At 73.5% G+C, this 51375-nt stretch carries 46 protein-coding genes and 2 pseudogenes; 22 read left to right on the top strand and 26 right to left on the bottom strand.

Annotation, left to right across the window (positions count from 1 at the left end):
• A pseudogene (locus ACN6LD_RS30980) lies at positions 1-261 on the top strand (pyridine nucleotide-disulfide oxidoreductase); the annotation flags it as partial.
• Between the two features lie 113 nt (positions 262-374).
• Positions 375-1340, top strand: a complete 966-nt coding sequence (locus ACN6LD_RS30975; protein ID WP_445044924.1) for a DUF1152 domain-containing protein — start codon at positions 375-377, stop codon at positions 1338-1340.
• A gap of 23 nt (positions 1341-1363) precedes the next feature.
• On the opposite strand, the gene ACN6LD_RS30970 is transcribed toward ACN6LD_RS30975, so the two are convergent.
• The 3 genes from ACN6LD_RS30970 to ACN6LD_RS30960 form a co-directional block, all read right to left on the bottom strand.
• Positions 1364-2380 carry a hypothetical protein gene (locus tag ACN6LD_RS30970; protein ID WP_445044923.1) on the bottom strand — a complete coding sequence of 339 codons (1017 nt, stop codon included), beginning with the start codon at positions 2378-2380 and terminating at the stop codon, positions 1364-1366.
• Positions 2377-2745, bottom strand: a complete 369-nt coding sequence (locus tag ACN6LD_RS30965; protein ID WP_319196994.1) for a PadR family transcriptional regulator — start codon at positions 2743-2745, stop codon at positions 2377-2379. The genes ACN6LD_RS30970 and ACN6LD_RS30965 overlap by 4 nt, the downstream gene beginning before the upstream one ends.
• A 225-nt stretch (positions 2746-2970) precedes the next feature.
• A complete protein-coding gene (locus ACN6LD_RS30960) occupies positions 2971-4698 on the bottom strand; it encodes a protein kinase domain-containing protein (RefSeq protein ID WP_445044922.1) in 1728 nt (575 codons plus the stop codon).
• A 197-nt stretch (positions 4699-4895) separates the two neighbouring features.
• Between ACN6LD_RS30960 and ACN6LD_RS30955 the strand changes: the two genes are divergently transcribed.
• On the top strand, positions 4896-5573 hold the full coding sequence (locus ACN6LD_RS30955) for a hypothetical protein (protein WP_319196993.1): 678 nt from the start codon (positions 4896-4898) through the stop codon (positions 5571-5573).
• A gap of 267 nt (positions 5574-5840) precedes the next feature.
• Here ACN6LD_RS30955 and ACN6LD_RS30950 read toward each other — a convergent pair whose 3' ends face one another.
• Positions 5841-6329, bottom strand: coding sequence for a roadblock/LC7 domain-containing protein (locus ACN6LD_RS30950; RefSeq protein WP_445044921.1), 489 nt, complete (start codon positions 6327-6329; stop codon positions 5841-5843).
• A gap of 672 nt (positions 6330-7001) precedes the next feature.
• Between ACN6LD_RS30950 and ACN6LD_RS30945 the strand changes: the two genes are divergently transcribed.
• The 4 genes from ACN6LD_RS30945 to tgmB all read left to right on the top strand — a co-directional run bounded on the left by ACN6LD_RS30945 (position 7002) and on the right by tgmB (position 10251).
• The gene (locus ACN6LD_RS30945; protein ID WP_445044920.1) at positions 7002-8192 is read left to right on the top strand and encodes a hypothetical protein; all 1191 of its coding nucleotides are present in this window, start codon (positions 7002-7004) and stop codon (positions 8190-8192) included.
• A 340-nt stretch (positions 8193-8532) separates the two neighbouring features.
• On the top strand, positions 8533-8832 hold the full coding sequence (locus ACN6LD_RS30940; RefSeq protein ID WP_319196431.1) for a YkvA family protein: 300 nt from the start codon (positions 8533-8535) through the stop codon (positions 8830-8832).
• A gap of 223 nt (positions 8833-9055) precedes the next feature.
• Positions 9056-9247, top strand: a complete 192-nt coding sequence (gene tgmA, locus ACN6LD_RS30935; RefSeq protein ID WP_107445626.1) for a putative ATP-grasp-modified RiPP — start codon at positions 9056-9058, stop codon at positions 9245-9247.
• A gap of 17 nt (positions 9248-9264) precedes the next feature.
• A complete protein-coding gene (gene tgmB, locus ACN6LD_RS30930; protein ID WP_445044919.1) occupies positions 9265-10251 on the top strand; it encodes an ATP-grasp ribosomal peptide maturase in 987 nt (328 codons plus the stop codon).
• Between the two features lie 120 nt (positions 10252-10371).
• On the opposite strand, the gene ACN6LD_RS30925 is transcribed toward tgmB, so the two are convergent.
• The 8 genes from ACN6LD_RS30925 to ACN6LD_RS30890 form a co-directional block, all read right to left on the bottom strand.
• Positions 10372-10620: a DUF5133 domain-containing protein gene (locus ACN6LD_RS30925; RefSeq protein ID WP_445044918.1), complete on the bottom strand. Its 249-nt coding sequence runs from the start codon at positions 10618-10620 to the stop codon at positions 10372-10374.
• A gap of 335 nt (positions 10621-10955) precedes the next feature.
• The gene (locus ACN6LD_RS30920) at positions 10956-11816 is read right to left on the bottom strand and encodes an aldo/keto reductase (protein WP_319196426.1); all 861 of its coding nucleotides are present in this window, start codon (positions 11814-11816) and stop codon (positions 10956-10958) included.
• Positions 11817-11988: 172 nt separating this feature from the next.
• Positions 11989-13266 carry an ABC transporter substrate-binding protein gene (locus tag ACN6LD_RS30915; RefSeq protein WP_319196424.1) on the bottom strand — a complete coding sequence of 426 codons (1278 nt, stop codon included), beginning with the start codon at positions 13264-13266 and terminating at the stop codon, positions 11989-11991.
• Entirely contained in the window at positions 13263-14375 is a 1113-nt protein-coding gene (locus tag ACN6LD_RS30910) for a branched-chain amino acid ABC transporter permease (RefSeq protein WP_445044917.1), read from the bottom strand. The genes ACN6LD_RS30915 and ACN6LD_RS30910 overlap by 4 nt, the downstream gene beginning before the upstream one ends.
• Positions 14368-15264 carry a branched-chain amino acid ABC transporter permease gene (locus ACN6LD_RS30905; RefSeq protein WP_319196420.1) on the bottom strand — a complete coding sequence of 299 codons (897 nt, stop codon included), beginning with the start codon at positions 15262-15264 and terminating at the stop codon, positions 14368-14370. Before ACN6LD_RS30905 ends, ACN6LD_RS30910 begins: the two co-directional genes overlap by 8 nt.
• The gene (locus tag ACN6LD_RS30900; RefSeq protein ID WP_319196419.1) at positions 15261-16094 is read right to left on the bottom strand and encodes an ABC transporter ATP-binding protein; all 834 of its coding nucleotides are present in this window, start codon (positions 16092-16094) and stop codon (positions 15261-15263) included. Before ACN6LD_RS30900 ends, ACN6LD_RS30905 begins: the two co-directional genes overlap by 4 nt.
• A complete protein-coding gene (locus ACN6LD_RS30895) occupies positions 16091-16873 on the bottom strand; it encodes an ABC transporter ATP-binding protein (protein ID WP_319196417.1) in 783 nt (260 codons plus the stop codon). The genes ACN6LD_RS30900 and ACN6LD_RS30895 overlap by 4 nt, the downstream gene beginning before the upstream one ends.
• Before the next feature lie 168 nt (positions 16874-17041).
• Complete coding sequence (locus tag ACN6LD_RS30890; protein WP_445044916.1) at positions 17042-18403, bottom strand: PucR family transcriptional regulator; 1362 nt, start codon at positions 18401-18403, stop codon at positions 17042-17044.
• Between the two features lie 300 nt (positions 18404-18703).
• On the opposite strand from ACN6LD_RS30890, the gene ACN6LD_RS30885 reads away from it, so the two are divergent.
• The 3 genes from ACN6LD_RS30885 (at position 18704) to ACN6LD_RS30875 (ending at position 21370) form a co-directional block, all read left to right on the top strand.
• Positions 18704-20059 carry a diaminopimelate decarboxylase gene (locus ACN6LD_RS30885; protein ID WP_445044915.1) on the top strand — a complete coding sequence of 452 codons (1356 nt, stop codon included), beginning with the start codon at positions 18704-18706 and terminating at the stop codon, positions 20057-20059.
• A 70-nt stretch (positions 20060-20129) separates the two neighbouring features.
• Positions 20130-20360: a hypothetical protein gene (locus ACN6LD_RS30880; RefSeq protein WP_445044914.1), complete on the top strand. Its 231-nt coding sequence runs from the start codon at positions 20130-20132 to the stop codon at positions 20358-20360.
• A 119-nt stretch (positions 20361-20479) separates the two neighbouring features.
• The gene (locus tag ACN6LD_RS30875) at positions 20480-21370 is read left to right on the top strand and encodes a Gfo/Idh/MocA family protein (RefSeq protein WP_445044913.1); all 891 of its coding nucleotides are present in this window, start codon (positions 20480-20482) and stop codon (positions 21368-21370) included.
• 1 nt (position 21371) lies between these two features.
• On the opposite strand, the gene ACN6LD_RS30870 is transcribed toward ACN6LD_RS30875, so the two are convergent.
• Both ACN6LD_RS30870 and ACN6LD_RS30865 read right to left on the bottom strand, forming a co-directional pair.
• Positions 21372-21707, bottom strand: coding sequence for a hypothetical protein (locus tag ACN6LD_RS30870; protein ID WP_319192376.1), 336 nt, complete (start codon positions 21705-21707; stop codon positions 21372-21374).
• A 70-nt stretch (positions 21708-21777) separates the two neighbouring features.
• The gene (locus ACN6LD_RS30865; RefSeq protein WP_445044912.1) at positions 21778-22665 is read right to left on the bottom strand and encodes a GNAT family N-acetyltransferase; all 888 of its coding nucleotides are present in this window, start codon (positions 22663-22665) and stop codon (positions 21778-21780) included.
• Positions 22666-22898: 233 nt separating this feature from the next.
• Between ACN6LD_RS30865 and ACN6LD_RS30860 the strand changes: the two genes are divergently transcribed.
• The gene (locus ACN6LD_RS30860; protein WP_445044911.1) at positions 22899-23990 is read left to right on the top strand and encodes a PP2C family protein-serine/threonine phosphatase; all 1092 of its coding nucleotides are present in this window, start codon (positions 22899-22901) and stop codon (positions 23988-23990) included.
• Here the strand turns inward: ACN6LD_RS30860 and ACN6LD_RS30855 are convergent.
• Both ACN6LD_RS30855 and ACN6LD_RS30850 read right to left on the bottom strand, forming a co-directional pair.
• Positions 23947-24924, bottom strand: coding sequence for an MMPL family transporter (locus tag ACN6LD_RS30855; protein ID WP_445044925.1), 978 nt, complete (start codon positions 24922-24924; stop codon positions 23947-23949). The genes ACN6LD_RS30860 and ACN6LD_RS30855 overlap by 44 nt on opposite strands.
• 138 nt (positions 24925-25062) lie before the next feature.
• Positions 25063-26193: pseudogene (locus ACN6LD_RS30850) on the bottom strand (MMPL family transporter); the annotation flags it as partial.
• Between the two features lie 177 nt (positions 26194-26370).
• Here ACN6LD_RS30850 and ACN6LD_RS30845 point away from each other — a divergent pair.
• Together ACN6LD_RS30845 and sthA are read left to right on the top strand one after the other, a co-directional pair.
• Positions 26371-26577 carry a hypothetical protein gene (locus ACN6LD_RS30845; protein ID WP_057581840.1) on the top strand — a complete coding sequence of 69 codons (207 nt, stop codon included), beginning with the start codon at positions 26371-26373 and terminating at the stop codon, positions 26575-26577.
• Between the two features lie 77 nt (positions 26578-26654).
• Positions 26655-28058: a Si-specific NAD(P)(+) transhydrogenase gene (gene sthA / locus ACN6LD_RS30840; RefSeq protein WP_319192368.1), complete on the top strand. Its 1404-nt coding sequence runs from the start codon at positions 26655-26657 to the stop codon at positions 28056-28058.
• 34 nt (positions 28059-28092) lie between these two features.
• Here sthA and ACN6LD_RS30835 read toward each other — a convergent pair whose 3' ends face one another.
• Positions 28093-28554 (bottom strand): DUF5709 domain-containing protein, encoded by a 462-nt coding sequence (locus ACN6LD_RS30835; RefSeq protein WP_319192367.1) that lies wholly within the window; start codon positions 28552-28554, stop codon positions 28093-28095.
• Positions 28555-28909: 355 nt separating this feature from the next.
• On the opposite strand from ACN6LD_RS30835, the gene ACN6LD_RS30830 reads away from it, so the two are divergent.
• Both ACN6LD_RS30830 and ACN6LD_RS30825 read left to right on the top strand, forming a co-directional pair.
• The gene (locus ACN6LD_RS30830) at positions 28910-30382 is read left to right on the top strand and encodes an APC family permease (RefSeq protein WP_319192365.1); all 1473 of its coding nucleotides are present in this window, start codon (positions 28910-28912) and stop codon (positions 30380-30382) included.
• Between the two features lie 11 nt (positions 30383-30393).
• Positions 30394-31353, top strand: coding sequence for a hypothetical protein (locus ACN6LD_RS30825; RefSeq protein WP_445044910.1), 960 nt, complete (start codon positions 30394-30396; stop codon positions 31351-31353).
• Positions 31354-31366: 13 nt separating this feature from the next.
• Here ACN6LD_RS30825 and ACN6LD_RS30820 read toward each other — a convergent pair whose 3' ends face one another.
• The 3 genes from ACN6LD_RS30820 to ACN6LD_RS30810 all read right to left on the bottom strand — a co-directional run bounded on the left by ACN6LD_RS30820 (position 31367) and on the right by ACN6LD_RS30810 (position 34993).
• On the bottom strand, positions 31367-33709 hold the full coding sequence (locus tag ACN6LD_RS30820) for a glycoside hydrolase family 65 protein (protein ID WP_445044909.1): 2343 nt from the start codon (positions 33707-33709) through the stop codon (positions 31367-31369).
• Positions 33706-34458: an HAD family hydrolase gene (locus ACN6LD_RS30815; RefSeq protein WP_319192359.1), complete on the bottom strand. Its 753-nt coding sequence runs from the start codon at positions 34456-34458 to the stop codon at positions 33706-33708. Before ACN6LD_RS30815 ends, ACN6LD_RS30820 begins: the two co-directional genes overlap by 4 nt.
• A gap of 139 nt (positions 34459-34597) precedes the next feature.
• Positions 34598-34993 (bottom strand): nuclear transport factor 2 family protein, encoded by a 396-nt coding sequence (locus tag ACN6LD_RS30810; protein ID WP_319192358.1) that lies wholly within the window; start codon positions 34991-34993, stop codon positions 34598-34600.
• Positions 34994-35048: 55 nt separating this feature from the next.
• On the opposite strand from ACN6LD_RS30810, the gene ACN6LD_RS30805 reads away from it, so the two are divergent.
• Together ACN6LD_RS30805 and ACN6LD_RS30800 are read left to right on the top strand one after the other, a co-directional pair.
• Entirely contained in the window at positions 35049-35702 is a 654-nt protein-coding gene (locus ACN6LD_RS30805; protein WP_319192356.1) for a nucleoside/nucleotide kinase family protein, read from the top strand.
• Entirely contained in the window at positions 35692-36288 is a 597-nt protein-coding gene (locus tag ACN6LD_RS30800) for a hypothetical protein (RefSeq protein WP_445044908.1), read from the top strand. The genes ACN6LD_RS30805 and ACN6LD_RS30800 overlap by 11 nt, the downstream gene beginning before the upstream one ends.
• A 143-nt stretch (positions 36289-36431) precedes the next feature.
• On the opposite strand, the gene ACN6LD_RS30795 is transcribed toward ACN6LD_RS30800, so the two are convergent.
• The 5 genes from ACN6LD_RS30795 to ACN6LD_RS30775 form a co-directional block, all read right to left on the bottom strand.
• Positions 36432-38150, bottom strand: coding sequence for a hypothetical protein (locus ACN6LD_RS30795; RefSeq protein ID WP_445044907.1), 1719 nt, complete (start codon positions 38148-38150; stop codon positions 36432-36434).
• Between the two features lie 2 nt (positions 38151-38152).
• Positions 38153-39055 (bottom strand): carbohydrate ABC transporter permease, encoded by a 903-nt coding sequence (locus ACN6LD_RS30790; protein WP_319192349.1) that lies wholly within the window; start codon positions 39053-39055, stop codon positions 38153-38155.
• Complete coding sequence (locus ACN6LD_RS30785) at positions 39052-39963, bottom strand: carbohydrate ABC transporter permease (RefSeq protein ID WP_319192347.1); 912 nt, start codon at positions 39961-39963, stop codon at positions 39052-39054. The genes ACN6LD_RS30790 and ACN6LD_RS30785 overlap by 4 nt, the downstream gene beginning before the upstream one ends.
• A gap of 117 nt (positions 39964-40080) precedes the next feature.
• Positions 40081-41409 (bottom strand): extracellular solute-binding protein, encoded by a 1329-nt coding sequence (locus ACN6LD_RS30780; RefSeq protein WP_319192346.1) that lies wholly within the window; start codon positions 41407-41409, stop codon positions 40081-40083.
• A 274-nt stretch (positions 41410-41683) separates the two neighbouring features.
• Positions 41684-42817, bottom strand: coding sequence for an ROK family protein (locus ACN6LD_RS30775; RefSeq protein WP_415924908.1), 1134 nt, complete (start codon positions 42815-42817; stop codon positions 41684-41686).
• Between the two features lie 324 nt (positions 42818-43141).
• On the opposite strand from ACN6LD_RS30775, the gene ACN6LD_RS30770 reads away from it, so the two are divergent.
• From ACN6LD_RS30770 to ACN6LD_RS30750, 5 genes are all read left to right on the top strand, one after another.
• Positions 43142-44050: an N-acetylglucosamine kinase gene (locus ACN6LD_RS30770; RefSeq protein ID WP_319192344.1), complete on the top strand. Its 909-nt coding sequence runs from the start codon at positions 43142-43144 to the stop codon at positions 44048-44050.
• Between the two features lie 191 nt (positions 44051-44241).
• The gene (locus ACN6LD_RS30765; protein WP_445044906.1) at positions 44242-46161 is read left to right on the top strand and encodes a phosphatase PAP2 family protein; all 1920 of its coding nucleotides are present in this window, start codon (positions 44242-44244) and stop codon (positions 46159-46161) included.
• 638 nt (positions 46162-46799) lie between these two features.
• Positions 46800-47744, top strand: coding sequence for a MurR/RpiR family transcriptional regulator (locus tag ACN6LD_RS30760; protein WP_319197450.1), 945 nt, complete (start codon positions 46800-46802; stop codon positions 47742-47744).
• A gap of 303 nt (positions 47745-48047) precedes the next feature.
• Positions 48048-48428, top strand: a complete 381-nt coding sequence (locus tag ACN6LD_RS30755) for a hypothetical protein (RefSeq protein WP_319197448.1) — start codon at positions 48048-48050, stop codon at positions 48426-48428.
• 149 nt (positions 48429-48577) lie between these two features.
• Positions 48578-50911 (top strand): SpoIIE family protein phosphatase, encoded by a 2334-nt coding sequence (locus ACN6LD_RS30750; protein ID WP_319197451.1) that lies wholly within the window; start codon positions 48578-48580, stop codon positions 50909-50911.
• 48 nt (positions 50912-50959) lie between these two features.
• Here ACN6LD_RS30750 and ACN6LD_RS30745 read toward each other — a convergent pair.
• Positions 50960-51375, bottom strand: a 416-nt coding sequence (locus ACN6LD_RS30745) for a peptidoglycan-binding domain-containing protein (protein ID WP_445044905.1), incomplete at its 5' end; no start/stop codon positions are given.

Here is a 51375-nt window from a genome sequence, read left to right as displayed (position 1 = left end):
CTGATCGGCCACACCAAAGGCGACGCCAACGAGACCGTCTCCAACCTCCTCGACGACCACGCAGCCGGCCGACTGCACACCCCCGACGCACCCGAGCCCAAAGCCGTGGACGCCTTCCTCGCCGAACGCGAGATCCGCTACACCACCTGGCAGGGCTGGCACCGACTGGACGCCGCCGAGAAAGCCCTCGGCAAACCACAGAACCGCGAACGCGTGAAGATCGTCGAACGCGAGGACATGCTGCGGGAAAGCGGCGCCTAGGCACGGTGACAGGGCCCGGGGCGGACGTCCCGGGCCCTGTCCGGGGCGCACGCCGACGCGCGCCTTCGGCGAATCCGTTGGTCCGCAAGATCGCCGGCTGTTAGCGTCCCCGGGTGTTCTCCCTCCAGGAACCTCCTCTCTTCACCCGGCTGCGCGATGCGCGCCGGGTGCTCGTCGCCGGCGCGGGCGGCGGTTTCGACGTGTACGCGGGGCTTCCGCTGGCGTTCGCGCTGCGGGCGGCGGGCAAGGAAGTCCACCTGGCGAACCTCTCGTTCGCCGATCTGTACGGGCTGCCCACGGACGTGTGGGTGCAGCCCGACGTCGCGGCCGTCGGCCCCGACCTCGCCGTGCGCGGCGACTACTTCCCCGAGCACACCCTGGCCCGCTGGCTCGACCGACAGGGTCTGCCCGCCACCGTGTACGCCTTCCCGCGCACCGGCGTGCGGCCGCTGCGCGCCGCCTACCGGGCGCTGGTGGACCACCTGGGCGGGGTGGACGCCGTGGTCCTGGTGGACGGCGGGACCGACATCCTGATGCGCGGCGACGAGCACGGCCTGGGCACGCCCGAGGAGGACATGGCGAGCCTCGCCGCCGTGCAGGGCCTCGACGACGTCCCCCAGCGCCTGGTGGCCTGTCTGGGCTTCGGCGTGGACGCCTATCACGGGATCAGCCACTCCCTGGTGCTGGAGAACCTGGCCGACCTCGACCGGGAGGGCGCCTACCTCGGCGCGTTCTCCTTGTCGCAGCTGAGCCCCGAGGGCGCCCTCTACCTCGACGCGGTGGCGGACGCCCATGCCTGCACGCCGGGCCACCCCAGCATCGTCAACGGGTCCGTCGCCGCGGCGGTGCGCGGCGACTTCGGCGACGTCCGGTTCACCGAGCGCACGAAGGACGGCGAGCTGTTCGTCAATCCCCTCATGGCGCTGTACTTCTGCGTCGACGCGCCCGGCCTGGCCGGCCGCAACCTCTACCTGGACCGGCTGGCCGACACCGTCCTGATGCGCCAGATCAGCTCCCGCATAGAGGAGTTCCGCGACGAGCTGCCCCGGTTGCGGCAGCCGCGCGCCTTCCCGCACTGAGACAGGGCACGCCGTTCGGGCGGTCAGCGGGCCGCGACGTCACGGCCGCCGACGACGGCGAGCACGGCGGTCAGAAGCAGCAACGCGGCCGCCTGGACGGCGAATCCGGCCACCATCACCGTAGGCAGGGGCATGGACACGCCGAGCCAGGTGTACGCGGCGGCCACGCGCAGTGTGAGGACCAGCAGCCCGAGCACGGAGAGGGCGAGCGCGCCCTCTCCGCCCGCGGTGCGGCCCCGGCGGCCGCGTCGCACCAGCCAGCCGAGTGCGCCGAGGACGAAGCAGGTGGTCGGCGCCCACACGGAGTCGACCACGCCGGGAAGCACGACGACGGAGGCTCCCATGACGACACAGCAGCCGAGGTAGACCGTCCCCGGTGTGCCGACGGGCAGCACCGCCGGGGGCGCGTCGCGGTGGCAGCCGGTGCACAGCGCCAGGGCCGGCAGCCAGGCGAAGGCGGCAGCGGCAGTGGCGTAGGCAGGATCCGGCGGGGGGAAGTCGGTCGCCAACGGCGCGAGGAACGGCCAGAGGGTGGGCAGGGCGGCGAGCAGCACGCTGATCTGCGCGGTCCTGCGGCGGTCGCGCAGCAGGGCGAAGTAGCCGACCGTCCACCCCAGCGGCAGTACCCAGGCGGCGACGGCGGCCGTGGCGACGACCGGCCCCTGCCCGGAGAACCCCGACATGAACATGTCCCGGGCGAAGGGGCCGTGCGTGGACGTCCAGGTCAGTTCCAGTGCGCGGTCGGCGACCGCGGCGGCCGCCTGGAGCAGCACGGCGAAGAGCGCGAAGAGCCGGACCGCCGAGCCGAGCAGCGCGTAGCGCCGCGGCGCGGCCGCGGTGCCCAGCCGGGCGCGCAGGGCGAGGGCGGCGACGCTGGCCGCCTCGCCGAGGGTCGGCCGGCTCTGGTCCTGGAGATCGCGCTCGGTGTCGCCGAGGAAGACCTCGACCATCTCCTCCTCCCGCTCCTCGCGGTAGTACGCGGGCAGCAGCCGCAGCACGGCGCGGTAGCGCGCTTCGAGAAGGGTCGTCGTGCCGGTCATGCCAGACCTCCGGCGAGTCCGGGCCCGGGGGCCGGCGGGATGACGGTTCCGGGGGCGCGGCGGCCCTCGGCGATGCGGCGCCTGGCCGCTCCGGCGCCGGCCGCCATACGATCGGCCTCCGCCGCGAGGGCCTGGACGCCGTCGTCGGTGACGCGGTAGTAGCGCCTGAGCCTGCCCTGCTGGATCTCCTCACGGTCCAGGACGATGAGTCCGTCGGCGGTGAGCCGGTCGAGCACTCCGTAGAGCGTGCCCACCCGCAACTGCACCTCGCCCTCCGAGAGTTCCTCTATCTCCCGCAGGATGCCGTAGCCGTGCCGCGGCTGATCGGCGAGGGCCGTCAGCACGAAGAATGCGGCCTGGGTCATGCTCCTCGATGCCATGGAACTGAATATATCGGCTCCCGAGATATTCAGCGCGGCGAAACACCGCTTCGACGCGATCCGCCCGTATCCGGACGCGGGCCCGCGTCCGGATACGGGCGCGGACACGGACCCGGGCGCAGGCACGGATGCGGGCGCGCCTCGACGCAACGGGTCGGCACGGCGGTGCGGCGCACAGGGCGGCGGGCGCTGCCCGTCGGCCGTCGGCCGTCAGCCGTCGTCGCGCGGATACGTCGCGATCACCCGTCCCTTGACGTCGGCCCGGAGGTACCCGCTGCCGTAGTCGTCGGACAGGTAGACGCTCATCGACGGTTCGGTGTCGAAGACCGTGGACGCCGGATCGACCAGCAGGTAACGGCTGGTGGGATGGGGGACGCCGAGGGTCTTCGCGGCCCGGGCCAGCAGCCCGGGCACCTTGTCCCAGTCGTAGACGTCCAGGTCGACGGGGACCTCGCCGCTCATCACGGTGCCGCCCGGGCCGTCCTTCACCGCCACGTCCCCACCGCGGTACGTGTACCGGTCGTAGAGCTTCGGACGGCCCTTCACCGAGACCTCGGCGATCGCGTACTCCTCGTACACCGCGAGGCTCGTCACCTTCGCCCCGCCCGTGGCCGCCGACAGCTTCGCCACGACGTTCTTGACGCCGTCCCCGCTGAGCAGGTCGACCTTCTGCGTGTCGGACGCGTCGTCGGAAGCCGCCTCGGAGGGGTCGTCGGAAGCGGCAGCGGACGGCCCGGAGGCGGCCCGCCGGGCGCTCTGCGACGCGGACGCCCCGGGCCGGGGTGAGGCGGCGCCGCTCCCGCCGCCGTCGCCGTCGTCCTGGAGGTACGGGAGCAGCGTCCACGCCAGGACGCCGGCCAGAGCGGTGGCGAGCACGGCGACGGCGACGGCCGCGCCACGGCCGCGCCGGGCGGGGGGCCGGGCGTCGGCAGGCGGGACGATCGTGACGACGCCGGGCGGGGCCGCCGGCGGAGTGAGGGGGTACGAGGTCGTCGAAGGCTGCGGAGTCCGGACCGCCGACGGGACCGGAGCGGACGGAAGGGCCGCGCCCGGCGGCGGGACCGGAGCGGACGGGAAGACCACCCCCGGCGCCGGCGGGGCGGCCGCCACGGCCGCGAGCATCAGGTCGACCCGGGCCGCGTCGGGGCGGGCCTGCGGGTCGCGCACGAGCAGCGCTGTGAGAACGGCGGTCAGGGGTCCCGCGCTGAGCGGCGCGGGCACGTCCTCGCTCAGCACGGCGGCCAGGGTGGCGAGCGTGCTGCCCCTGCGCAGCGGATGGCGCCCTTCCACGGCGACGTACATCAGCATCGCGAGGGACCACAGGTCGGCGGCGGGGCCGCCCTCCTTACCGCTGACCCGTTCCGGCGCCATGTAGTCGGGCGAGCCGATGACCGAGCCGGTGGCGGTGAGACCGGCGGACTCCCGGACGGCGGCGATGCCGAAGTCGGTGAGCACGGGCCGGCCGTCGGGGCGCAGCAGGACGTTGGCGGGCTTCACGTCACGGTGCTCGATGCCGACGGCGTGCGCGGCGCGCAGCGCGGCCAGCACCTCGCGGCCCATCCGGGCGGCCTCGACCGGGGACATCACGCCCCGCTCCAGCCTGTCCTGCAGGGAACCGCCCTCGACGAGCTCCATCACGATCCACGGATACGTGTGCTCGCCGCCGTCGACGATGTGATGGATGGTGACGACGTTGGGATGGTGGACGCGCGCCAGCGCGCGGGCCTCCCGCAGGACGCGCTCGCGCAGCACGCCGGCGGCCGCCGGGTCGTGCTCGGCGAGGTCCGGATCCGCGTGCCGCACCTCCTTCACCGCCACCGCGCGCTGCAGGACCAGGTCGTGGGCCCGCCACACCAGGCCCATCCCTCCCCCGCCGAGTCGCTCCACCAGCTCGAAGCGTCCGTCGACGACGCGTCTGTGGGTTCCCCCTGTGCTCATGGAGGGAGCTTAGAGGCAGCGACCGACACGCGGTGTGTCGGCCAGAGGGGGCACAGCGCGAATGGTCCGGTCGCCCACGGGCATGCTGTGAACGAGGTCACTTCCGCCGGGGCCGTGCCGTAACCGCTCCCGGTCCGCTCGCTCCCTCCCTCCCGCTCCTCCCGCCCTCCCCACGAAGGACGTGTGCTTTGGCTCTCATGCACCCTGACGCCCCCTCGGCCCGCCGTCCGGGCCGCTGCTGGACGATCCGCGTGGTGGGGCACCGGGACCGCACCGCGTCGGTCACCTGCTCCTCCGCGTGCGCGATGCCGCCGCGCTCCCGGGACCTCGCGGCCCTGCGCCGTTTCGCCGAGGCCCACGCGGCCGCCCACGCGCGGGCGGCGGCGGTGCATCACGACGCCGCCTGCTGGTGCCGCCGGCAGCGGTGCGCGCCGCACGAGGACGTCCGGGTCTCCTGCGCGGGCTCGGTCGTCCTCGTCCTGCGGCACGACCCGTCGGTGGGTCAGGTGTGGACGCTCAGCGAAGTGTGCTCCGCCTGCGCCCCGTTGATGCCCCACACTCGCGTGCTGAGCCGGGCGGCTCCGCCGCGACCCCGCACGCCGGACCCGGCGGCGACTGCGGACGCGGCACCGGAGGCGAACACCCGTACGGGCGGCCACATGGGAGCTCCCGGCTCCGGTGCGGGACGGGAGGCGCACGACATGCCCGCTCCTTCGGGACCCACGATGCCCGCCGTCGGACCGGCACGGCTCGTCCCCGGCGGCTTCAGCGCGCCCTCCACGGGAGCCGGCGCCGGCCCGGAACGGGGCGGTGTGCGGCGGCGCCCCGTCGGGGGGCGGCCCGGGCGCTCGGGATCAGGCCGCGGCGCGGGCTGACCTGCGCCCTCCGCCGACATCATGCCCTTGCCGGAACCACGGACGGATTCAGGGCCGTCGGCCGGACATCAGCGGGTTTCAGGGCCGCCGGTGGCACTGGGGCGGGGTTGCAGGGCCGCCGGTGGGACCCCGGCCGGCTTCAGAGCCGATGGCGCGACCCCGGGCCTCCGGGCCGCTTCACGACCCATGGCGGAACCGGGGCGGGATTCAGGGCCGGCGGCCGGACCCCGGCCCGCTTGAGAGCCGATGGAGGAACCCCGGCCCGCTTCAGGGCCGATGGCGGGACTGCGGTGGGATGCGGACGGGCAGCGCGCCCCGGATCCGGCCGCGGGCCTGCGGCGGAGGCAACCGACCGCCCTCGCCGCCGAGGGGCCACTGGTCCGCGGACCGGGCGGCCACGAGTTCGGCGATGCGTGCGCCGCAGCGCCGCCCCTCCAGGTGCAGTCGACCGACGTTGACCCGGTCGTCGGCGAGCAGGGTCAGCACGGCGGTCGGCCCGGCCGCGTAGGTCGCGAGGTAGCCGTCGGCGCCGCGCACCAGGAGTTCGCGGAAGTCGCCGCGGTCCGCCAGGTCGACCATGCGGCGTCCGACGCCGAGCGCCGCCGCGGTGAGCGCGGCCAGCCCCTCCGGTTGGACGTCCGGCATGTCCTGGGCCAGGACCAGACCGTCGGCGCCGGCCGCCAGCGCCCCCGTGAGCTGCGGCATACGGGCGCGCAGCCGGTGCAGTTCGTTCGCGACCTCGACCTCGACGGCCATGACCGGTTTCCCTTCGGCGCGTTGGCGACTGGGGCGGAGCAAGTGCTGTGCGGCGCGGGATGGTTCGGGTGCCCCAGAGGTTACGGAACGCGGCAGCCGAAGGCGATGGCTTTGGCACATTCCTTTGGCATGCCCGCCGTTCACCCGACGGCGCGGGCCGGACCGTCCGCGGGCCGCACGCACGGGCGCAGGCTGCCCGGCGGGAAGACGGTCCGGGAGCCGCTCGCGCGGCGGACATCGGCGCGGACCGCGGGCACGCGGACGGGGCCCGCCCCTGAGCGGATGGTGGGCGGGCCCCGTCCGCCGTCCCATTCTCCCGTCCCGAACCGGGAGAGCCCATGAGTGCGGAGCGCCCGCCCGTGGTGCACGGCGCACACCCCGGGCGGGCGACGCACACACTGCACGCGTCGTCTCCGGCGGACGTGGCGGATGCAGCGGATGCAGCGGGTACGGCAGATGCGGCGGATACGGCGGATGCGGCCAACCGGGCGGATTCGGACGCGTGACAGGCGCCGTGCCGGGGAAGGGGCTCCTGAACGGGGGCGTCCTCGGGCGCCCTCGCCGCCATCCGTCGGACCGCCCACCCCCTGCGGCGAGCGATACTGGCCTTCGCGCGCCGTCGCCTGTCGTCGCCGCGCGGCCGCCCGGCCGCCCGCCCTCACGAATGGACTCATGCACATCGCCGCGACCGATTCGCCCATGACGCCCTCCACGGTGTGGCAGGCCCGTGGCCGCCACACCGGACCGACCGCGCCGGACGTCCTGCGAAAGAACCTCCAGGCCCTCAAGGACTCCGGCGCCGTGCAGGATTTCGCCGAGCTGCCCGAAGCGGACACCCCGGACGGGGAGACGGCCTTCGAGGCCAGGTGGCAGCCCGAGGAGGAGGTGACGGTCCGCGCCCGGCTCACCCTCGCCGAGTGGTCGGGCCGGGGCCAGGAGTGGACGCTGACGGCGGAGGCGGACCGGCCCTGGGACCAGCGCTGGCCGTCACCCGCCGGCGTCTTCTGGCCCTGGGACGCGGACGCCCCGTGGGGCCAGGAGACCGTCACGGGCGAACGTTTCCTCGACGTCAACCCGCTGCCCGCGGACGACAAGGAGCTGCGGCGCACGCTGCGGGCCGCCCTGCGCGACACCTGGGCCGTGCACATCGTCGTCCACGAGGCCATGACACCTGACGAAAAGGGCCGCCGCTCACTGGTCCCGCTGCTCCCGACGGGCCTGCATCACCGGGTCGTCGAGCACCGTGCCGCCCCGCACCAGCTGCGCACCGTGAACTGGGCTCTGAAGGAGTCGGGGGCGGAGGTGCCGCGCGGCGGTGCGCTGGTGCTGCCCGGCGTGCCGGCTCCCGCCGACTACGACCCCGCCGCGTTCTCGGTGCGCAGCGTGTTCCTGGACGGCACGCACCCCACCGAGCTGCTGGACGCCGTGCGGCGTTTCGCCGCTCTGCCCCGGCCGCTGCCGGAGGGCGGCGACGCCGCGCTCACCGCGCTGCGGGAGGAGTGGCAGCTGCTGACGCTGGAGGAGGAACTCGCCCGGGAGCGCGCCCTGGTGGCGATGTACAAGGACGCGCTGGAGGCGATGACGGAGTCCCGAGATCTGTACCGGGAGGCCGCCGAGCACGCCCACGAGGCGCTGGCCGCGTACCGGGAGGCCGCGGCCGAGGCCGACGCGGCGGGAGTGCCGCGGCAGGCGCCGGCCAAGCGGGCCGGCTCGCCCTTCCAGCAGCTGGGCCGCACCCTGGAGCGGTTCAAGGAGTCCACCAGGAGTCTGCGGCCGGTGCCGGCGGGCACGCCCGGCGACGGGCCGGAGCAGGACGGCGCCCCCGGGCCCGGCGCAGGCGAGGCCGGCTCGACGCACCCGTAGGCGCGAGCCGGCGCCTCGCGCCCGAACCGTCCCGCGCGGCCCTGTTCACGACGGGGCCGGCGCCGGACGCCCTCCGACGGCCGTCAGCCGCCGTGCACCCTGCCCCCGCCGCCGCTGGCCACCCCGCCCCCGCCTGCGTGCACCCCGGCCCCGCCGTCCGGCCGGTCGCGTCACTCGGCCACGGCGCCCGTGTGCGGCGTCCGATGCGGTAATCCTGCCGGAAGCGGGCATTCGAGCACCCGAAGCGGGGAAACCGACAGACAGGGACCGCTGCCCGGGGTCCGGACAGGAAGCGCAGAGCAAGGCCGGACGTAGCGCGACGGACCACAGGGGAGGACCCGTGGATGCGCCAACCACGCTCGTCGTCGTCGTGGCGGTGGCAGCCGTCGCGCTGTTCGCCACGGCCGCCGCGGTGCTGACGCGGCTGATCCGGACCCGCCGGGGTCTCAGACGGGCCGGACTGCCCACCGGCCCGCGCTGGGTGTTCTGGGGGGCGGTCCTGTACTTCGTGTTTCCGGCCGATCTGCTGCCGGATCCGGTCTATCTCGACGACATCGGCATGCTGCTGCTGGCCCTGCGTTCGCTGCGTCGCGCCCCCGACCGCGCCACCGGGCACGTTTCCGAGCGGGTCTCCGACTGACCGCTGCGGAAGACGTTTTCACCACCGCTCGACCCGATCTCCCCTGCTCCACGCCCTGCTCGGCGCCCAACTCCCCGACGATCACGGAGAGTAAGGAAACCAACCACCCGTTCGATTCGTATAAGTGACTGAAGGGCGCACCCACCCAGCACCAAGCAGCGGGCCCGAGTGACGTCGCACAGCGGCACCGCTTGATCGAGGCAGTACCGACGAGGGAGAGACGATGCAACCGTTCACGCTCAACTACGCACGCCCCGCGGCTGAGTTGGAGTTTGCCACTCCGTATGCCTACGACCCCGGAATGCAGTTGAACGTACTTTTCGACGGCCGGATCGCCGCTCGCGACCACGCCCTCCTGCGCGAACTGGCGACCACCACCTCGACAGCGGGCTCCAAGACCCACTTCGACGACTGAACACAGGCCGACGAAAAATGACCGTGCTCATCCTGACCTGTGAAGAGGACGTCACGGCGGACATGGTGGTCGTGCACCTGAACGCCGCGGGCGTCCCCGTCGTCCGGCTCGATCCGGCCGACCTGACCCATACCGTCGCGCTCTCCGGCGAGTACGTGCACGGAGCCTTCCGTGGCCATCTGTCCTCCGCCGGACGGCTGGTGAGCCTCGAGGGGCTGCGGTCGGTGTGGGTCCGCCGGCCCGGCTCCCCGGCGGACCGCGCGCCCCAGCCGTCCGCGTGGCTGACGGAAGAGGCCTCGCAGGCGCTCTACGGCATGCTCCGAGGGACCGGGGCCCGCTGGATGAACCACCCGGACGCGTCCGCCCGGGCCCGGCACAAGCCGTGGCAGTTGCGGCTCGCACAGCGCAGCGGCCTGCCCGTGCCGGCGACGATCGTGACGACGTTCCCGCAGGCGGCCCGCGAGTTCGCGGACCGCTATCCGGACCTGGTGGTCAAGCCGGTGTCCGGGGCGCATCCGCAGGATCCGCCCCGGGCGGTGCCCACCACCAGAGTCCCGCCGGACGCCGACTTCGCCGCCGTCGCCTACGGCCCGACGCTGCTGCAGCGCCGGGTGGCCAAGCGGGCCGACATCCGGCTGACCGCGGTCGGCGACCGCCTCCTCGCCGCCCGCAAGGACACCGTCGCCGGCGGTGACCCCGACGTGGTGGACGTGCGCTATGCGCCGTCCGTCACGCCCTGGCGTCCCGCCGACGTCCCGCCGCGCCTGGCCGAGGCGGTGCGGACGTATCTGCGGGAGGCGGAACTCTCCTACGGGGCCTTCGACTTCGCGGAGGACGCCGACGGCACCTGGTGGTTCCTGGAGTGCAACCAGTCGGGTCAGTTCGGTTTCGTGGAGGTGGACACCGGACAGCCCATCGCCCGCACCATCGCCGAGTGGCTGGCCGGGCCGCCGACGGAACGCGACGCCCGGCGCGCCGACCGGTGCGGTTCCGCGGCCCCGTGAGACGCCCGGACGCGACCGGAACCCGGGGGAGTTCCGCCGCGCCGGGCCCCGATGCCGTGGACCGGATGACGACGGGTCCGGGGGCGGACTCCGCACGGCCCGGTCCGGCCGGCCATGGCCTCAGACGGCCAGGGACAGTCCGTCCGAGCCCTCCGCGGGCGTGCGCGTCTCCGGCGCGGACTCCAGCAGGGCGTCCGCCGCGGCGACCGCCTCACGGACGTCGGCCGTGCCCATGAGCACGCACAAGGTGTATGTCACGTCCTGGAGTTCACGAGCCGCCTGCGGCGTCTCCCTCTCCGCCTGTGCGATCTTCAGCGTCGCGTAGCGGGTCAGCAACGTCCTGGCGATTTTCGGGTCCGGAACGATCACGAGCGCCCCTCTCTCTGTTGTGCGCTGCGTGTGCCCGGACTCAGGCGAATCATGCATGACACACGGACTTGTCACTCCCCAGGGGCGCGATCCGGCCACGGGCCCTCAGGAGATCCGGGCGCTGTGCAGGTCGCTGTTACGCACCGCCGCGGCGCAGGTGCTCGACGTGCGTGCGGGTCTGCGGGCTCAGTCCCTTCCCCGTCACCACGTTGCGGTCCGCGCCGCGCGGACGGCCGAGCCGAGCCGCCGGCCGGTGCACGGACCGAGGCCGAGCCCGGCGGACCTGCCGGCTCCGCACGACGACGCCGTCGACGTCCGTCCTCCCGGTGCTCGTGTCAGACGGCGGCGTCCAGTTCCGCGAGTTCGGCGGCGGTCAGGGCGAGTTCCGTCGCGGCGAGGGAGTCGAGGATCGTCTCGGGCCTGCTGGCGCCCGGGATCGGCACGACCACCGGCGACCTGGCGAGCTCCCAGGCCAGGCACACGCGCTGCGGGCTGACCCCGTGCTCCTCGGCGACGCGCGCGAACGGCGCGTAGGAGGAGCCCAGTTCGCGGGCGCGGGAGATCCCGCCGAGCGGGCTCCACGGCAGGAACGCGATGCCGAGCTCGTCGCACAGGCGCAGTTCGGGCTCGCTGGAGCGGAACGCCGGGGAGAACTGGTTCTGCACGCTGACCAGGCGTCCGCCCAGGATGTCGTTCGCCTCCCTGATCTGCCGGGGGTCGGCGTTGGAGATGCCGGCGGCGCGGATCTTGCCCTCGTCCAGCAGCTCCCGAATCGCGCCGACGGACTCCGCGTAGGGGATGCGCGGGTCGGGGCGGTGGAACTGGTAGAGGCCGATCGCCTCCACGCCGAGCCGGCGCAGCGACGCCTCGCAGGCCTCCTTGAGGTGGGCGGGGCTGCCGTCCAGGGTCCAGCTGCCGTCGCCGGGGCGCAGATGGCCGCCCTTGGTGGCGACGAGGACGTCGGCGCCGCGGTCGTGGGAGGCGAGGGCCTTGGCGATCAGGGTCTCGTTGTGGCCGACCTCGTCGGCGTGGAGGTGATAGGCGTCCGCGGTGTCGATCAGCGTCACGCCTGCGTCCAGCGCGGCGTGGATCGTCGCCAGGGCACGTGCTTCGTCCGGTCGTCCCTCGATCGACATGGGCATGGCGCCCAGGCCGATGGCGCTGACGTCCAGTTCACCGATGCGGCGGGTCTGCATGGGGTCGCGACCTCCTTCTTCTCGGGTGCGGGCGGGCAGGGAGCGATCCGGTGCGCCGGACGGTGATCGCGACGCACCGGACCTCTCCACCCTGGCCCTGCCGTCGGCCGCGGGTCCAATGGAGATAACCGAACGCATTCAGCAGCGGGGCCGCTGAATCGCCCGGGGGCGGTCAGGAGCGGTCGGCCAGGTACTCGGTGACGCCCGGCGCCTGGTGCGCGTCCTCGACGCCCACCACGCCGCCGAGCGCCTTCGCGTCCGGCTTGAGCACGTAGGTGGACAGGGCGGCGGGCTTCGTGACGTCGGAGAAGTTCTGCGGGGAGCCGAGGCCGGTGTCGGCCTTCTTCTGCGAGCGGTGGGCCTTCACCACGTCCTCCCGGGCCAGACTGCCGGCCGCGCAGGCCTTCTTGAGGTCGGCGCCGAGCAGTTGCGCGGCGTTGTAGCCGGACAGCGTGCCGGCGTCCACCGGGGAGTCCGGGTACTTCTTGCCGTAGGCGGCCGCCATCTGCCGTACTCCGGGCAGGTCCGAGCTCACCGCGGGCGCCGCGCTCACCACGTTCAGCATGGCGAGCAGGGCCGGCGCCGCGGGGGTCTTCATCAGCTGGGGCGCGAAGCCGGGCGCGCTGCTGACGACGGGCACCCGCAGCCCGCGGGAGGCGGCGACCCCGACCAGCGAGGCCGTCTGCGCCGGACCCGCGCTGATCAGGACGGCCTTCACACCCGCCTTGCGCAGCGCCGACACCTGGGCCGACAGGTCCGTGTCGGTCGCCTTGATCTTCTGCGGCACGATCGTGAGCCCGGCCCGCCCGGCCGCCCAGGTGGACCCTTCCAGGGCGTTGGCGCCGTAGTCGCCCTCGAAGTAGACATGTCCGACGGAGTCGCCCTTGGCCAGTCCCTTGGTCCGGGTGAGGAAGTCGACGGCGGCGATCATGTCGACGTCGTAGGTGGTGCCGATGACCTGGACGGCGTCCTTGCCGAGCAGGGAGGCGGCCCACGCCTGCGGGAAGGTCAGCAGGTGGTCGCGTTCGATGTCGTCGAGGAGCGCGGCGACCACGGGTGAGCCGATGACCTGCGGCAGGGCGACGACGTCGGGGGCCAGGTCGGCGTAGGCGGTGACCGCCTTCTGCACGTCGTAACCGTGGTCCTTGACCACGATCTCGACCTTGCGGCCGCAGACGCCGCCGGCCGCGTTCGTCTCGTCGGCCCACATCTGCTGGGCCTGCACGATGGACTTGCCGAGGGTCGCGTAGGGGCCCGTCAGGTCGGTGAGGGCGCCGAGCCTGAGGGTCTTGTCGGTCACTCCCGGGCCCTCCTTGACGCCGTCGGCGCCTTCGGAACCGCCGCCGCCCTGGGCCTTGGAGCTGCAGCCGGTGGCCGTGACGAGCAGGGCCGCGAGCGCGGCGGCGAGGAGGGGGACGTGGGCGCGGTGTCTGTGCTGCGTGCGGTTCACGGGGTGGGCTCCTTGGCTCGGACTGCGGAGGCGGGCGGACGGTTCGTGGCAGCCGGGGACGGGGCGCCGGGTCGCAGACGGGCGCGGACGCGGCGGGTGAAGCCGCGCAGTCCGTCGGGGGCGTACAGCAGGACGAGGACGATGGCCGCGCCGTAGAGGTAGCGCGCCGCCTCGGTGGGGCCGACCCCGCCGTCGCCCGCGCCGGGGGCGGTCACCAGCGGCAGCTGGTCGGCGTAACGGGTCATCAGCAGGGGCAGCGCGGTGACGAACACGGCGCCCGCGGCGGCGCCGGCGACCGATCCCAGGCCGCCGATGACGATCATCGCCAGGTAGTCGACCGAGAGGGCCAGGCCGAAGTAGTCGGGGACCACCCGGCGGAAGGCCAGCGCGAGCAGGACCCCGGCCAGGCCCGCGTACATCGACGACACGACGAAGGCGGCCGCGCGGTAGCGGGCGACGTCGACGCCCATCACCGCGGCCGCGGTCTCGCTGTCGCGCAAGGCGGTCAGGGCGCGTCCCGGGCGGCCCTGCAGCAGGCCGCGCGCCGTCCACCAGGTGCCCGCCAGCAGCACGAGCCCGAGGTACCAGAGGCGTTCCTCGCCGCCGAACGGCACGCCGAGGACGACGAGCGAGGAGCCGTCGCCGGCGAAGGAGAACCCGCCGAGGGTCAGCGGGGGCACCGAGCGGCCGTTGAAGCCGCCGGTGACGGAGTCGGCGGTGAGCAGCACGTGGTGGCCCAGGAAGACCAGGGCGAGCGTGGCGACGCCCAGGTAGATGCCGCGCACCCGCCCGGCGACGGGGCTGAAGAGCCCGCCGGCCGCCCCGGCCAGCAGCACCGCGAGGAGCGCGGCGAGCACGGGCGGCAGCCCGGGGCCGGGTTCGCCGGCCAGCCAGGTGTAACCGTAGGCGCCCACGGCCAGGAAGAAGGCGTGCCCCAGGGAGAGCTGGCCGGCGGCTCCGGAGAGCAGGCCGAGGCCGACGGCGCCGACGGCGGCGGCCATGGAGAACAGGCCGATGCGCAGCCAGAAGGCGTCGAGGTAGAAGGGCGGCGCGCACAGCAGGAGAGCCGCCAGGAGCGCGCCCGCGCCCTTGGGGATGCGCTCAGACACGAGCCGCTCCCTTCGCTCCGAACAGCCCGGTGGGGCGCACCAGCAGGACGGCGACCATCACGGCGTAGGGGGCGACGTCGCCGAACCCCTCGCCCAGCACGTGCAGTTCGGACTGGTAGCCCGCGGCCAGGGCCTCGGTCAGGCCGATGAGCAGGCTGCCCGCGAGGGCGCCGGGCGGCGAGGCGAGTCCGCCGAGGATCGCCGCCGGGAACGCGTTGAGGGCGATCTGGCCGGTGGTCCGCTCCAGTCCGGGAGCGGGGAACGCGGCGAGGAACACGGCCGCCAGCGCGGCGAGGGCGCCGGCCAGGCACCAGGCGAGCATGCGCACCCGGCTCAGCCGCACCCCCATCAGGGCCGCGGCCTCCGTGTCCTCGGCCGCGGCCCGCAGGGCGAGACCCCAGGGCGTGAACCGGAACAGGGCGAAGACGCCGCCGATGGCCAGCGCGGAGACGACGATCGCGGCGATCCGGCTGTCCGCGACGGTCACGGAGCCGAGCCGGGTCACCGAGTCGCCCCAGGGGTCGCCCAGGCTGAGCAGATCGCCGCCGATTCGCCGGGACAGGTCGGTCAGCAGCACGATGTCGACGCCGATGGTGACGATGGTCTGCACATGGGCGGCCCCGGGGTCGGGGTCGCCGCGTTGCAGCAGCAGCCGGTCCAGTGCGCCGGCGAGCGCCGCGGTCGCAAGGACGGACACCGCGAGCGCGCCGGCGAATCCCAGGTCGTCGTGGAGGACGGCGGTCAGGTAGCCGCCGAACAGCAGCAGGGACCCGTGGGCGAAGTTGAGCACGCCCGACGCCTTGAAGATGACGACGAAGCCGAGCGCGACCAGGGCGTAGACCGCGCCGAGGGCGAGCCCCGCGAGAACGCTGTCGAGGAAGGCGGTCATACGGTGTCCTCTCCGGGGACGCCGAGGTAGGCGCGCAGCACCTCGGGGTGTGCGCGCACCTCGTCGGGGGAGCCGTGGGCGAGCGTCCGGCCGAAGTCGAGGACCGTGACCTCGTCGGCGAGACGCATCACCAGGCCCATGTCGTGCTCCACGAGCAGTACGGACAGGCCGAGTTGCGCGCGGACTGCGGCGATCGCCTCGGCCGTGCGGGCGCGTTCGGCGCCGTTCATGCCGGCCACCGGCTCGTCCAGGAGCAGCACGCGCGGCTCCAGGCACAGGGCGCGGGCGAACTCCACGCGTTTGCGGTCGCCGTAGGACAGCAGGCCGACGGGGGTGTCGAAGTGGGCGGCGAGGCCGGTGAGTTCGGCGATCTCCCGGGCCCGTTCGCGGTGCGCCCGCTGTTCGCGCACGGCCCGGGGCAGGCGAAGGGCGCTCGCGGCGAAGCCGGCCCGCGACAGGGCGTGCCGGCCGAGCATCAGGTTGTCGGCGACGGTGCCCTCGGTGGTGACGATGTTCTGGAAGGTGCGGGCGACGCCGAGTGCGGCGATCCGGTGCGGGGCGAGTCCGGTCAGTTCGGTGTCCCCGAGCCGGACCCGTCCGGACTCCGGGCGGTACAGGCCCGACAGGACGTTGAAGCAGGTCGACTTCCCGGCGCCGTTGGGCCCGATGAGGGCGTGCACGGAGCCCGGCGCGACGGTCAGGGAGACGGCGCCGAGGGCGGTCAGGCCCGCGAAGCGCACGGTGACGTCCTCGACGTACAGGGCGGGGGGCGGCGCAGGGGGCCGGTCGCCCGCGAGGCCGCGGGCGGTGCGGACGGTGCGGGCGTTCACGCGGCCCCCTGGTCGTCGGCCGGGTCGCCCAGGTAGAGGCGGCGCACCGCGTCCGTGCGCGCGAGCTCGTCGGCGGGCCCGGACAGCCGGACTTCGCCGACCTCGAGGACGTGGGCATGGCCGGCGAGGGAGAGGGCCATGCCCGCGTTCTGCTCGACCAGCAGGACGGCCGTGCCCTGGGCGTTGATCTCCCGGATCACCTCGGCGATCCGGTGCACCATGCGCGGGGCGAGGCCGAGGGAGGGCTCGTCGAGCAGCAGCAGCCGGGGCGCGGCCATCAGGGCCCGGCCGATGGCCAGCATCTGCTGCTCGCCGCCGGACAGCAGTCCGGCCGCCTGCCGCCCGCGTTCGGCGAGCACGGGGAAGAGGGCGTGCACCCGCTCCCGTGCCTCGCGGAGCCGTCCGGGCGCGCGCCGGCCGGGGCCGAGGCCCCCGGTGCGCAGGTTCTCCTCCACGGTCAGTCCGGCGAAGACCCGGCGGCCCTCCGGGACCTGGACGACGCCGGCCCGTACGGCCGCGACCGGGTCACGCCCGTCCAGGACGGTGCTCCCGTAGCGGATCAGACCGGCCGTGACGGCGCCGCGGTGCAGCCGGAGGGTGCCCGAGACGGCCCGCAGCAGTGTGGACTTGCCGGCGCCGTTGGCGCCCAGCAGGGCCACCACCGCGCCGTGCGGGACGGTCAGGGACACGGAGCGCAGGGCCGACAGGGCCCGCCCGTACGTCACGTCGAGCCGTTCGACGTGCAGGGCGGGCCGTTCCTGCGGGGGCGCCTGGGGCATCGCGGCTCCTCGGACCGTGCCCGTGGGCACGGCGTTCGGGGGAAGGGGAGCTCACGACAGCACGGCGGACGGGGGGCGGTACAGGCGCGGCGGCGGGGTCGCTGCGCGCGACCAACGGAGGGCGGGGCGGCTTGTGCGGCTGCCCAGGCGCGGGCGGTCCGCGCCGGGTCAGCGGGGGTACAGACCCCGCGCCGTCAGGGCGAGGCTGACCTCCATCAGGTCGGCCGGCCGGGCCAGCGACCGGCCCGTCAACTGCTCGTAGCGGCGCAGGCGGTTGAGGACGGTGTTGCGGTGGCAGTACAGCCGCTCCCCCGCCCGTTGGGCGGAGCCGTCGCAGGCCAGCCAGGCGGCGAGGGTGTCGAGCAGGACGGCCTCGTCGGCGGGCTCCAGGTTCCCCAGCGGGCCGAGCGCCCGCTCGACCAGCGCCGCGCCCAGGTCGGGTGCGGAGACCACGAGCGCGGCCGGGAGGTGCTCGGTCAGCCGGATGGCGCCGCCGGTCCGGGGGCACAGGCCCAGCGCGACGTCCGCGAGCCGGCGGGCCTCCCCGACGGCGGCGAGTCCCGTCACGGCCGTGCTGACGCCCGTCCGCGCGCTGCCCGCGGCAGGCCCGGCACCGGACGATCCACTCCCGGCCCCGGTCCCGGGTCCGGACCCGGGACCGGGTCCGGCGGTCGGCGGCCCCTCGTGGCCGGGTCGGCCGACGGTGCCGGCGTCGGCGTCCTCGCCCAGCAGGACGATGCCGTAGTCCACCTCGACGCCGGTGTGCCAGTACACGCGGGCGCCCCGCGCGAGGGCGGCGCGCGCCCCGGCCCCGTCGGTGGGGCAGCCGGCCGTCACCGCCGCCACGACGTACCGGCCCTCCTCGGGGAGGTCCAGGGCCTGCGCGGTCTCCGGCAGGTCGGCGATGCGGCTTGCGCCGTCCAGCAGGGCCCCGGCGAGTACCCGCAGCCGGTTCTCGCGCCGCCAGGCGAGCTGCCGTTCGACCTGCCGGTAGGCGTCCGCGACGAGGGTGCAGTGCTCGTCGACGAAGTTCCACACGTCGGACGCGACGTGCACGAGCAGCCGCACGTCCTCGGGAGCGGTCCGGGCGGTCTCGTCGATGAGGCCCTGCCACACCAGGGATCCGCCCAGCCGGAACGCGTGCAGCAGGGCGTCCAGCGGCAGGCCCTGCTCCGCACGGGTGGCGCCGATCCGCCACGAGCACCGGCGGGCCGCGTCCCGGCTGCCGCGCGGGTCGAGCAGCGAGGACACGCTGTGTTCCAGCGACCGGTGCACCTCCTGCCAGGTCGCGGTGGGGTCGCACGTCACGGCCGCGCGGTAGGCGGGCTCCTGCTCCTGCAGCACGGCGACCAGCCGGTCGGTGAGGCCGGCCAGGTCCTCCAGCAGCACCCGGGCGGCCCGGTGCAGCACCCGCAGGGCGTCGGCGTCGATCGGGGACCGGACGGGCTGCGGGCGCGGCCGGTGCGCGGGAGCCGCCGCGGCGTCCGCCGCGGGACGGAACACGGTCCGTGACCGTAGGGCGTGATGCATCGCGGTCCTCCCCCGGGGCCGCTGCCCCGCCGTCCGACTCGTCCTGCCCCGAAGGATGGCATACCGTCCGGTCGGTCCCTAGGGGTGTGCAGTCTTCTTTTCGGCCCGTCAGCCGTCCCGGTGACCCTCCGGACCGGCACGGCGCGCGCCCACGCCCGGCGCCGGGAAGAAACACCCCCGGACCCTCCACAGGTGGTAGCAGTGAGGACGACGCAGTGAGGACGACCCCGATCCGCACCCGGTCCGTCCCGCCCCGCCCGATCCCGTCCCCGCTCACCCCGCCCCGAGGAGACCGCAGACGTGCCGAAGCCCACCGAGAACCAGCAGAGCGACGTCACCCCCGTCGCGCTCACCGTCCGCCGGGCCGTCGCGGACGGACTGATCGGCGAGGGCCGGCCGGTCGCCGGATTCGTGGACGTGCGGGGCGTGCGGCGCAGCGTCGCCGCCCTGCACGAGGCGTTCGCCCGCACGCCGGACGTGCTGCACGCCTTCGCCGCCAAGGCCTGTCCGCTGGTCCCGGTGCTGCGCCTGCTCGCCGACGCCGGCATGGGCTGCGAGGTGGCCAGCCCCGGCGAGCTGCGGCTTGCGCTGGACGCGGGGTTCGCGCCGGAGCGCATCGTGCTGGACTCGCCGGCGAAGACCCGCGAAGAGATCCGCGACGCCCTCTCCCTGGGCGTGGCGCTCAACGCGGACAACCTCGACGAGCTCGACCGGATCGACGCCCTGCGCCCCGCCGGCTGTTCGTCCGTGCTCGGACTGCGGGTCAATCCGCAGGTCGGCGGCGGGTCCATCGGCGCGATGAGCACGGCGACCGCGACCTCGAAGTTCGGTGTGGCGCTGCGCGACCCCGGGGCCCGCGCCCGGGTCGTCGAGGCGTTCGCGCGGCGGCCGTGGCTGACCCGGCTGCACGCGCACGTGGGCTCGCAGGGCTGCCCGCTGCCGTTGATCGCGGAAGGGCTGGCCGACACGCACCGGCTCGCCGAGGACATCGACGGGCATGTCGGCCGCCGTCAGGTGACCAGTCTCGACCTCGGCGGCGGACTGTCGGTGAACTTCGCCGACGACACCGTCACGCCCACCTACGCCGACTACGTCGCCGCGCTCACCGCAGCCGAGCCGGCGCTGCTGGACGGCCGCTACCAGGTGGTCACCGAGTTCGGCCGGTCCCTGATCGCCAAGAACGGGTTCACCGCCGCCGTCGTCGAGTACGTCAAGGACGCCGGGGGCCGCCGGGTCGCGCTCACCCACGCGGGCGGACAGGTCGCCACCCGGACCGTCCTCATGCCGGACGCCTGGCCGCTGCGGATCTCCGCGTTCGGTCCGGACGGGCTGCCCAAGCGGACGCCGCTCGTGCGGCAGGACGTCGCCGGGCCGCTGTGCTTCGCGGGGGACGTGGTGGCGCACGACCGGCCGCTGCCCGCGCTCGCCGAGGGCGACCTGGTGGTGCTCCACGACACCGGGGGCTACTACTTCTCGGCGCACTGGGCTTACAACAGCCTCCCCCGGCCCGCGGTGTACGGCGCTCTGCTCGACGAGGGCAGGGTCGCGTTCGCCGTGATCCGGCCCGCGCAGTCGGTGCGGGAGATCTCCGCGGAGAACGGCTTGGCGCAGGCCGACGCCCTGCTCACGGGTTTCGACACGCCGTTTCGTCCCTGACCCTCGTCCGGCATGCATCAGCTGCCCGAATCGGAGCACTCGCCAAGTCGTCGCCTGCGAGGAGAGAACCGTGCTCTGGGTCGCCGTACTGCTTCTGCCGCTGCTGTCCGTCCTGCTGACGGTGATGGACCGGGTCGAGACCCGCCTGCTCACCCCGGCTCCCGCCCACCGGCGGCACGCCTCGCCCCGGCGGTGGCTGCGCCTGATCCGCGGCGGGGCGTCCGACGCCCCGCCCGAGCTCCCGGTGTCCGCCTCCCCCGCGCCCGAGCACGACCGGCCGTCGCAGGCCCGGGCCGCCTGATCTCGCAGGGCGGGCCGGGGGGTGACCCGCGGACGGGGGTGTGCGAGGCTCACGTCGGCATGCGCGACGCACGAGTCGTCCGTGTCACCGGCCGTTTCCTTTCAGGGAGAGTCAGCGGTATGCGCATCGGTCTGCTCGGCACCGGCCCCTGGGCGCGCATGGTGCACGCCCCCGTCCTCGCCGCCCACCACGAACTCGACCTCGTCGGCGTCTGGGGCCGGCGCGCCGAGGCCGCGAAGGAACTGGCCGGCCGGCACGGCGCCCGGCCCTACGACGACGTCGACGCCCTGCTGGCGGACGTGGACGCGGTGGCCGTCGCCCTGCCTCCGGACGTCCAGGCGCAGCTCGCCGTGCGGGCCGCCGGGGCCGGCTGTCATCTGCTGCTGGACAAGCCCGTCGCCACGACGGCGGCGGGAGCGCGGGCCGTGGTGCGGGCGGCCGACCGGGCGGGCGTCGCCTCGGTGGTCTTCTTCACCAGCCGGTTCGTGCCGGAGGCCGACGCCTGGATCGCCGAACAGGCGGACCGCGGGGGCTGGTTCACCGGTCACGCCGAATGGCTCGGGGACGTCTTCCACGCGGCGAGCGACAGCCCGTTCGGCACTCCCTGGCGCGGCGAGAAGGGCGCCCTGTGGGACGTGGGCCCGCACGCGCTCTCGGTGCTGCTGCCGGTGCTCGGAGACGTCCGCCGGGTGTCGGCCGCGGCCCACGGTCCGGGCGACACCGTCCATCTGGTCCTGGCCCACGCGGACGGCGCCTCCAGCACCCTCACGCTGAGTCTCACGGCGCCGCCCCCGGCGGCCGGCGCGGGCATCGAGCTGCGCGGCGCGGCGGGGGTGACACGGCTCCCCCAGGGCGACGCGGACGCCGCCTCCGCCTTCGCCCGGGCCGCGGACGCCCTGCTCGGCGCGGCCCGCGACGCGCGTCCCCACCCTTGCGACGCCGCCTTCGGCCTGCGCGTCACCGAGATCCTCGCGGACGCCGAGACCCTGCTGGCGGACACGGCACGCTGACTCACGTCCCCTCGAACGGTTCGTCGCTCCAACGGAACCACGCCTCGCCGCCGCCGACGTGCAGCAGGAACTCCGGAACGGGTCCGCGCGGCGAGACCAGCGACACCCGTCGCCGGATCTCGTCGTGCACCCCTTCCCACTCCTCCAGGAGCTCGTCCCGGTCCTGCTCCGCCAGTGCCAGCTCACGGGCGAACAGGGCGGCGACGGCGGCGTACCCCGGTCCCGGCACGAAGCGCCCCGACAGCCAGGGGAAGTCGGATTCCGCGACGACGATCTCGCCGACGTCCTCTCCGCCCTGCGCACCGCGCAGGTGCCAGACCTCGCCGTCGAACCCCATCACGCCCTCCTGCGCCGTGCCCGCTCGAACCGCCGGGGACAGCCTGCCACCGGGGTCCGACAGCCGGCCGTCAGTCGAGCCGGAAGTTGACCCGCTCGCGCACGACCGGGTAGCCGGCCTTCGCGAAGTGCGCCGCCATCGGGTGGTTGGTCCGGTCGGTGGCCGCGGCGATGAACTCCGCGCCCCGCTCGGCGAGGTGGTGTGTGCATTCGGCGAGCAGATCGTAGGCGTAACCGTGCCCGCGGTGCTCCGGCAGCACGCCGATGAAGCCGACGCACGGGCCGGACGGGTTGTGGGCCGGGACGTGGATGCCGGCCAGTGCGCCGTCCCCCGTCCGGGCGATCTGCCACCACTCGCGTGGGGACGGGCACCAGCGGAAGAAGTCGATCTCCTCCTGTGCGGCCCGGTCGAGGCCGCCCTCGGCGACGGCCTTCAGCGCGTGGGCGTCGAGGGTGTCGGAGTGGATGCGGCGCAGGGCGTCGAAGAACACCGCGTCGTCGGGTTCGGGCGCGAAGTGCAGACGTCCGGGGCGCTCGGGCAGCCCGCACGACGGGGTCCAGCGGTACACGAAGCGTTCCACCAGCGGGGTGTGTCCGGCCGCGCGGGCCGCCGCGTGCCGGGCCTCGGCCGCGGCCCGCAGCGCCGGGTCCGCACGCCAGTCGCCGGGCATGACCAGCTCCAGGCCGACCCGCCAGGGAGCGGTGCGCAGGAGTTCGGCGCCCGCCGCCTCCTCGCCGTCGGCGAAGTCGAACCACTCGACGGTCACGGGTTCGGTGTCGTCGGGTCCGCCCCACCAGGCGGCGCGGGCGACGACCCGACCGTCGCGCAGGGCGACCCGCTTCCACTGCGGCCGGTAGGCGGCGGCGGCGAACGCCTCGGCGGCGCGCAGCGGGTCGGGCAGGGCGTCGAAAAGATGGACGTCGCTCTCGTCGAGAGCGCGGATGACCAGATCGGTCACGGATTCCTCCGGGTCGCGTACGGCATGAGGTGCGCTCCCGGGGCGTCGGACGAACGTCAGACGCGGCACGCCGGCGTCACGGGGCGGGAGCGCGGGTCAGATGGGGACTGCATGGCGCTCGCCTCCTTCCGTGGGTGTCCGGGCGTGCGTCCACACGCTAGGGGGCCGCGCCCGACGGCGTCCACCGGATTTCTCGGCGTGCGCCGGGCGGGACCGAGGGGGAGCGTGGGGGTGTGGGAGCACAGGACGGGGACCGGCGGGGCTGGCTGCGGGGCGCACCGCCGCCCCGCTGGGTGCGGGCCCTGCCGCTGCTGCTGGCAGCGGGCGTCTGCGCCGCGACCCTGGTCAGCCCCAGCCCGCTGGACATCGGCTTCCTGCTGGGCGCGATCCCGCCGCTGGCGGTGCTGTCCTACGGCCCCGCGGTGACCGCTCTGCTGGGCGCGCTCGTGATCGTCATGCTCGACGCGCCCGCGTTCCAGCTCGACCGGCCGGGGCAGACCGACGTGCTGACGGTGTTCTTCGTCGCGGCGCTCAGCGTGTTCGTGGCGTTCGTGAGCCGCCGCCGGGACGTCCAGCTGGACACCGAGCGCACCGTCGCGGAGGCGGCGCAGCGCGCCGTGGCGCCGCCGGTGCCCGAACGGGTCGGGCCGGTGCGGTGCGCCGGTCTGTACCGGGCGGCGCAGCGCGGGACGCTGGTGGGCGGGGACTTCTTCGACGTGCGCGAGAGCGCCCACGGGGTGCGGGCGGTGCTGGGGGACGTGCAGGGGCACGGGCTGGCGGCGGTGGCGACGGTGTCCTCGCTCCTCGGGGCGTTCCGGGAGGCGGTGCTCGACCAGCCGGACCTGGAGTCGGTGGCGGCCCGGCTGGACCGCAGGCTGGTCGTGGACTCGGCGCGGGTCGCGCACGCCGAACTGTTCGCGACGGCCGTGCTGGTGGAGTTCACACCGGACGCGGACGCCGTGCGCGTCGTCGCCTGCGGGCATCCGGCGCCCCTGCTGCTGCGCGACGGGACGGTCGCCGAGGTGGACGTCGTGCCGTGGACGCCGCTGGGGCTGGGCCTGTCGGGGGGCGCCCCGGTCAGTGCCTGCGTCGTGCCGCTGCTCCCCGGCGACCGGCTCTTCCTCGCCTCCGACGGCGTCTCGGAGGCGCGGGACGCCGCCGGGGTCTTCTACCCGCTCCTGGACCGGCTGCCCGCGCTGGCGGCCGGCGCCGACCCGGCGACGACGGCCGGCCGGGTCTGGACGGACGTGTCGCGCCACTGTCCCGACGTCCGCGACGACGTCACGATGCTGGTCCTCGCCCCGACGCCCGGTGGGGTCCGCTGAGCATCTCCGCGTCGCCCTCGGCGTCGATGTGCGGCAGGAGCCGGTCCAGCCACCGCGGCGTCCACCAGGCGTGGGACCCCAGCAGGGTCATCACGGCGGGCACCATGAGCAGCCGTACCACGGTCGCGTCGATCAGCACGCTGACGGCGAGTCCGAGGCCCAGCATCTTGACGACGATGTTGTCGCTGATGATGAACGCCGCGAACACGCTCACCATGATCAGGGCCGCGCAGGTGATGACGCGGGCGGTGATCTCCAGGGCGTGCGCGACGGAGTCCTTGGCGTTCCCGGTGCGCAGCCATGCCTCGTGCACCCGGGACAGCAGGAAGATCTCGTAGTCCATGCTGAGGCCGAAGATGATCGCGAACATCATCATCGGCACATAGCTCTCGATGGGGACGTCCCCGTTGACGCCCAGCGCGGGTCCGCCCCAGCCCCACTGGAAGACGGCGACGACGACACCGTAGGAGGCCGTGATGGACAGGACGTTCAGGACGGCGGCCTTGACCGCGACGAGGAGCCCCCGGAACACGGCGAGGATGATCAGGAAGGCGAGACCGACGACCACGCAGATGATCAGCGGGAGCCGGCTGGCGACGATGTCACGGAAGTCGACCTGGGCGGCCGTGGTGCCGGTGACATAGCCCTTGGCGTCGTAGTCGGAGACCGCGTCGGGCAGCGTCGTCTCCTTGAGCCGGTTCGTCAGGCCGGTGGTGACGGCGTCCTGGGGCGCCTGGGTCGAGTAGACGGTGCCGATCAGGACGTCGCCGTCCTGGGTGGGCGTCAACGGGGTGACGGTGGCCGCGTCCGGTACGGCGTTCAAGGTCTTCTGCGCCTGGGACTGCAGGTCGGAGCGTTTGTCGGAGGGGACGGACGTCTGGTCGATGACGATCGTGAGGGGGCCGTTGGAGCCGGGTCCGAAGGCGTCGGTCATCAGGTCGTAGGCGCGCCGGTCGGTGAAGGAGGTCGGGTCGGCGCCGTCGCCGATGTGGCCGAGCTGGATGGAGAAGACGGGGATGGCGAGGATCGCGATGACGGCGACCCCTCCCCCGAGGTACCGCCCTGGCCTGCGCTCGACCCGTTTGGCGTACCGGTGCCAGGTGCCGTGCGGGGTGGCGCCGGGTGCCGCGTCGGTCTCGGCGACGGGTTTGCGCACATGCCAGCGGTCGATGCCGCGGCCGATGAGCCCGAGCATCGCGGGCACGAGGGTGAGGGCTCCGATCACGGCGGAGACGACGGTGACGGCGGCGGCGACGCCGAGTTTGCCGATGAAGGACACGCCGGACGCGTACAGGCCGGCCAGCGCGATGATCACGGTGGTGCCGGAGACCAGGACGGCGCGGCCGCTGGTGGCGGTGGCATGGCCGGCGGCCTCGGCGGGATCGGCGCCGTCGATCAGACTCTGACGGTGCCGGGTGATCAGGAACAGCGCGTAGTCGATCCCGACGCCGAGGCCGATCATGGTGGCGAGGGTCGGGGAGACGGTCGCGAAGGTGAACGCGGCGGCCAGCAGACCGAGGACGGCGAGTCCGCCCACCACCCCGATGAGCGCGGTGATCAGGGGCAGGCCGGCCGCGAGGACGCTGCCGAAGCCGATGAGCAGGACCACGACGGCCACTGCGAAGCCGATCCCCTCGCTGATGAAGTCGTTGGCCTTGGGACGGGCCAGTTCACCGAGCGAGCCGCCGTACTCGACGTCGGCGCCGGCCGCCCGCAGCGGCTGCACGGCGTTGTCCACGCCGTTCAGGTAGGCGTCGCCGAGGGTGTTGGGCTGCTGGTCGAAGCGGATGGTGATGTATCCGGTCCTGCCGTCGCTCGACACCGGGCCGACCTCGGTGGGGCTCTGCGACAGGGGGTTCTGCACCGACAGCACATGGGGCAGCTTCTGCAGGTCGCCGACCGTGCCGGACATCTGCGAACTCAGCGCGCTCAGGGCCTGCTTGTCGTCGTGCATGACGATCTGGGAGCTGTACCCGCCGGCCTGCGGGTCGTGCTCCTGGAGGACGTCGAGGCCCTTCTGGGACTGGGTGTCCGAGAGCGCGAAGTCGTCCTCGAAGGTGCCGCCGACGGCTCGGTCGATCACCTGGAGGGCGACCAGGGCCACCAGCCAGGCGATGATCACGACGAGGTAGTGGCGGGCGCACCAAGCGCCGAGCCTGCGCAGTGCCCCCCGTTGGGGTTTCCCGGCAGTGGTGGGTTCCATGAGCTGGGCCTTCCATGCCGTGCGGGGTCACCGCACAGTGGTTGGGTCGCCCCGACACAGCCCATTAGACCTCTGAGCGATCACCGCGGCATCTCGGCGGGGATGATCGGGATTGCGGGGCGCGGCCGCAGGATGAATGGTGTTAGTACATTCCTTCGGACGCGAGGAGCAGACACCATGCCGACGTCACAGCCCGGCGCCGCCCGGCCCTCGCCGGACCGCACCACCCCGGACAGCCTGCTCCACACCCGCACCGGGACCGAGGTCTCGCCGGAGGACATGGTCCTCGCCACCGGCCGCGACCTCACCCCGCGCAACCTCGCATGGGCCCGGCGCAAGCTCGACGAGGAGGGCCCCGGCGCGATCGAGAAGGTGCTCCCCTAGAACCTCCGCCGCCTCCACCGGCGCAGATCTTCCGCCGCCCTTTCCCTGGGCGCCCCCGCACTGCCAGACTGCCGAGGGTGCCCGACTTCGACATGCTCGTCCTCGGATCAGGTCCCGGCGGTCAGAAGGCCGCCATCGCCGCGGCCAAACTGGGCCGCCGGGTCGCCGTCGTCGACCGCCCCGACATGGTGGGCGGCGTCTCCCTCCACACCGGCACCATTCCCTCCAAGACACTGCGCGAGGCGGTGCTCTATCTCACCGGCCTCACCCAGCGCGATCTGTACGGTCAGAGCTACCGGCTGAAGGAGAACATCACCGTCGCCGATCTGACCGCCCGCACCCAGCACGTGGTGGGGCGTGAGATCGACGTCATCCGCAGCCAGTTGTCCCGCAACCACGTCACCCTCTTCGCCGGCACCGGCCGCTTCGTGGACGACCACACGATCGCCCTGCGGGAGGTCACCGGCCAGGAGCGGATGATCGGCGCCGAGCACATCGTGATCGCCACCGGCACCCGGCCGGCCCGCCCCGACAGCGTCGAGTTCGACGGCCGGACCATCCTCGACTCCGACAACGTCCTGACGATCGAGCGGGTGCCGCAGTCGATGGTCATCGTCGGCGCCGGCGTGATCGGCATGGAGTACGCCAGCATGTTCGCCGCGCTCGGCAGCAAGGTGACGGTGGTGGAGAAGCGGGCGGGGATGCTCGACATGTGCGACGTCGAGGTCGTCGAGTCGCTCAAGTACCACCTGAGGGACCTCGCGGTGGCCTTCCGGTTCGGGGAGACCGTGGCCGCCGTGGAAAGGCACCAGCGGGGTGCGCTGACCATCCTCGAGAGCGGCAAGAAGATACCGGCGGACGCGGTGATGTACTCGGCGGGCCGGCAGGGGCTCACCGACGGACTCGACCTGGAGAAGGCCGGGTTGGCGGCGGACCGACGCGGGCGGATAGAGGTCGACGAGCACTACCGCACACCGGTTCCGCACATCTACGCCGTCGGTGACGTCATCGGTTTCCCGGCGCTCGCCGCCACGGCGATGGAGCAGGGCCGGGCGGCCGCGTACCACGCCTGCGGTGAGCCCGTCGGGCGGATGCACCACCTGCAGCCGATCGGCATCTACACCATCCCGGAGATCAGCTTCGTCGGGCGGACGGAGGACCAGCTGACCGAGGAGCGCGTGCCGTTCGAGGTGGGCGTCGCCCGCTACCGCGAACTCGCCCGCGGGCAGATCATCGGCGACGCGCACGGCGTCCTCAAGCTGCTGGTCTCCCCCGAGGACCGCACGCTGCTCGGAGTGCACTGCTTCGGCACCGGAGCCACCGAGCTGATCCACATCGGGCAGACCGTGATGGGCTGCGGCGGGACCGTCGACTACCTGGTCGACGCGGTGTTCAACTACCCGACGCTGGCGGAGTCGTACAAGGTCGCCGCCCTCGACGCCACCAACCGCCTGCGGCAGTTGGAGCGGATGGACGACTGACCGGGGCAGCTCCCCCGCTCCACCGCGGGCCGGCCTACTCCTCGACGATGTGGACGGCGGCCTCCTCGGCGGCCGCCGCACCGCCGTCGATGCCCACGTCCTCGGCGATCTCCTCCTTGACGGCGTCGGGGTGGGCGCCCTCGTCGGGGGCGACGAGACGGCCCGCGCGCCGGCCGCCGGCCTCGGGGTCGACCGGCTCGCCCTCGCCGCCGGGCAGGTCGCCGACGCCGTCCCCGGCCGGCGCGGACACGTCCGGAACCTCCTGGGCGAGGCGCTGGTCGAGGCTCTCACCGTCGTGCTGCTCGGCCGCGGTGGTGCCGTACTTGGTGACGCCGAGCGGCTTCTCCGGCGGGGAGTAGCCCTCGTCCAGGACGTCGTCGTAGGTGCGTTCGTCGACGGCGTCCTGAAGGTCGAGCGGAGCCCCGTCCTCCTGCTCCTCGGCGGATCCGGTGGGCTGGTAGACGTCGTCGCCCATCGCTTCGGACTCCGTGCCCATGGGGTGCCTCCTCGTTGGCCGGCCTGTTGTTCTCCCCGTCCGCGTTTCCCGTGCGGCCCGCTCCAATCGCGTCGCATGCGCGACACATGCCACCTGCACGGCCGGCCGCGAAGATTACCCATCCGTCAATCTTGAAACCTCAATAGTTGGGGCTATAGTCACTCGCACACTCGGTGTAACCGTCCGCCGACGCAGTGCTCGAACAGTGTCCTTGCGCGCCCCTCTCCGCCGACGTTCCCGAGGCCGTCCCTCTCGCGCGCGGCGGCCCTCCATGCAGCTCCACGTCCCCCCTCACCGCCCACTTCACCGCCGGACCCTTCCCCCTCCGGCGTGCACGACGAAAGCAGCGCCAACCATGAGCAACAGCACCGGAAGAGGGCTTCAGGCGAATGTGCTGAGCACCTTCGACACGGTGGTGATGGCGGTCGCGGGCAGTGCCCCCGCCTATTCCATCGCCGCCACCACGGCGGTCCTGGCGGGCGCCGTGGGCCTGGCCGGCCCGGCGGCCCTGCTGTACTGCGCGATACCCATGCTGGGCATCGCGCTGGCGTTCAGCCGACTCAGCCGGATCGACGTCAACGCGGGCGCCAGTTACTCCTGGGTGGGGCGCACGCTCCACCCCTTCCTCGGCTTCCTCAGCGGCTGGGCGCTGGTGATCTCGGCGACCATCTTCATGGTGGCGGGGTCGCTGCCGGCCGGGTCGATGACGCTCGCCCTGTTCGACGAGGACCTCGCCGCGAACACCGCGTTGTCGACCGTGGTCGGGGCCGCCTGGTTCCTGGTGATGCTGGCGGTGGTGCTGGGCGGGGCCCGGCTCACCGTCCGCGCACAGCTGATCATGTCGGGGGTCGAGCTGGCGATCCTGGCGCTGTTCGCGCTGCTCTGCGTGTTCCACACGGACAACTCCCTGCCGTTCGACTGGTCCTGGTTCGGCTTCGGCCACTTCGACGGCGTCTCGGGCTTCGCCGCGGGCGCGTTGGTCGCCGCGTTCTACTACTGGGGCTGGGACGTCACCAGCAACCTCAGCGAGGAGACCCGCAACAGCCGCCGCACGACCGGTCTGGCGGGACTGATCGGCGTGGGCGTCGTCTTCCTCCTCTTCGAGGTCTTCACCGTCGCGGTGAACGTCGTCCTCAGCTCGCAGCAGATCGACGACAACGGCGCGAACGTACTGGCCGCGCTGGGGGAAGAGGTCTGGCCGGGCTGGGGCGGCAAACTGCTGATCGTGGCCGTGATGCTGTCCACGGTCGCCACGTTGGAGACGACCCTGATCCAGGTGACGCGCTCGCTGTTCGCGATGGGCCGCGACCGTACGATGCCGTCCGCGCTGGGCCGCGTGCACCGCACCTGGAACACGCCCTGGGTGGCGATCGTGGTGGTGGGCGGGGTGGCGCTGGTGCTGTTCGTCGCCTCCAACGCGCTGGGCTCGGTGGGCGACATCCTCGCCGACGCGATCTCGGCGATCGGCCTGCAGATCGCCGTCTACTACGGCCTCGCGGGTCTGGCGGCCGTCGTCGCGTACCGCAGGACCCTGCTGAGGTCGCCGTCGGACTTCCTCCTCGGCGGACTGTGGCCGTTGTTCGGTTCCGCGTTCATGTTCTGGGTGTTCGCGGAGTCGCTCGGCGAACTGGCGCCCACCGCGATCGCCATCGGCATCGGCGGGCTCGCCGTGGGGCTGGTGCCCATGCTCTGGTACTGGCGGCAGGGCAGTGAGTACTACCGGCCCGCCCGGCTGGACGCCGCACGGACCGTCGAGGCCGGCTACGTGCCCGACGGGCGGCCCGACGGGCGACCGGTCGTCCATGAGGGCCTCTCCACCGACTTCTGAGAAGGAACGTGATGGCGCGGGACCGCTTCGCTCCCGATTTCGACCCCGACTGCGGGGATGCCCCCCTTTCCTCCGTCAAGCACGACATCGTCATCGGCCGCTGGCAGGGTCTGCGGGAGCTGCTGCGGTCGACCGGGCCCGACTGGCTCGCCCGCGGCCACCGGATGCGGATGCTGGCGCAGGCCTGCGCGAGCAGTTCCACGGTGGAGACCTGGCTGGCCGCCGAGCCGCACAGCGCCGACGCGCTCGTGCTGCGGGCGGCCACGGAGACGGCCCGGGCGTTCAACCTGGCCATCTCCGCGGGCCGGGGCGCGCCGATCGACCAGACCCGGGTCGACGGCGCGGTCATGGCGTGTCTGGCCGCGACCGAGACCTACCCGGACGACCCGACGCCGTGGACCTCGCTGATCTCGGTCGCCCGCCTCTACCCCGCCGGGGTACGGCGCCAGGAACTGGCACGCTGGTGGGACGAGCTGCACCGGCGCGACCCCTACAGCATGGAGGGTCACCTCCAGGTCCTGCACTACTACTCCGCCCGCTGGCACGGCTCGCACGGGCTGATGTACGACTTCGCCCGGGACGCGGCGGGGGTGGCTCCGCCGGGCTGCCCGCTGCCGGTGCTGGTGCAGTACGCGCGCGTGGAGGAGTTCCGCCACGCCGTCGACACCGCGCACGGGCGTGCCACCTCGGTGGCCCTCGCCCAGCACTGGAACAACGACGGCGCGGTCAGCGACGTCCGCCGCACCTGGGACCGCTGGTTCGCCGGCCGCCAGGAGGGCGCCGTCGCCCCGGGTGAGCTGCGCGACGTCAACCACCTGGCCCACGCGGCGTGCGCGGCGCGGGTCGCCGACGTGGCGGCCCCGCTCCTGGCCCGTCTCGGGCGGCGGGCGACGCGCATGCCGTGGTCCTGCACGGGCGACCCCGTCCAGCAGATCGTGAAATACCGCAGGGACCACGGAGCGCGCGACTGAGGGCGGTGCGGGGTCAGCGGAAATTGGGGCCCCGGTGCGTCGGCTGGCGGGGCGCCGGACGTGCCGGGAGCGGCGGCGCCGGGCGCACGACGGGGCCGTCCCCGTTGACGTGCACGGGCTCCCCGTGGTGGCGGATCGTCAGCGGCTCCCCGGACAGCAGGGTGTACGCGGTCTTCTCCGGGCCGATCTCCACCCGCAGGCAGCGGCCGCGCACCTGCACGCTGAAGGCGAGGCGGCTGAACCGCTCCGGCAGCCGGGGGGCGAACCGCAGGGTGTCCGCGTCCCTGCGCAGTCCCCCGAACCCGGCGACCAGGGCCGTCCAGGTGCCGGCCAGCGACGCGATGTGCAGTCCGTCCCGGGTGTTGTGCTCGAGGTCGGCCAGGTCCATCAGCGCGGCCTCGGCCGTGTACTCGTAGGCCAGCCGCAGATGTCCGGCCCGGGCGGCGATGACCGCCTGGCAGCAGGCGGACAGCGAGGAGTCGCGGACGGTCAGCGGCTCGTAGTACGCGAAGTTGCGGGCGAGCTGCTCGTCGTCGAAGTGACGGTCGCAGGTGTACATCGCCAGGACCAGGTCGGCCTGTTTGACCACCTGCTTGCGGTAGAGGTCGAAGTAGGGGAAGTGCAGGAGCAGGGGGTACTGGTCGGGGCGGGTGCCGTCGAAGTCCCAGTGCTGGTAGCGGGTGAAGCCGGCGTGCTGTTCGTGGACGCCGAGATCGTGGTTGTAGGGGACGAACATCGCCTCGGCGGCGTCCCGCCAGGCCGCGCTCTCCTCGTCGTCGACGCCCAGCCGGGCGGCCTGCTGCGGATGGCGTTCGGCGGCGTCGGCGGCGGCGAGGAGGTTCGCCCTGGCCATGAGGTTGGTGTACACGTTGTCGTCGGCGACCGCGCTGTACTCGTCGGGGCCGGTGACCCCGTCGATGTGGAAGTGGCCGTGCGCGTCGTGGTGGCCGAGCGCACGCCACAGCCGGGCCGTCTCGGTCAGCAGCTCGACGCCCGTGGTCCGTTCGAAGTCGTGGTCTCCCGTGGCCTCCACGTACCGCACCACGGCGTCGGCGATGTCGGCGTTGACGTGGAAGGCCGCCGTCCCGGCCGGCCAGTAGGCCGAGCCCTCGGACCCCTCGATGGTCCGCCAGGGGAAGGCGGCGCCGCGCAGCCCGAGCTGGGCCGCGCGCTCCCGGGCCGCGGGGAGGGTGTTCTGCCGCCAGCGCAGGGCCTCGGCGACCGCCACGGGCGCGGTGTAGGTGAGCAGGGGCAGCACGAACGTCTCGGTGTCCCAGAAGGCGTGACCGTCGTAGCCGGAGCCGGTCAGCCCCTTGGCCGGGATGGCGCGCTGCTCGGCGCGGGCGCCGGCCTGCAGCACATGGAAGAGGGCGAAGCGGACGGCCTGCTGGATCTCCTCGTCGCCGTCCACCTCGACGTCGGCGCGGGTCCAGAAGTCGTCCAGGTAGGCGCGCTGTTCGTCGAGGAGGCCCTCCCAGCCGCTGTGCCCGGCGGCGGCGAGGGCGGCCTCCACCTGATCGCTCATCGCGGGCCGGGAGCGGACGCCGGACCAGCCGTGGGCGACGAGCTTCTCCACCCGCAGCCGCTGGCCGGGCTCGAGCACGGAGGTGACGGTGAGCCGGGCCACGTCGACGTTGCTCTCGCTGCTGAGGGTGGTCCGCTCGGGGCCGCTCACCTCGTGGTCGGCGGCCACGGCGACGCGCAGCCCGCTGCGTTTCGTGCGGTGGACGAGCCGCAGCCGGCGGTCCACCGCGACGTCCTCCTCGGGTTCCAGCGGCGACTTCAGGGCGCGGGCCGCCCGCGGGTCTCCGTCGGGGTCGGGCAGGCTCTCGTTGGCGACCAGCTCGGACTGGATCACCACCCGGGAGCGGCTGCCGACGGCCTCCACCTCGTAGGCGACGGCGGCGACGGCCCGCTGGGCGAGCGACACCAGCCGGGTCGAGCGCACCCGGACCGTGGAGCCGGCCGGCGAGGTCCATTCGCAGGTGCGCTCCAGCACGCCGCGCCGCAGGTCGAGCACCCGCTCGTGCGCGACGAGCCGGCCGTAGCGCAGGTCGAAGGGCTCGTCGTCGACCAGCAGCCGCAGGATCTTGCCGTTGGTGACGTTGATGACCGTCTGTCCGGACTCGGGGTAGCCGTAGCCCGCCTCGGCGTAGGGCAGGGGGTGCAGCTCGTGCACGCCGTTGAGGTAGGCGCCGGGCAGGCCGTGCGGCTCGCCCTCGTCGAGGTTGCCGCGCCAGCCGACGTGCCCGTTGGAGAGCGCGAACACGGACTCGCTCTGAGCCAGGACGTCCAGGTTGAGCTGCGTCTCCCGCACGCACCACGGCTCGACGGTGTAGGACCGGTCGGTGATCACGCGTCCCCTCCCTGCCCGATGAGGTCGTCCAGATCCTTGACGACGACGTCGGCGCCGTGCGCGTACAGCGCTTCCGTCTGTCCGACCCGGTCAACGCCGACGACGTGCCCGAAGTTCCCGGCGCGGCCCGCGTCCATGCCGGCCAGCGCGTCCTCGAAGACGGCCGCGCGGGCGGGTTCGACGCCCAGGTCGCGGGCGGCTGCCAGGAACGTGTCGGGGCGCGGCTTGCCGGGCAGGCCCCGCTCGGCCGCCACGACGCCGTCGACACGGACGTCGAAGAGATGCTCGGCGTGGATGGAGCGCAGCACGTCGCGGGTGTTGGCGCTGGAGGAGACGATCGCCGTGCGCAGACCTCGCGCGCGTGCCGCCTCGACGTAGCGCAGGGTGCCGTCGTACGGCTCGACGCCGTCGGTGCGGATCCGCTCGAGGAGCAGCTCGTTCTTGCGGTTGCCGAGCCCGTGGACGGTCTGCGCGTCGGGCGGGTCGGCAGGGTCGCCCTCGGGCAGTTCGATGCCCCGGGAGGCGAGGAAGGTGCGGACGCCGTCGGCGCGGGGCCGGCCGTCGACGTACTCGTCGTAGTCGTCGGCGGAGTCGAACGGACGGTAGTCCGCGCCCTCGCGCGCGTGCAGGAACGCGTCGAAGGTCTCCTTCCAGGCGGCCGCGTGCACCACCGCGGTCCGGGTGACGACCCCGTCGAGGTCGAAGAGGCAGGCCTGGATGTCGTCGGGAAGACCGAGCGTCGTCGTCATACAAGCCCGGTTCCCCCACAACGCCTCTCCCAACGGTGTGGCGCGCACCACACGGACTTCCGTGACCGCCGCCCGGCCGCCGCCTCGGCCGACCCGCGGTCGTGCCCCCGGTCGTGCGTCCGTCGTGGGCCTTCGTCGGTCAGTCGTGGGGGAAGGAGTGGTGCTCGTGTGCGATCAGCCATCGGCCGCGCTCCTTGCGCAGTCCGAACGTGAGCCGCAGCCGCAGGCCGGGGCAGTCCGCGAGCTCCTCGGGCGTGCCGCAGCGCAGCAGGGCGTGGGCGTAGGCGACGTCCTGACCGGCGGTGACGTCGAGGGTGTCGATGTCGAAGCGGGCGCCCTGGGCCTGCCAGACGAAGAACGGCGGCCAGGCGGCCCGGTAGGCGGCGAGGCCCCGGATCCCCTCGTGGGGCGCCGGCACGTCGTACATCACCAGGTCCTCCGCGTGGTGGTCGACGACCGTGTCGAGGTCGCCGCGGTGGACGGCGTCGGCCCAGCGGGTGATCAGGGTGCGGATCTGCGTCTCGTCGTCGGACACGGGCGTCCTCCTCTCCTTGCGGGTCTCCTTCCAGGAGACTGCGACACTCTGCTGTGTGCTCACTTTCGACGATCTGGTCCTGCGGGCCCGTTCCCTCGCCGGGGACGGCGGCCGGCGCACCCTGCTCGGCATCGCCGGCAGCCCCGGCGCGGGCAAGACCACCCTCGCCGAGCGCCTGGTGCGGGAGCTGAACGGCGCCGGGGAACCGTGGGCCGCGCAGGTCCCGATGGACGGCTTCCACCTCGCCGACGTCGAGCTGGACCGGCTCGGCCGACGGGACCGCAAGGGCGCGCCGGACACCTTCGACGCGGCCGGGTACGCGGCCCTGCTGCACCGGCTGCGGGAGGAGACGGACGGTGGGGACGTCGTGTACGCGCCGGGCTTCGAGCGGGTGCTGGAGCAGCCGCTCGCGGGGGCCGTGCCCGTCCCGCCCGAGGTGCGGCTGGTCGTCACCGAGGGGAACTACCTGCTCCTCGGCACGGGGGCGTGGGCACGGGTGAGGGCCGCGCTGGACGAGGTGTGGTTCTGCGAGACGGACGAGGACGAGCGCGTCCGCCGGCTGGTCGCCCGGCACGAGGAGTTCGGCAAGGGGCACGAGGCGGCGGTGGCCTGGGTGCACGGGAGCGACCGGCGCAACGCCGAGCTGGTCGCGGCGACGCGGGACCGGGCCGACCTGGTGGTGCGGGCAGGGGGCCCGGATGGGGCTTGACCTCACCGTGCTGGCGCTCGACTGGGGTCGTTGGGAGCGGACGTCGGCGGCCGTGCGGCAGGAGCTGCTCCACGAGGCGGCGTGCCCCGACGACCTGGACCCGGACGAGGCGCCCGAGGTCGGCTGGGTCTTTCCCGCCTCGCCGAAGGTGCCCTGGTGCGGCCGTTACGCGTTCCGCAGCACCACCGGGTCCTACGCACCGCACTTCTGGGCGGGCGAGGGCTGGGACACCGCCCGGGGGTTCGCCGACCCCGCGCTGCGGGACGCCCTGGACGGCTTCCTCCTCCCCCTGGTCCGGGACGAGGACGACCTGCCGGGGGCCGGCCTCCTTCCCTCGGACCGCGCTCCGTGGGGCATGCGCCTGCTCCTCGTCGGCCCGCCCGCCCGGGTGACCGGGCTCGCCGCTCACTGGGCCCGTGCGCAGCCCCTGCTGGAGGGACTGCGCACCCAGTACGACCGGCACGCGGCACGCCCCGGCGGGTCGATCGCGGACTTCGACGCGTTCACGGTCCTGGTGCGCGAGTGGGCGGTGGTGGTCGACGAGGTGGCGCGGCGCGGCTGGGGACTGCTCGGGCTGCCTGTCTGAGGACCGGTCTCGGTCGCCCGCCGCGCGCGGCGTGGGCGTCGGCCCGCCGGGGGGCCGACGGGCGCCGTCCGGTCCGCGGACGAGCGGCGAAGGCGGTCCGTCACACGGCCGGTGCAGACCGTCACACGGGCCGGTGCGGACCGTCACACGGCCGATGCGGACCTGACGGCGCGCAGCGCGACGGTCAGCGTGTGCGGGCCGAGTCCACCGAGGTAGACGCGGTTCCCCGTCGTCGCGTCGGTGCCGCCCACCACGGTGTGGTCCTGGCCGGGGTCGTACCGCAGCACGTCGCTGCGGTCCGGCCCGGCGAGCGGTTCGCCCGCCTCGACGTCGGCCACGACCCGGATCTCGTCGTCACCGACCCGATAGGTCATCGGCCCGGTCGTCAGGCACCGGCGTCCGTCGCCGACCGGTTCGCCGCCCTGCGTCGTGCCGCCCGGCCGGAAGGTCAGTTCGAGCGCCCAGGGCACGCGCGGCCCGCTGATGTCGATCCGCAGGTCGGCGCCGTCGTCCCGCAGGTCCACCTCGATCCGGGTCGTGTGCGACACCTCGTCCCGGGGCCGGTCCGAGAAGGCCATGGCGGCCGAGAAGCGGCCCTCGTCCGCCATCCGGTAGGAGCCGTCGTCCCGCAGTCGGTCCTTCGCGAGCGGCTGGTAGTAGGCGGCCGTGAGGGTTTCGGTGAGGAGGTAGCGGTTGTCGGCGAGCCGTTGCGTGTCGGCGGCGCGGAACGGGCCCAGGTCGAAGAACCCCCGCGAGAGACGGACCGCGTCGAGGACGGCGTCGCCGGCGAACATGCGCAGGAAGGTGGGATTGCAGGCGAGGCCGGAGCGGATGCGCCGGTGCTCCGGCACGTCGGAGCCTCCGTACACCACGGTGTGCGCGGTGGCCGAGGCACGTGTGGCGAGGCGCGCGGTGGTGACGTACCGGTCGCGGGGCAGTGTCTCCGGGGCCGGAGCGGGCAGTGCGCGGCACAGGTCCGGGGTGAGGAGGGTCTCCGCGAGCAGGTCGGGGTCGTCGATGCCGCCGGCGGCCGCCAGCCGCGCCGCCCGGGCGAAGTCGCCCCGGCCGGTGCGGACCGCGAGCAGCCGGTAGTGCGGCAGGTAGGGGGCCAGCGGGAACGGGTGGTGCTGGTCCTGCCGTCGCGAGTGGACGGTCTCCACCGTGCCGTCGGGCCTGATGAGGTCCAGGGTGGCGGTGAGATTGCGTTCGACGGCGTCCAGCAGGTCGGCCCGGCCGAGGACGCCGGCCAGCAGCAGCAGCGAGGGGTTGGAGACATGGGCCGCGTAGTTGGCGCTGCGTTCCGAGTAATGGCCCTCCGCGTCGATGTCGACGCCCTCGGCGAGCCACTCCTCGACGCGGTCGAGCAGCCGGCTGTCGGGGAACGACCGGTGCAGCCGGGCCAGGGCCGCGGACAGCTCCCAGCGGTGGTTCGGGGTGTGCACCCCGCCGGTCAGGAGACTGCCGGAGGCGGCGTCGGCGATCTCCGCGAGCACGGCGGTGACCTCGTCCAGTTCGGGCCCCGCGCCGGCGGCGAGGACGTGCGCGTCGCACACGTCGTTGACGGTGAAGGCGGAGTCCGGCGGTGACTGCACGTTGTCGCCGCCGGCGAAGAGGCCGGTTGACGTCTGCGCGGTCCGCAGGGCGCGCAGCTGGGTCGTCGCGGCGGCGACGGCGCGGCTGCTGCCGTGCAGTGCCGAGTCGGGCGAGCGGTACGCCGCGACCAGGGTCTTCACCCGGCGTGCCAGAGCGCGGTGGGGCACCCCGACGGGTTCCTCGGCGGGGCCGGCCGCCAGCGGGGCGGCCGGCCGGTCGGCGGCGCGGGCCGCCGCGCGGACGAACTCGTGGTCGAGCTGGGTGGGCACGGTCAGTCCTTCAGTCCGGCGTTGATGTCGGCGCCCATGACGTAGCGCTGGAAGACGAGGAAGACGAGGATCAGGGGGATCATGGAGATGACCGAGGCGCCGAGCAGTACCGACCAGTTGATGTTCTGCGCGCCGACGATGCTCTGGATGCCGATCTGCACGGTGAACTTGTTCGGGTCGTTGAGCATCAGCAGCGGCCAGATGTAGTCGTTCCACCGCCACTGGAAGGACAGGATGGCGAGGGTCAGCATGATGGGCCGGGAGATCGGCACCATGATCCGCAGGAAGATCGACAGCTCGCGCGCGCCGTCGATGCGTGCGGCTTCCACCAGTTCGTCGGGAACCGTCAGGAAGAACTGACGGAACATGAAGCATCCGGTCGCGGTGAGCACGGCCGGGAGGATGATGCCGGCGAAGGAGTTGTAGAGGCCGAGGTTGCGCACCACCAGGAACTCCGGGGCGAGCATGACCTCGCCCGGCAGCATCGTGGTGGCCAGGATGCAGAGGAAGAACGCCTTGAGCCATCGGTTGTCGTACTTGGCCAGCGCGTACCCGGTGCAGCAGCTGACGCCCACCGTGAGGATCGTCGTGATCACGCACACGATGGCGGTGTTGATGAAGTACTGGGAGAAGTTGGCGCTCTCCCACGCCGCCTTGAAGCCCGACAGGGTGGGGTCGTGCGGAACCAGCGTCAGCGGATAGGAGAACAGGTCGCTGGCCGGCTTGAAGGAGCTGAGGACGAACCACAGCACCGGCAGCCCGTACAGGCACGCCAGGATCCACAGCAGTGTCGTCGCGGACACCGCCTGCCGGATGCCGCCGCTGCCCGTGCCGCGGGACCGCTTCTTGGAGACGGTCCGTCCGGAACCGGCGTCGACCGGGCGTGGGATGTCTGTGGTTGTCATCGGTTCTCCACCCGCCGGTTGACGATCAGCTGGACGATCGCGACGGCCATCAGGATGAGCATGAGCACGAACGACGCGGCGCTCGCGTAGCCGATCTGGCCCCGTTTGAAGCCGGTCTCGTAGATGTACTGGACGAGGAGGTTGTTCGAGGTGCCGGGGCCGCCGTTGTTGAGGGCGACGAACACCGGGTACTCCTTCATCGCGTTGATCGTGTTGAGCAGGATGACGATGAACGAGGTGGGCGCGATACTCGGCAGCGTGATGCTGATGAACTGGCGCCACGGGCCGGCGCCGTCGAGCGCGGCCGCCTCGTAGTACGACACCGGCACGTTCTTGATCGCCGCGATGAACAGCAGCATCGAGAAGCCCGTCCAGGCCCAGGACGCCGCCATCACCACCACGATCAACGACAGGTCCGCGTTGGACTGCCACGGGACGGCGCTGCCGCCGAGCTTCTCGATGACGTAGTTGACCAGTCCGAAGTTCTCGCCGAACAGCCACCGCCACAGGACGCCCACGACGATGGGCGACAGCAGCCACGGGATGAAGAAGATGACGCGGGCCACCGACGCGCCCTTGGCGTTCTTGTTCACCACGAGGTTGGCGGCGAGCAGCGAGAGCGCGAAGTTCAGCGGGACGAAGAGCACCGCGTACAGCAGCGTCCGGGTCAGCGCGTCGTAGAAGGTGGAGTCCCCGAACAGGTTGTGGTAGTTGTCCAGCCCCACGAACTGGAACGCGCCCACGCCCGTGTAGTTCGTGAAGGAGTAGACGAGCCCGATCACCGCCGGCCAGACGAAGAACAGCGAGAAGAGCACCACATTGGCCGCGATGAGGACGAGCGGCGCGAGGACGTAGGTGCTGCGTCTCCTGGGCGGGCTCACGGACACGTCCGAGGCGCGTTTTGTCATCTTCCTGACTCCGTGCTGGTGAGTGGGATTGCCGTGGGCTCACGCCGTGAGCCCGGCGTCACGGGTGCGTGCAGGGCCGGGCGGCGGGGTGGGGACGCCGCCGCCCGGCCCTGTGGCCTACGATCCGCCGCCGACCTGCTGGTTGTAGCCGGCCACGATGTTCTCCAGGGCCTTGTCGGCCGACTGCTGACCGTTGATGGCCTTGCCGAGCTCGGTCTTGGTCGGGTCCTCGGTGAGGCTCTTGCCCTTCAGCACCCAGTTCGTCTGCGCGCCGTTGAAGTAGCCGGAGATCGGCGCGTAGAGCGGGATCTCCTCGTTGTACAGCTTGAACGCCGCCTGCGCCGCCTCGGAGGTGAAGGGGTACTTCGGGTTCAGACCGCTCTCGACCGGCAGGAATCCGGACGCCTCGCACAGCGTGCGGTAGTGGTCCGGCTCGTACAGCCAGGACATGAACTTCGTCGCGGCGGTGGCCGCGGCGCCGTTGTTGTTGAAGCCGACCATCAGGCCGCCGCTGTTGACGTCACTGGCCTGCACCGGCTGGGCGGGGGTCGGGACGCTCGCCCACTCGAACTTCTTGATGCTCTCCGCGAAGGAGGCGACCTGCCACACGCCGGACCAGTAGGCGACCACGTCACCGCTCTGGAACATCGCCGACGGGTCGGCGCCGCTGGTCCACACCGACTTCGGCATGGTCTTGTCGTCGTTCCAGCCGACGAAGGTGTTCACGGCCTTCTTGGTCGCCTCGTCCGCCGAGAACTTGCCGGAGTCGTCGGCGTGGACGTACTTGCCGCCCATCTCGTACACCATGGCGCGCAGCCGGGACGGCGACTGGTCGAAGGTCAGGGAGTACTTGGCCTTGGTCTTCTCGCGGACCGTGTTCGCCGCCTTGATGAAGTCGGTCCACGTCCAGGTCTTCTGGGGCGAGGTCGGGAAGGCGACGCCGGCCTGCTCGAAGAGCGACTTGTTGATGTACATGCCGGACGCGGTGACGTCCGAAGGGATGGCCAGGACCTTCCCCGACGAGTCCTTGGCGACGAAGTTGGCGTTGATCTTGTTGGTCTTGTTGTTGGCGATGGAGCCGAGGTCGATCAGCTTGCCCGACCAGATCGGGTCCAGCGACGGGACGGCCGCCACATCGGGCAGGGAGTTCGCCTGCGCGGCGTTCTTCAGCTTCGTCGTGTAGCCGTCGTAGGGGATGTTGACGAGCTTGACGTCGACATCGGCTTCCTTCTTGTACTGCGCCACCAGCTTCTTCCAGCCCGCGTCCTGCCCCGGAACCGTGGAGATCCAGAACGTCAGGGACTTGGAGTTCCCGCCCGAGCCGCCGTCCGACCCGCAGGCGGAGAGCAACAGGGCACCTGCCGAGGCCACGGCAGCGAGGGGAACCAGGCGGCGTATGCCGCCGAGGCCGAGTCGGCGGGAGCGCCGCACACCCACACTGGTCATCTTCGATCCCATTTCGTCGTAGGGGACGGAGCACGGCGCCGAACGAGGCGGCACGGGTGCAGTTTGCAGGAGGTTTCGCTTTCCGGGGGCACGGCCTCGCCCGGCCGCGTCGCCTACACGGGTGGGGTCCCCGGCCATGAGGGCCGTCGTCGCACAAGCACGCCCTCGTGCGGCTGCCGTACGTCGAGTACGGCCGGGACGCTCACCCCAAGCCGGCGTCCCGACCGACTTAGAAAGCGCTTGTCCGGACATTGGCAGACCGAGTCGCGGGCCGTCAATCCTTGGCCCGCGCCACATCGGTCACGGTTTGGACTCCCCGGGCGACCGCGAGCCGTGCGGCGCCCGCGACCGTGCCGGAATCGCCGACCGTGCTGCTGACCACCTCCGTGGGCCAGCTCAGCCGCGCCAGCTCGGCCCGCACACCGGGCAGGAGCTGCGGATCAGCACCGGTGCTGCCGCCGAGCACGATCAGTCCGGGGTCCAGTACGGCGGTCACCGCGGCGGCCAGCCGGCCCACGTCCGCGGCGTGCCGGCCGACGATCGCGCCCGCCGTGGCCGTGCCCGCCCCGGCGAGGGCGAACAGCCGCTCGGTGGTGCGCGGGCAGGGACCGTCCGCGGCCTCCCAGGCCTCCCTGGCCCGGCGCAGCAGGGAGCGGGCGCCGATGTACTCCTCCAGTGCCTCCCGGCGCGGCTCACGGCCGTCGTCCCAGGGATAGGGCAGCCGGGCGAGCTCTCCGGCGGCCCCGTTCGAGCCGCGCAGCACCTGTCCCCCGACCACGATGCCGAGACCGATGCCCACGCCGATGCGCAGATAGCCGAAGGTGTGCCGGCCCCGGGCGGCTCCCTCGTGCAGTTCCGCGAGCGCCGCGCAGTTGACGTTGTTCTCCAGCTGCACGGGAACGCCCGGCGGAAGGGCGACCGCCACGGAGTCGAAGACGGGGCCGGCCTTGGCGGTCGCGGGGCGCATGCCGCTGCCCAGCCGGTCCCGTGCGGCCACGTCGCCGACGGCGACCACGATGGAGCGCAGCGGCACACCGCCGGGCAGTGCGTCGAGCGCCTCACGGACGGCGTCGGCGGCGTCCTTGCGGGAGGCGGTGGCCTCGGCGAGCAGGGCGCCGTCCAGGGCGCAGCCTCTGACCCGGGTGACGGCCGGGCCGAGATCGACGGCCAGCACCGCGCCCGCGGCCGGGCCGAGGCAGTAGACGGCGGCGGAGCGGCCGGTGCCGCTGGAGGCGGTCCCGGAGTGTGCGGCGAGACGCGCGGCCTCGAGCTCCGCCACGGCGGAGGACACGGTCGGCTTGGACAGTCCCGCCAGGCTCGCGAGCTGCGGCCGGGTCGCGCTGCCCGCCTGGGCCAGCACGGCGAACACGGCGCTGGCGCTCTCGGTCAGGCGGGGGGCTTCCACCACGTCGAGTTCCACAGTTTCCCCCACACGGGTACAGGGCCGCGCGCGCCGGACGAGATCGTCCCGGCGGGCTGCGGCGATGGGATGCACCGACGTCGCGCGTTCCCGCCCCCCGCGGGCCTTCCGGGCCGCGCGGTGGTCGAGTGCGCGATACCTCTTGACGCACTGTACTTCGTTAGTTAACTTCCTAACGAACTTCACGGTACTCGCCTGCCGTGCTTCGCCAGAGGCCCGTCCCGGGGCTTCCCTAGCTCCTCCATGCCTGTTCCCTCGGTCACGGTTCGCCCGCCGTCGCAGCCCGTCAAGCGCATCGACGAAAGAGGATCCGTGCAGGACTCTCCCCCTTCGAGCCCCCTCGTGGTCGGCGTCGACGTGGGCGGCACCAAGACGCATCTGCGCGCGCTCGCGGGCGACCACGTCGTGGTCGACCATGTGCGCGCCAGCAGCGGCTGGCGGCCCCACGACCCGGTCGCCGCCGCGCGCTGGCTGGCCGTCCTCCTCCGCGAGGCACTGCCGGCGGACGCACGTCCCGCTGCGCTCGCCCTGGGGGCGCACGCCTGCGAGACCCCTCTCCAGTGCGCACGGATCCGTGTCGCGCTCCAGGAACTTCTCGGCGCGCCCGCGCAGGTCGTGGGCGACGCCGAGTTGCTCGTTCCGGCCGCCGGTCTGGACAAGGGCGTCGGCCTCGTGGCCGGCACCGGATCGGTCGCGGTGGGACGGCTGCCCGACGGCGCCCCGGTCCAGGTGGGCGGCTGGGGCGCGGTCCTCGGCGACGAGGGCGGCGCCGCCGGACTCGTCCGGGAGGCCGCCCGGGCCGTGTGGGCCGCACACGACCGGGGCGAGGCCCCCGACGCCCTCGCACGCGGCCTGATCTCCTCCTTCGGCGTGCCGGAGGTCCCGGCGCTCGGCGCCGCGCTGGAGAGCGCGTCCGACGTCTCCGCGGAGTGGGGGCGGCACGCTCCCGTCGTCTTCGCGGCCGCCGCCGACGGCTCCGCCCTCGCCCGGTCCGTGATCGCCCGCGCCGGCGAGGACCTCGCGACCCTCGTGGCCCGTCTGGCGGCGCGCGGGGTCGTGGTCGACGACGTCGTCGTGGCGGGCGGCACGGTGCTCGGGCAGCCCGCGCTCTACGAGGCGTTCGCCGCCGCACTCGGCGCCGCCGTGCCGGGAGCGCGGCCGCAGCCGCTCACCGTGCCGCCGGTACAGGGCGCGGTGGCACTGGCGCGCTCACTGCTGTGAGCCGCCGCCGGCACGTTCACCCACAGGACACGCACCGGTCGCCGGGCCCACGCGAAAGCGACACGACCCGGCCGTAGATCTTCGCTCAGACGCGTCACCGGCTCACGGGTCGTCGCAAACACCCACGGACCGCCGTCGCGCACCCCCTCGCTCCGGCCCCTCGGCCGAGGCCACTCCAGGAAGGCACATCCATGCCGTCACCCGCCGGGCTCAGCTCTCCCTCGGCCGTGAACAGAAGGCGTTTCCTCAAGTTCTCCGTGGGCGGGTCGGCGGCCCTGGTGGCCGCCCCGACGCTGGCCTCCTGGCTGGTCGCCGCGGACGCCAAGGCCGCAACCGCTCCGCTCCCGTTCGCCGACGACTACAAGACGAACGTCATAGCGAACCTCACGCCCGAGACCAACGCGGTGGTCCGCGCCCTCGGCGGCTTCGCCCGTGTGTGGAAGACCGGCTCGGCATGGAACACGGGCACGCCCCTGCGGCCCGACGTCCTGCGCGCCAACATGCGCTACTGCATCGCGCTCACCCGCAACCGCACGGAGGCCCAGGGCAGAGAGGCCTTCCTCTACGACCGTCAGCACCAGAGCTACTCGACGATCGCGGGCCTCGGACCGCTGGCGGACCTGTACAAGGCGGGCGCCAAGGCCGTCACGTCGATCACTCGCGCGCCGGACGGCATACCGCCCGCCAAGATCGACGACGCGGTGCCGGCCGACGCGCCCGCCGGCTCCGCCCTCGGCGCCGGTTCGCACGACTCCGACCTCGGCCTGGTCGCCACGCTCGTCGACACGGTGCGCGGCAACTACGCCTCGGGCAACCCGAGCAAGTACGCGTACCAGTACCCGCGGCCGTGGCGCATGAACGAGAACAGCGAGGTCGTCGACACCGGGAAGACCGACGCGCTCGGCTTCCCCGTCTACGACTCCGAGGTGGTCGTCGTGCCGCAGCTGCTGCGCCAGCGCAGCACTTCGCCGACGGACGACGGCGGATTCCCGAGCGGCCACACCAATGCATTCCACCTGGCGTCGCTGGCGTACGCGTACGCCGTCCCCGAGCGTTTCCAGGAGCTGGTGACGCGCGCCCTGCAGCTGAGCCACACCAGGATCATGTCCGGCATGCACTCCACCGTCGACGTCATCGGCGGCCGCATCATGGCCACGGCGCTCGCCGCCGCCACCCTCGCCGACCCGGCCAACGCCGAGCTGAAGGCGGCCGCCCGCGCCCAGGCCCTGGCCTACTTCACCGGGAAGACCGGCACGACCCCCGACACCCTGTTCGCGTACGCGCACTCCGACTCCTCCGACGAGTACGCCGACCGCGAGGCCAACGCGCGCGCCGTCGAGCCCCGGCTGACCTACGTCCTCACCAGGGAGGGCCGCAAGGAGCCCCTGACGGTGCCCAAGGGCGCGGAGGTGCTGCTGGAGACCCGGCAGCCGTACCTGACCGCGGCTCAGCGCCGGGAGGTGCTGCGCACGACCGCGCTGCCCTCCGGGTACGTGCTGCTGGACGGCTTCGAGCAGTGGGGCCGACTCAACCTGTTCGCGGCCGCGGACGGTTACGGCGCCTTCGACTGCGACGTCACGGTCACCATGGACGCCGCGAAGCACGGCTTCCAGGCGGCCGACGCCTGGCGCAACGACATCACGGGCGAAGGCGGTCTGACCAAGCGCGGTTCCGGCACGCTCACACTGACCGGGCACAACCGTTACCACGGCGGCACCGTCGTCGAGGCGGGCGTGCTCGTGGCCGGGCACGCCAACGCCCTCGGCCAGGGCGACGTGCGGCTGACCGGCGGCACGCTGCGCGCGGACGAGCCGGTGCGGGTGCGCGGTGCGTGGGCCCAGGGGGCCGGCGCGGTGCTCGACCTGACGCTGCGCGGGCACCACGGTCCGGCGCTGACGGTGTCCGGGCGGGTTCGGCTCGACCGGGGCTCGGTGCTGTCGCTGCGTCTCGACGCCGACCGGCCGCCGGCCGCGGGGACGACCGTGCCGGTGATCGCGGCGTCGGCGCTGCGCGGCCAGTTCGACCGCATCCTGCTGCCGGGCTGCGGTCACCTGCGGGCCGTGCCCGTGTACACGGCGCACGGCCTGTCGGTACGCCTGCTGAAGCGGTGACGCCCGTGGGGGCGGGAGACGACCCCGGGCAGGCACACGCCCCCGCCGGGTCCACTCCCGCCCCCACCCGGCAGGCGTCGCCCCGGGCCCGCCGGTGTCGCCCTGGGGGCCGGCATCGCCCCAGGACCTGCGTCGTCCTGGGGTCAGTGTCGCCCTGGGGCCGGCATCGCCCCCGGGGCCGGATCACCGTCGAGGCCGGATCACCGTCGAGGCCGGATTCATCTTCGGGGCCGTGTCACCTCCGGGGCCGGAGTCACCTCCGAGGCCGGAGTCACCTCCGGGGCCGTGTCACCTCCGAGGCCGGAGTCACCTCCGGGGCCGTGTCACCTCCGAGGCCGGAGTCACCTCCGGGGCCGTGTCACCTCCGGGGCCGGAGTCACCTCCGGGGCCGTGTCACCTCCGGGGCCGGAGTCACCTTCGGGGCCGGTAGCGGGGCACCCGCACTGCGGGGCGGGCCGGCGATGTCACCGGTCCCGGGCGGCCCGTGACCGCGTCCGGCCTCGGGCGGCCCGTCACGCCGTCCGGACCCCGGTCCTGACGTACCGGCGGTAATCCGCGATCACCGGGGGTGCGGGAGGGGTGCCGGCCCGCCCTCCGCTCACCTTTGCCCGCCGGATCCCTGAGCTATGTTGAGCTTCGTGGAAGACAAGGGAGGCGCACCGGCGCCATCGCCTCAGCAGGCACGCGCACAGGCATCCGCGATCACCTCGGGCAGGACCGGACCGGAGACGGAGGTGTCCCCGACCTCCCGACTGCGGGCGCTCTTCGACGGGCCCCAACTCTCCCCGGGGCAACGGCGTATCGCCCAGTATCTGATCGAGCACATCACCGAGGCGGCGTTCCTGTCGATCACCGACCTCGCGGACCGGGTCGGCGTCAGTCAGCCCTCGGTGACCCGGTTCGCCGCGGCGGTGGGCTTCAGCGGGTATCCCGCGCTGCGGGAGAAGCTCCAGTCGATCGCGCTCGGCGCGCTGGCCGGCGGCCCTGCGGCGGAGGTGAACCGCAGCAACGAACTGCAGGCGGCGGTCGACGCGGAGATCGAGAACCTGGAGAACCTGCGGCGCGACTTCGCCGACCCCGACCATGTCATCGACGTCGGCCGCAAGCTCTCCCAGTCGACGCCGCTGACCGTCCTCGGGCTGCGCATCTCCGCCTCGCTGGCCGAGTACTTCGCCTACGCCGCCCGCCGCGTCCACCCGGACGTGCGGCTGGTGACCCGGGGCGGCAGCGTCGCCTACGACGCGCTGCTGCAGTCCCGGGAGGCGGGCGGGACCTGGGTGCTGGCGTTCTCGATGCCCCGGCACGCGCAGGAGACCCTGACCGCCGTGCGGGTCGCCCGCAGCGCCGGCCTCAAGGTCGCGCTGATCACCGACCTCGCACTGGGGCCGGTGGCCGACGAGGCCGACGCCGCCTTCGCCACCGGCACCGGCTCCCGCCTGGTCTTCGACTCCTACGCCGCCCCGGGCGTGATGGCCGCGGCGCTGCTCCAGGCCATGACCGACGCCGGCCCCGAGCGCACCCAGGCGCGGCTCGAGGAATACGAGCAGATCGCCGAGCAGCACCAGTTCTTCCTCCGGGAATGACCGTTTTACCCAGGACCACCCCCTCCCCCATAAAGGACCAATGGGACCCGTACGGGCATTTCACGCATGAATGTTTTCATACGTCTTGCAAACCCGTCGGCATATATAAATACTGCTCACGGCCGCACCGCCCGCGAAGGGCTCCTGTACGGGCACCTGAAGACCGCCGTCCCCTACCCGCGTCGGCGTTCGGGGTGCTCGGGGCATCGCTTGCGCGAGCGCCCCAGGCGGCCCCGGTCATCCCCTGGACCGGGGCCGCCCCGAACCGTCGGACCACCGTCACGACGCCACATACCGGAAGCGATGATCATGACTCTGACGACGACGCGCATCAGCTCGGACTGGCCGTGCCAGGTCAAGACGCCCGGCAGCTACGACTGGGAGCGCTCGGCCGCCAAGTGGCTGCGTGAGCTGGTGCCCGCGCGCTACGCGAGCTACCCCGCCCTGCTGCGTCACCCGGTGCTGCTCGCCCGCCACGCGCAGATCCAGGTCCAGAACGAGGTCCGGGTCGCCCGCACCGCTCTGCAGACCGCCCGCGCCGACCTCCCCCGGCTCGGACTGGCCGAGTCCGTCATCGAGCACACCATCAAGATGTACGCCGCCGAGGTCATGCAGCTCCAGCACATCGCCCGCAGCGTCCGAGCCGTCTCCCAGGCCCTGACGGAGCACAACGCCGGGCGTTGACCGGGCCGTCGCGGACCGATGTCCGCGCAGGCCATCGCGCCTGGCAGGAGGGTTGCCGCAAGACCTCGATCCGAGCCGCGCCCATGTGCCATGCTCGAGGCGTGACGAGCGAACCCGCCCTGCCCGCGGAGTCCGGCGGCGTCCCCGACATGGCCGCGCTGACCCGCGTCGTGGCCCGCCAGCGCGCCGAGATGGACCGGCTGCAGGACCTCGCGGCGACCGCGGCCGTGCTGGAGCGCGCCAAGGGCGCGCTGATGGCACAGCGCGGCTGCACCCCCGACGCCGCCCAGGACGAACTGCACCGGCGGGCGCAGACCGCGCGGCGGACGCTGCTGGAGGAGTGCTGGATCACCCTCGGCTCCCTCGCCGCACCGCAGCGCACCGAGCCCGCGGCCCCCTCCGCCGACGCCCCGGAGCCGCAGAGCACGCCGCAGTCGGCCGCCGGCGAGATCGACGCCGCGGCTCTCGGCCGGCTCAGCCGGGGCCTCGTCCGGGTCGGCGGGCCGCAGGATCTCGCCCGCCGGCTGCTCGACCACCTCGCGCCGGACGTGGGCGCCGACGCCGTCATGATCTATGCACGGCTGCCCGGGGGCGGGCTCGACCTCGTGGGGCACGCCGGGATCGACAAGACGCTGGCCGACCAGTGGGGACGGGTTCCTCCGGTGAGCGGCATCGCCGCACGCGTCGCCCTCGAGTCCGGCCGGCCGTGCTGGCTGGAGGACGTCGACAAGGACGCCCAGCGCTATCTGCTGATCGGCGACCCCGCGCGCCGCTGGCCGACCCGGGCCTGGCTGCCGGTGGTCACCGGGGCGTCGACCGACGTCGCGCTGGGCATCCTGCGCCGCCGTGAGGGTCCCTTCACCCCGCGCGTGCGGGAACATCTGCTGGCCGTCGCCCAGCTCTGCGCGGGCCCGCTGCGCACCGTGGACGCCCGCAGGCCCACCGCCGTCGGGGCCGCCGCGGACGCCATGGAGACGATGTTCGACCGGCTGCCGGTCTCCGCGGTGCTCCTCTCCCCCTTGCGTTCCGCGTCGGGGCACGTCGAGGACTTCCGCATCGACGCCGCCACCCGGATGACCTCCGACGCCCGGGGTCGCAGCGGGCCCGAGCTGGTCGGACTGCGCTTCCTGGAGTGCTGGCCGGAGATGGCCGGCGAACCGATGTGGCAGGGCTGCCTCCGGACGCTCGCGGGCGACGAGCCGTTCGAGGGCGAGCCGTTCGCCCTGCAGCAGACGACCGCCGGGTTCAGCGAGCTGTCCACCTACTCGGCGAGGGCCGCACGGCTGGGCGACGGACTGGTCGTCAGCTGGGTCCGCCACGACCCCTCCGACCGGCAGGAGCAGCGGCTGGCGGACGTGCAGCGGCTGGGCAACCTCGGCTGGGTCACCTGGAACCTGGTGACGGGCGAGGGGAACTGGTCCGCCCAGGTCTTCGCCATCCTCGAACGCGACCCCGCCCGGGGCGCCGTCCCCCTCGCGGGTCTGCCGCGGCTCGCCCTGCCCGAGGACGTGCCGGTGCTGGCCCGCTCCGTCGGGGAGCTCGTGCGCCACGGGCAGCCGTGCGACGTGCCGTTCCGGTTCGTCACCCGGGACGGCGTCCGCCATCTGCGGGTGGTCGCGGAGGCCGTGCCCGACGCGGCGGGCACGCCCGTCGAGGTGCACGGCTTCGTGCAGGACCTCACCGCGCAGCGCAACGCCGAACTCGCCCTCGTCGCCAGCGAGCGGGCGATGCTCACCCAGCACGGCGTGCTGCAGGCCGAACGCACGGCCGCCGCGCGTCTGCAGGAGGCCCTGCTCCCCCTGCCGAAACAGCCCGTCCGGCTGGCCGGGCTGCGGGTGGACATCGCGTACCTGCCGGCGCAGTCGGATCTCAGCGTCGGCGGCGACTGGTTCAGCGCCATCGAACTGCCCGACGGGGACGCGCTGTTCGTGGTGGGCGACGTGGCGGGGCACGGCCTGGGCGCCGTCGCCGCGATGGCGCTGCTGCGGTTCACCGCCAAAGGCATGATCATCACGGGGTCGTCGCTGACCGGGGCGCTCAGCCGGCTCAACGCGCTGCTGCTGCACTCCCGCGATCCGCACGGCTCGGCGACCATGATGCTGGCCCGCTACAACCCCAGCGAGCACCGGCTCGTCTGGGCGCAGGCCGGCCACCCCCCACCGCTGCTGCTGCGCGCCGGCGAGGCCCGCTACCTCGAACGCCCCTACGGGATGCTCCTCGGCGCGACGGAAGCGCCCCGCTACGAGGAGACGGAGGTCCTCCTCGAGCCCGGCGACCGGCTGCTGCTGTACACCGACGGTCTGGTCGAACGGCCCGCGGAGAGCATCGACCAGGGGCTGGGACGGCTCGCCCGGGCCGCCGCCCGCCGTGGCCCGGCCGGCCCGGCGCCGCTGGAACAGCTGCTCGGCGCGGTGCTGGAGCCCGACGGCCGCGACGACGTGTGCGTGCTCGACATCCGGCTGCCGCAGGACGGCGAGGGGTAGGACCGGCCGGTTCCCGCCCCGCCCGGCGTGCACCCTGCCGTCGCCCGTTCACCCGCCGGCGGCCGACGCGGTCCGGGACTCCAGATCGCGCCGGGTGTCGTCGCCGTACACGCCGGTCTCGTCGCCGCGGATTCCGTACCAGAGCTGGAAGCGGGCCACGGCCTCGGTGAGCACACTGCCGTAACGGCCGTCGGTGGGACCGCCGTCGTAGACGTTCGGGATCCTGCGCAGACGCTGCTGGAGCTCGGTCACACCGGGGCCGCTGTCCCCCTCCCGCAGGGTGCCCGCGCCGTCGGGATCGGCGGGCGCGCTCGCGGCGGCCGTCGCCGTGGCGGCGGGCGCGGGCGGTTGCGCCCCCGCGGCGGCTCCACCGTCGCGGCCGGGCAGCAGCAGCGCGCAGGCGAAGCCGACGAGCGCGGCCGCGAGCACGGCGACGGCGGCGACCGCGACGCGGGGCGGGCCGT

The organism is Streptomyces sp. SAS_272, from assembly GCF_052543235.1.
This window is presented reverse-complemented; position numbering and strand designations above follow the sequence as displayed.

Bases quoted from the DNA above. Each gene is read 5' to 3' on its own strand.
- ACN6LD_RS30970 (WP_445044923.1), bottom strand. From the start codon at position 2,380: ATGACCGGCACGACGACCCTTCTCGAAGCGCGCTACCGCGCCGTGCTG.
- ACN6LD_RS30965 (WP_319196994.1), bottom strand. From the start codon at position 2,745: ATGACCCAGGCCGCATTCTTCGTGCTGACGGCCCTCGCCGATCAGCCG.
- ACN6LD_RS30960 (WP_445044922.1), bottom strand. From the start codon at position 4,698: ATGAGCACAGGGGGAACCCACAGACGCGTCGTCGACGGACGCTTCGAG.
- ACN6LD_RS30955 (WP_319196993.1), top strand. From the start codon at position 4,896: ATGCACCCTGACGCCCCCTCGGCCCGCCGTCCGGGCCGCTGCTGGACG.
- ACN6LD_RS30950 (WP_445044921.1), bottom strand. From the start codon at position 6,329: ATGGCCGTCGAGGTCGAGGTCGCGAACGAACTGCACCGGCTGCGCGCC.
- ACN6LD_RS30945 (WP_445044920.1), top strand. From the start codon at position 7,002: ATGCACATCGCCGCGACCGATTCGCCCATGACGCCCTCCACGGTGTGG.
- tgmA (WP_107445626.1), top strand. From the start codon at position 9,056: ATGCAACCGTTCACGCTCAACTACGCACGCCCCGCGGCTGAGTTGGAG.
- tgmB (WP_445044919.1), top strand. From the start codon at position 9,265: ATGACCGTGCTCATCCTGACCTGTGAAGAGGACGTCACGGCGGACATG.
- ACN6LD_RS30920 (WP_319196426.1), bottom strand. From the start codon at position 11,816: ATGCAGACCCGCCGCATCGGTGAACTGGACGTCAGCGCCATCGGCCTG.
- ACN6LD_RS30905 (WP_319196420.1), bottom strand. From the start codon at position 15,264: ATGACCGCCTTCCTCGACAGCGTTCTCGCGGGGCTCGCCCTCGGCGCG.
- ACN6LD_RS30895 (WP_319196417.1), bottom strand. From the start codon at position 16,873: ATGCCCCAGGCGCCCCCGCAGGAACGGCCCGCCCTGCACGTCGAACGG.
- ACN6LD_RS30890 (WP_445044916.1), bottom strand. From the start codon at position 18,403: ATGCATCACGCCCTACGGTCACGGACCGTGTTCCGTCCCGCGGCGGAC.
- ACN6LD_RS30875 (WP_445044913.1), top strand. From the start codon at position 20,480: ATGCGCATCGGTCTGCTCGGCACCGGCCCCTGGGCGCGCATGGTGCAC.
- ACN6LD_RS30870 (WP_319192376.1), bottom strand. From the start codon at position 21,707: ATGGGGTTCGACGGCGAGGTCTGGCACCTGCGCGGTGCGCAGGGCGGA.
- ACN6LD_RS30855 (WP_445044925.1), bottom strand. From the start codon at position 24,924: ATGACCGACGCCTTCGGACCCGGCTCCAACGGCCCCCTCACGATCGTC.
- ACN6LD_RS30845 (WP_057581840.1), top strand. From the start codon at position 26,371: ATGCCGACGTCACAGCCCGGCGCCGCCCGGCCCTCGCCGGACCGCACC.
- ACN6LD_RS30835 (WP_319192367.1), bottom strand. From the start codon at position 28,554: ATGGGCACGGAGTCCGAAGCGATGGGCGACGACGTCTACCAGCCCACC.
- ACN6LD_RS30830 (WP_319192365.1), top strand. From the start codon at position 28,910: ATGAGCAACAGCACCGGAAGAGGGCTTCAGGCGAATGTGCTGAGCACC.
- ACN6LD_RS30825 (WP_445044910.1), top strand. From the start codon at position 30,394: ATGGCGCGGGACCGCTTCGCTCCCGATTTCGACCCCGACTGCGGGGAT.
- ACN6LD_RS30815 (WP_319192359.1), bottom strand. From the start codon at position 34,458: ATGACGACGACGCTCGGTCTTCCCGACGACATCCAGGCCTGCCTCTTC.
- ACN6LD_RS30800 (WP_445044908.1), top strand. From the start codon at position 35,692: ATGGGGCTTGACCTCACCGTGCTGGCGCTCGACTGGGGTCGTTGGGAG.
- ACN6LD_RS30790 (WP_319192349.1), bottom strand. From the start codon at position 39,055: ATGACAACCACAGACATCCCACGCCCGGTCGACGCCGGTTCCGGACGG.
- ACN6LD_RS30785 (WP_319192347.1), bottom strand. From the start codon at position 39,963: ATGACAAAACGCGCCTCGGACGTGTCCGTGAGCCCGCCCAGGAGACGC.
- ACN6LD_RS30780 (WP_319192346.1), bottom strand. From the start codon at position 41,409: ATGACCAGTGTGGGTGTGCGGCGCTCCCGCCGACTCGGCCTCGGCGGC.
- ACN6LD_RS30765 (WP_445044906.1), top strand. From the start codon at position 44,242: ATGCCGTCACCCGCCGGGCTCAGCTCTCCCTCGGCCGTGAACAGAAGG.
- ACN6LD_RS30755 (WP_319197448.1), top strand. From the start codon at position 48,048: ATGATCATGACTCTGACGACGACGCGCATCAGCTCGGACTGGCCGTGC.
- ACN6LD_RS30750 (WP_319197451.1), top strand. From the start codon at position 48,578: ATGGCCGCGCTGACCCGCGTCGTGGCCCGCCAGCGCGCCGAGATGGAC.